The organism is Posidoniimonas corsicana (assembly GCF_007859765.1).
Lineage (GTDB): Bacteria > Planctomycetota > Planctomycetia > Pirellulales > Lacipirellulaceae > Posidoniimonas > Posidoniimonas corsicana.
On sequence record NZ_SIHJ01000003.1, the window covers coordinates 114,766 to 172,436 of the forward strand.

48 protein-coding genes (1 of these 48 running past the window's edge) are annotated in these 57,671 nt (G+C 66.6%); 20 read left to right on the plus strand and 28 right to left on the minus strand.

Annotated elements, in window-relative coordinates; translation table 11 throughout:
- Nucleotides 1-375: 375 nt before the first annotated feature.
- The gene (locus tag KOR34_RS19850; protein WP_146567482.1) at nt 376-1,125 is read right to left on the minus strand and encodes a ribonuclease E inhibitor RraB; all 750 of its coding nucleotides are present in this window, start codon (nt 1,123-1,125) and stop codon (nt 376-378) included.
- 94 nt (nt 1,126-1,219) lie between these two features.
- Nucleotides 1,220-1,789 carry a hypothetical protein gene (locus tag KOR34_RS19855; protein WP_146567483.1) on the minus strand — a complete coding sequence of 190 codons (570 nt, stop codon included), beginning with the start codon at nt 1,787-1,789 and terminating at the stop codon, nt 1,220-1,222.
- Nucleotides 1,790-1,927: 138 nt separating this feature from the next.
- Between KOR34_RS19855 and KOR34_RS19860 the strand changes: the two genes are divergently transcribed.
- Complete coding sequence (locus KOR34_RS19860; RefSeq protein ID WP_146567485.1) at nt 1,928-2,371, plus strand: hypothetical protein; 444 nt, start codon at nt 1,928-1,930, stop codon at nt 2,369-2,371.
- A gap of 14 nt (nt 2,372-2,385) precedes the next feature.
- Here the strand turns inward: KOR34_RS19860 and KOR34_RS26880 are convergent, their stop codons facing one another.
- The 3 genes from KOR34_RS26880 to KOR34_RS19875 are packed head-to-tail and all read right to left on the minus strand — an operon-like array spanning nt 2,386 to nt 4,265.
- On the minus strand, nt 2,386-2,895 hold the full coding sequence (locus KOR34_RS26880) for a hypothetical protein (protein ID WP_197531612.1): 510 nt from the start codon (nt 2,893-2,895) through the stop codon (nt 2,386-2,388).
- 56 nt (nt 2,896-2,951) lie between these two features.
- A complete protein-coding gene (gene scpB, locus KOR34_RS19870; RefSeq protein WP_228714714.1) occupies nt 2,952-3,665 on the minus strand; it encodes an SMC-Scp complex subunit ScpB in 714 nt (237 codons plus the stop codon).
- A gap of 12 nt (nt 3,666-3,677) precedes the next feature.
- The gene (locus tag KOR34_RS19875) at nt 3,678-4,265 is read right to left on the minus strand and encodes a hypothetical protein (RefSeq protein ID WP_146567487.1); all 588 of its coding nucleotides are present in this window, start codon (nt 4,263-4,265) and stop codon (nt 3,678-3,680) included.
- 124 nt (nt 4,266-4,389) lie between these two features.
- Here KOR34_RS19875 and KOR34_RS19880 point away from each other — a divergent pair, with 124 nt between their 5' ends.
- From KOR34_RS19880 to KOR34_RS19905, 6 genes are all read left to right on the plus strand, one after another.
- Nucleotides 4,390-5,571, plus strand: a complete 1,182-nt coding sequence (locus KOR34_RS19880; RefSeq protein ID WP_146567488.1) for a cysteine desulfurase family protein — start codon at nt 4,390-4,392, stop codon at nt 5,569-5,571.
- Nucleotides 5,572-5,732: 161 nt separating this feature from the next.
- Nucleotides 5,733-6,914 (plus strand): helix-turn-helix domain-containing protein, encoded by a 1,182-nt coding sequence (locus tag KOR34_RS19885; RefSeq protein WP_197531613.1) that lies wholly within the window; start codon nt 5,733-5,735, stop codon nt 6,912-6,914.
- A gap of 330 nt (nt 6,915-7,244) precedes the next feature.
- On the plus strand, nt 7,245-8,360 hold the full coding sequence (dnaN, locus tag KOR34_RS19890) for a DNA polymerase III subunit beta (protein WP_146567493.1): 1,116 nt from the start codon (nt 7,245-7,247) through the stop codon (nt 8,358-8,360).
- 20 nt (nt 8,361-8,380) lie between these two features.
- Nucleotides 8,381-8,755, plus strand: coding sequence for a DUF721 domain-containing protein (locus KOR34_RS19895; RefSeq protein ID WP_197531614.1), 375 nt, complete (start codon nt 8,381-8,383; stop codon nt 8,753-8,755).
- Between the two features lie 76 nt (nt 8,756-8,831).
- On the plus strand, nt 8,832-11,384 hold the full coding sequence (locus KOR34_RS19900) for a DNA gyrase subunit B (protein WP_146567497.1): 2,553 nt from the start codon (nt 8,832-8,834) through the stop codon (nt 11,382-11,384).
- Nucleotides 11,385-11,719: 335 nt separating this feature from the next.
- A complete protein-coding gene (locus KOR34_RS19905; protein WP_146567499.1) occupies nt 11,720-12,427 on the plus strand; it encodes a hypothetical protein in 708 nt (235 codons plus the stop codon).
- Between the two features lie 117 nt (nt 12,428-12,544).
- Here the strand turns inward: KOR34_RS19905 and KOR34_RS19910 are convergent, their stop codons facing one another.
- From KOR34_RS19910 to KOR34_RS19935, 6 genes are all read right to left on the minus strand, one after another.
- On the minus strand, nt 12,545-13,246 hold the full coding sequence (locus KOR34_RS19910) for a hypothetical protein (protein WP_228714715.1): 702 nt from the start codon (nt 13,244-13,246) through the stop codon (nt 12,545-12,547).
- 94 nt (nt 13,247-13,340) lie between these two features.
- A complete protein-coding gene (locus KOR34_RS19915; RefSeq protein WP_146567503.1) occupies nt 13,341-13,736 on the minus strand; it encodes a hypothetical protein in 396 nt (131 codons plus the stop codon).
- A 331-nt stretch (nt 13,737-14,067) separates the two neighbouring features.
- The gene (locus tag KOR34_RS19920) at nt 14,068-14,616 is read right to left on the minus strand and encodes a hypothetical protein (protein WP_146567505.1); all 549 of its coding nucleotides are present in this window, start codon (nt 14,614-14,616) and stop codon (nt 14,068-14,070) included.
- Nucleotides 14,617-14,770: 154 nt separating this feature from the next.
- The gene (locus KOR34_RS19925; protein ID WP_146567507.1) at nt 14,771-15,490 is read right to left on the minus strand and encodes a hypothetical protein; all 720 of its coding nucleotides are present in this window, start codon (nt 15,488-15,490) and stop codon (nt 14,771-14,773) included.
- A gap of 114 nt (nt 15,491-15,604) precedes the next feature.
- The gene (locus KOR34_RS19930) at nt 15,605-16,087 is read right to left on the minus strand and encodes a carboxypeptidase-like regulatory domain-containing protein (RefSeq protein ID WP_146567509.1); all 483 of its coding nucleotides are present in this window, start codon (nt 16,085-16,087) and stop codon (nt 15,605-15,607) included.
- Complete coding sequence (locus tag KOR34_RS19935; RefSeq protein WP_146567511.1) at nt 16,084-17,145, minus strand: DUF1559 domain-containing protein; 1,062 nt, start codon at nt 17,143-17,145, stop codon at nt 16,084-16,086. The genes KOR34_RS19930 and KOR34_RS19935 overlap by 4 nt, the downstream gene beginning before the upstream one ends.
- A 314-nt stretch (nt 17,146-17,459) precedes the next feature.
- On the opposite strand from KOR34_RS19935, the gene KOR34_RS19940 reads away from it, so the two are divergent.
- A complete protein-coding gene (locus KOR34_RS19940) occupies nt 17,460-18,728 on the plus strand; it encodes an esterase-like activity of phytase family protein (protein ID WP_146567513.1) in 1,269 nt (422 codons plus the stop codon).
- An 85-nt stretch (nt 18,729-18,813) separates the two neighbouring features.
- Here KOR34_RS19940 and KOR34_RS19945 read toward each other — a convergent pair whose 3' ends face one another.
- Complete coding sequence (locus KOR34_RS19945; RefSeq protein WP_146567515.1) at nt 18,814-19,197, minus strand: hypothetical protein; 384 nt, start codon at nt 19,195-19,197, stop codon at nt 18,814-18,816.
- A gap of 711 nt (nt 19,198-19,908) precedes the next feature.
- On the opposite strand from KOR34_RS19945, the gene KOR34_RS19950 reads away from it, so the two are divergent.
- Genes KOR34_RS19950 through KOR34_RS19960 form a run of 3 tightly spaced genes read left to right on the plus strand, consistent with a single transcriptional unit; the run spans nt 19,909 to nt 22,249 of the window.
- Nucleotides 19,909-20,772 carry an ABC transporter ATP-binding protein gene (locus KOR34_RS19950; RefSeq protein ID WP_146567517.1) on the plus strand — a complete coding sequence of 288 codons (864 nt, stop codon included), beginning with the start codon at nt 19,909-19,911 and terminating at the stop codon, nt 20,770-20,772.
- Entirely contained in the window at nt 20,769-21,494 is a 726-nt protein-coding gene (locus tag KOR34_RS19955; RefSeq protein WP_146567519.1) for a fluoroquinolone export ABC transporter permease subunit, read from the plus strand. Before KOR34_RS19950 ends, KOR34_RS19955 begins: the two co-directional genes overlap by 4 nt.
- Nucleotides 21,495-21,496: 2 nt before the next feature.
- Nucleotides 21,497-22,249 (plus strand): ABC transporter permease, encoded by a 753-nt coding sequence (locus KOR34_RS19960; protein ID WP_146567521.1) that lies wholly within the window; start codon nt 21,497-21,499, stop codon nt 22,247-22,249.
- Nucleotides 22,250-22,598: 349 nt separating this feature from the next.
- Here KOR34_RS19960 and ppnP read toward each other — a convergent pair whose 3' ends face one another.
- The 12 genes from ppnP to KOR34_RS20020 all read right to left on the minus strand — a co-directional run bounded on the left by ppnP (nt 22,599) and on the right by KOR34_RS20020 (nt 38,939).
- A complete protein-coding gene (gene ppnP / locus KOR34_RS19965; protein WP_146567523.1) occupies nt 22,599-22,910 on the minus strand; it encodes a pyrimidine/purine nucleoside phosphorylase in 312 nt (103 codons plus the stop codon).
- A gap of 488 nt (nt 22,911-23,398) precedes the next feature.
- Nucleotides 23,399-25,309 carry a DNRLRE domain-containing protein gene (locus KOR34_RS19970; protein ID WP_146567525.1) on the minus strand — a complete coding sequence of 637 codons (1,911 nt, stop codon included), beginning with the start codon at nt 25,307-25,309 and terminating at the stop codon, nt 23,399-23,401.
- A gap of 172 nt (nt 25,310-25,481) precedes the next feature.
- Nucleotides 25,482-27,812 (minus strand): class I SAM-dependent methyltransferase, encoded by a 2,331-nt coding sequence (locus KOR34_RS19975; protein WP_197531615.1) that lies wholly within the window; start codon nt 27,810-27,812, stop codon nt 25,482-25,484.
- A gap of 123 nt (nt 27,813-27,935) precedes the next feature.
- Complete coding sequence (locus tag KOR34_RS19980; protein WP_146567529.1) at nt 27,936-29,375, minus strand: MATE family efflux transporter; 1,440 nt, start codon at nt 29,373-29,375, stop codon at nt 27,936-27,938.
- Nucleotides 29,376-29,643: 268 nt separating this feature from the next.
- Nucleotides 29,644-29,850, minus strand: coding sequence for a DnaJ family domain-containing protein (locus KOR34_RS19985; protein ID WP_146567531.1), 207 nt, complete (start codon nt 29,848-29,850; stop codon nt 29,644-29,646).
- Between the two features lie 674 nt (nt 29,851-30,524).
- Nucleotides 30,525-33,494, minus strand: coding sequence for a choice-of-anchor Q domain-containing protein (locus tag KOR34_RS19990; RefSeq protein ID WP_146567533.1), 2,970 nt, complete (start codon nt 33,492-33,494; stop codon nt 30,525-30,527).
- A gap of 401 nt (nt 33,495-33,895) precedes the next feature.
- Nucleotides 33,896-35,137 carry a hypothetical protein gene (locus KOR34_RS19995; RefSeq protein WP_146567535.1) on the minus strand — a complete coding sequence of 414 codons (1,242 nt, stop codon included), beginning with the start codon at nt 35,135-35,137 and terminating at the stop codon, nt 33,896-33,898.
- 21 nt (nt 35,138-35,158) lie between these two features.
- The gene (locus KOR34_RS20000; RefSeq protein ID WP_146567537.1) at nt 35,159-35,611 is read right to left on the minus strand and encodes an SRPBCC family protein; all 453 of its coding nucleotides are present in this window, start codon (nt 35,609-35,611) and stop codon (nt 35,159-35,161) included.
- Nucleotides 35,612-35,662: 51 nt separating this feature from the next.
- Nucleotides 35,663-36,247 (minus strand): hypothetical protein, encoded by a 585-nt coding sequence (locus tag KOR34_RS20005; protein WP_146567539.1) that lies wholly within the window; start codon nt 36,245-36,247, stop codon nt 35,663-35,665.
- A gap of 124 nt (nt 36,248-36,371) precedes the next feature.
- Nucleotides 36,372-37,715, minus strand: a complete 1,344-nt coding sequence (locus tag KOR34_RS20010; RefSeq protein ID WP_146567541.1) for an ATP-binding protein — start codon at nt 37,713-37,715, stop codon at nt 36,372-36,374.
- Nucleotides 37,716-37,790: 75 nt separating this feature from the next.
- Nucleotides 37,791-38,435: a 3-keto-disaccharide hydrolase gene (locus tag KOR34_RS20015; RefSeq protein WP_146567542.1), complete on the minus strand. Its 645-nt coding sequence runs from the start codon at nt 38,433-38,435 to the stop codon at nt 37,791-37,793.
- A 282-nt stretch (nt 38,436-38,717) separates the two neighbouring features.
- A complete protein-coding gene (locus tag KOR34_RS20020) occupies nt 38,718-38,939 on the minus strand; it encodes a cold-shock protein (protein WP_315852869.1) in 222 nt (73 codons plus the stop codon).
- Between the two features lie 447 nt (nt 38,940-39,386).
- Between KOR34_RS20020 and KOR34_RS20025 the strand changes: the two genes are divergently transcribed.
- The 5 genes from KOR34_RS20025 to KOR34_RS20045 all read left to right on the plus strand — a co-directional run bounded on the left by KOR34_RS20025 (nt 39,387) and on the right by KOR34_RS20045 (nt 45,666).
- Nucleotides 39,387-40,196, plus strand: coding sequence for a phosphoadenylyl-sulfate reductase (locus KOR34_RS20025; protein WP_146567545.1), 810 nt, complete (start codon nt 39,387-39,389; stop codon nt 40,194-40,196).
- A 108-nt stretch (nt 40,197-40,304) separates the two neighbouring features.
- Nucleotides 40,305-40,730, plus strand: coding sequence for an RrF2 family transcriptional regulator (locus tag KOR34_RS20030; protein ID WP_146567547.1), 426 nt, complete (start codon nt 40,305-40,307; stop codon nt 40,728-40,730).
- Between the two features lie 84 nt (nt 40,731-40,814).
- Nucleotides 40,815-41,396 carry an anthranilate synthase component II gene (locus KOR34_RS20035; RefSeq protein ID WP_146567549.1) on the plus strand — a complete coding sequence of 194 codons (582 nt, stop codon included), beginning with the start codon at nt 40,815-40,817 and terminating at the stop codon, nt 41,394-41,396.
- 26 nt (nt 41,397-41,422) lie between these two features.
- Nucleotides 41,423-42,655: a molybdopterin molybdotransferase MoeA gene (locus KOR34_RS20040; RefSeq protein ID WP_146567551.1), complete on the plus strand. Its 1,233-nt coding sequence runs from the start codon at nt 41,423-41,425 to the stop codon at nt 42,653-42,655.
- Between the two features lie 461 nt (nt 42,656-43,116).
- Nucleotides 43,117-45,666 (plus strand): hypothetical protein, encoded by a 2,550-nt coding sequence (locus tag KOR34_RS20045; protein ID WP_146567553.1) that lies wholly within the window; start codon nt 43,117-43,119, stop codon nt 45,664-45,666.
- Between the two features lie 82 nt (nt 45,667-45,748).
- Here the strand turns inward: KOR34_RS20045 and KOR34_RS20050 are convergent, their stop codons facing one another.
- On the minus strand, nt 45,749-46,003 hold the full coding sequence (locus KOR34_RS20050; RefSeq protein WP_146567555.1) for a hypothetical protein: 255 nt from the start codon (nt 46,001-46,003) through the stop codon (nt 45,749-45,751).
- Nucleotides 46,004-46,049: 46 nt separating this feature from the next.
- Nucleotides 46,050-46,880: a CAAX prenyl protease-related protein gene (locus KOR34_RS20055; protein ID WP_146567557.1), complete on the minus strand. Its 831-nt coding sequence runs from the start codon at nt 46,878-46,880 to the stop codon at nt 46,050-46,052.
- Nucleotides 46,881-47,307: 427 nt separating this feature from the next.
- Between KOR34_RS20055 and fusA the strand changes: the two genes are divergently transcribed.
- The 3 genes from fusA to KOR34_RS20070 all read left to right on the plus strand — a co-directional run bounded on the left by fusA (nt 47,308) and on the right by KOR34_RS20070 (nt 54,234).
- Nucleotides 47,308-49,416 carry an elongation factor G gene (fusA, locus tag KOR34_RS20060; RefSeq protein WP_146567559.1) on the plus strand — a complete coding sequence of 703 codons (2,109 nt, stop codon included), beginning with the start codon at nt 47,308-47,310 and terminating at the stop codon, nt 49,414-49,416.
- Nucleotides 49,417-49,586: 170 nt separating this feature from the next.
- Nucleotides 49,587-53,099, plus strand: a complete 3,513-nt coding sequence (locus KOR34_RS20065; protein ID WP_146567561.1) for a dockerin type I domain-containing protein — start codon at nt 49,587-49,589, stop codon at nt 53,097-53,099.
- A gap of 58 nt (nt 53,100-53,157) precedes the next feature.
- The gene (locus KOR34_RS20070; RefSeq protein ID WP_146567563.1) at nt 53,158-54,234 is read left to right on the plus strand and encodes a hypothetical protein; all 1,077 of its coding nucleotides are present in this window, start codon (nt 53,158-53,160) and stop codon (nt 54,232-54,234) included.
- An 84-nt stretch (nt 54,235-54,318) separates the two neighbouring features.
- Here KOR34_RS20070 and KOR34_RS20075 read toward each other — a convergent pair whose 3' ends face one another.
- Nucleotides 54,319-55,020 carry a hypothetical protein gene (locus KOR34_RS20075; RefSeq protein WP_146567565.1) on the minus strand — a complete coding sequence of 234 codons (702 nt, stop codon included), beginning with the start codon at nt 55,018-55,020 and terminating at the stop codon, nt 54,319-54,321.
- Between the two features lie 597 nt (nt 55,021-55,617).
- Between KOR34_RS20075 and lepA the strand changes: the two genes are divergently transcribed.
- Nucleotides 55,618-57,495, plus strand: a complete 1,878-nt coding sequence (gene lepA, locus KOR34_RS20080) for a translation elongation factor 4 (RefSeq protein ID WP_146567567.1) — start codon at nt 55,618-55,620, stop codon at nt 57,493-57,495.
- 108 nt (nt 57,496-57,603) lie between these two features.
- On the opposite strand, the gene KOR34_RS20085 is transcribed toward lepA, so the two are convergent.
- On the minus strand, nt 57,604-57,671 hold the 3' end of the coding sequence (locus KOR34_RS20085) for a ferritin (RefSeq protein WP_146567569.1). It continues 451 nt past the right edge of the window; only the last 68 of its 519 coding nucleotides appear in the window; the start codon falls outside the window, past its right edge; its stop codon occupies nt 57,604-57,606.

Consider the following 57,671-nt stretch of genomic DNA (forward strand, 5'->3'; position numbering starts at 1 on the left):
AATTGCACACTGAAGGAGAGATCAGTGAGTACGGTGAAACGCCCACCGGTCCCCACGCCGCGACTCTATCGCTATCGATGGAGATACATCGGCGGATGTTGGGAGCGTCCAACAACGCAGGAACTCCGAGGATCGCGAGTACGATTCCGAGCGCGAGTGTGGGAGTGATCGGCGGCCCGTTGTCGTCGGACAACCCTACGACTACGAAACTCAGAGCCCAACCCGCAAGAACGATCCCTCTCGCGATCAAACCACCGCGGCCAATCTCTCGAAAGACGAACAGCGGCGGCTCCCAGAAAGAAGTGTGCACAATATCAACCCATTGGACAGCTGCCTGGGCGACCGTACTTGCGGCAGCCGCAGAGCGCGAGGCCACTACTCCTCTTCGCCGTCGCCCTCCACGCCGAACACCTCGATGAACTCCTCGCGGGAGTAGAACTGCACCGCCACGAGCTGGCCGCCGTGGGGCTCGGCGACCTGGGCCACCTTCTGCATTGTGGCCTGCAGAGCGGCCTCGTTGTTCGTGCCGGGGACGAACAGGCAGACGCCGCAGTCGCCCTCCTCGTCGCGCTCGTCGAACTGGTCGAAGTCGTCGAAGCCGGCGGCCGCCAGGTCGGCGGCGATCTTGTCGGTCTCCGGCACGTCGGGCGCCACGACCAGGATGGTCCAGGGCAGCTCGGCGTCGGGCTCTAGGCCGCTGTCGGTCAGCGCCCGCAGCCGCCAGGCGGCGTCCTCGGGGGCGAGCCACTCCAGCAGCGCCTGCTCGTCGACCGAGTCGTAGCAGTGCACGCCCTCGTAATCCAGGCCGCGGGCGGCGGCGACCGCGTCGACCCGCTGGGCGATCTCCTTCACCTGCTCGGCCGAGAGCGCGTCGACGCGGATCACACACATGATGGGGTCGCCCTTGCTGACGTTGCCCTCCTCGTCCTCCTCCTCAACGTGCTCGTGCAGGTGGATCGCGAACTCCTCCTCGAACTCGCTGGCGGCGTCCTCGAGGGCCTGGTAGTCGCTAGAGCGGACGATGTAGGTCCACTCCTTCTCGTCCTCCAGGTTGTGCCCGAGGTTCTCCGTCAGGTGCTCGAACAGCGCGTCGACGTCGAAGGCGAGGTTGGGTTCATCGGACATGGAGATTGCTTTCGGACAGGGAGGGGCAGCCGCCGGCCGCGCCAGCAACTCTTGAGGTCATTGTACCCGGCGGCGGTCACGCGCCACCGGGCGGTCAGCCGCCGGGGAAGGTGAGGTCCACCACCGGCGCGCCGCCGCTGCGGAGCTCGTCGAGCATGGCGGCGATGTCGGTGGGGTCGGTGGGGTCCAGGCCGCGGACCCCGGCCAGCACCTCGTCGGCGAGCTGCGGCTTGTCTTTCTTCTCCAGGCAGTAGGCCAGCCCGCGGGCGGCCTCGTAGAACGGCAGGTTGGCCGGCTGCCCGCCCGGCAGCGGCCCGGTGCAGCGGGCCCGCTTGAGCGCCTTCTGCCCGAGCTGGTAGGCGAAACCAAAGTGGCCGCGGGCGAGAGGAATGTCATTGTCCTGCTCGATCGCCACCAGGCCGGACAGCACGTGGGCGGCCATGAACTCGCTGCAGCCCGACAGCAGCCAGCGGAGCTCGTCCTGCGCGATGTCGAGCTCGCCGGCCTCGATCATCACGTTGACCTCTTCCAGGTCCTCGGCGCGGTCGCGGGCCTCGCGGGGGTGGACCAGCACCCAGTCGCCGCCGGCCAGCCGGCGGGCCGTGACTCCCTGATCGGGCCGGGCGGCGGGGCCCCGCTTCGGTTTGCCTTTTCGTTTCGCCATATCCGCCACAGCGTAGCCGCCGGCGGTCGGCTCGTCTAAGGGGCAGGACGCCGGGGCGCGGGTTCGAGGTGCGCCGCGCGCAGGTTACGATAGGACAAGACCGCCCCGCGAATCCGCTTCCCGATCGCCCCGAACCGAATGACCACGCCCGAGCCCGCCCCCGCGATGGAATTCGACTGCCCGCTGTGCGGCGGCGCGTTTGAGGCGGACCTCGCCATGCTGGGACAAGAGGTCGAGTGTCCGCACTGCGGCCAGGTGGTGGAGTTGCCCGACCGGGGTTCGCTGGAGGAAACGGCTGGGGAGGGCAGCGAAGAGCCGAGTGGCGTCCCTGAACTGGCGCCAGAAGCAGGACACGCCCAAGCCAAATCGGCGCCTCAAGAGCCGGCGCCAAGTAGGGAACCGGCGGTGGTGGAAGCCCCGCCCGCAGAGCCGCGGGCAAACGCCGCGGCGGCGCCCGAGAAGCCGCGGCCGCTTACCCGAGAGGAACGCGCGGCGGCGCGGCGGCGGTTCAATCTGATCCTGGCGGGCTTGGGCGCCGTGATCCTGGTGCTGACGTTCGTGCTGCTGGTGAACCTCACCTAGCGGCCCGCTGTTGGTCAGTCCTCTTCATCCTCTTCGTACTCGTACTCGTAGTCCTCTTCTTCGTCGTCGTCGTCTTCGTACTCGTACTCGTAGTCGTCGTCCTCTTCTTCATCGGCGTCGACCTCGACCCACTCTTCGTCTTCGCCGAGCTCCTCTTCCTCTTCGTCGTCATCGGCCTCGTCGTCTTCGACTTCGACCCACTCCTCGTCGTCGCCTAGCTCTTCTTCTTCCTCGTCGTCGTCTTCGTCTTCATCCTCTTCGTACTCTTCATCCTCGTACTCGACATCGTCATCGGCGTCCTCGTCTTCGTCCTCGTACTCCTCGTCGTCGTCTTCGTACTCGTACTCGTCGTCGTCCTCGTACTCTTCATCGCCTTCTTCTTCTTCGTCGTCGTCCTCGTACTCTTCGTCCTCTTCATCGTCGAACTCTGCGACGGGGCAGGGCGTGCTCTTGCCCACTAGCGCCGAGTGGGTCAGCAGCAGTTCATCGTCGCCGTGGTTCAGGAGCGTCATCGTGAGCGTCATCTTGTGTTTCCCCCCTTCGCTGCGTGTCCCTGCCGCGGCAGTCCCGATACGTGGGATCAGCGTGTGGCGAGTGGTATCGTCGCCGAGTCCGTATCGGCTTCAGGTTCTCTTGCCAATTCTGCCCCCGGGAGACCGGCTACCTGGGGCAGGCCGTCGAGGTTCTTGAGGCCAAAAACCCGCAGGAATCGCTTGGTTGTTCCGTACAAGATGGGCCGCCCGAGTTCCTGCGAACGCCCGACAATACGCAATAAGTCTCGTTCCATCAACTGGCGGAGGAGTTCCCCACACTGCACGCCCCGGATCGCCTCGACCTCGGCCCTCACCACCGGCTGGCGGTACGCCACGACGGCCAGCGTCTCCATGGCGGGCGGGGTCAGCCGCAGCTCCTGCCCTGCGGGCGCCAGCGGCTGCAGCCAGGGCGCCAGCTTCGGGTCGGTCAGCAGCTGGTAGCCGCCCGCAATCGCGGTTATCTGGAAGGCCGACCCGCGGGCCTCGTGCAGCCGGCGGAGCTCGTCCAGCAGGGTGCGGGCCTCGGTGGCGTCCTCCAGGTTCGCCAGCTTCGCCAGTCGCCGCAGGGGCAGCGGCTCATCAGCCAGGAGCAGGATCGCCTCGAGTCGCGTCCGCCGGGCGACCGTGGTGCGGCGCTGCATGCCGCGCGGACGCTCGCGAGCCGGGCGGGCGCTGACGGGTCGTGGGCGGTCGGCCCGCTCCGAGAGCGGCCCGCGGTACCGCCATGCTGTGCTGCCGAGCCGTCGACCGAGCGTGCTCATGACGCCCCCTCGCTAACGGGTGAGGACCGGGTTGGTGACCCGCCACCGCCGCACCTGGTCGATCACGCGGGCGGCGGCCAGCTGGGCGTTCGGCTCGATGGCGTCGAAGTGGCGGACGAACCCGGAGCCGCCCGGCAGCGGCGCGCAGCAGGCGAAGCGGTGCAGGGCGCCCTCGGCGCCCCAGGCGGTGAGCTGGATGTCCTGGACCCCGAGCTGCTGGAGCTGAGCCACCAGCGGCTGCACGTCGGCCGGCAGCGGTTCGGGCGACAGGTCGGGCGTGGGCGGCAGCGGTTCGAGCGGCGCCATCGAGTGGTTCAGCGACGCCGGGGCGGCGCCGGGCAGCGGGATCAGGTCTGCGGGCGGCGCGGCGGCGAGTGCGGGCGCCTGAGTCGCTGCTGGAGTACTCAACGGGGCCGGCCGGCTTGCCGGGGCGCCTTGCCACGCGTTGAGCTCACGCCGCGCCTGGCAGACGATGCGGTTGAGCAGGGCCGACGCCTCGCCCGCCGGGGGGCCGTACAGGTGGTAGGCCATGCCTCCCACCACTACGACGCCGACCGCGATGCACAGCTTCATCAGGGCGTGGACTGCCGATTCGAACATCGCTCGAGAACCTCGGTGGAGGGCCAGGGGTTGCGGGAGGGCGGGATAGTAGGCGCCGCCGCCGAATCGCGGCAATGGCAATCCCCCATCGAGCGGGCCCCGCCCGCCGCATAGAATTATGCCCATGCAGCGGATCTACCTGGACCACAACGCCACCACGCCCCCCCTGCCGGAAGTGACCCAAGCGGTCGCCGATGCGATGGGGCAGGGCTACGCAAACCCCTCTAGCCAGCACGACGACGGCCGCCGCGCCCGCCGCCCGCTCGAGCAGGCCCGCGACGCCATCGCCACGGCGCTGGGCGCCAGCACCGCTGTCATGACGCCCGACACGCTGCTGTTCACCTCTGGTGGGACCGAGTCCAACAACCACGCGCTCCGCGCCCTGCTGGGCGACGACCCACGCGGCCGCCATGTGGTGATCAGCGCGATCGAGCACCCGAGCATCGCCGGCCTGGCCGAGCAGCTCGAGCGCGAGGGCGCCACGGTCGACCGCCTGCCGGTCGACCCGCAGGGCCGGGTGCGGGCGGACGCGCTGGCCGCGGTGCTGCGCGCCGACACCTGCCTGGTCAGCGTGATGCTGGGCAACAATGAAACCGGCGTGCTGCAGCCGGTCGCTGAGATCGCTAAGGAGTGCCGCCGCCGTGGTGTGCCGGTCCACACCGACGCGACCCAGGTGGTTGGCAAAATGCCGGTCGACTTCCGCCGGCTGGGCGTGTCGATGCTGACCTTCGCCGGCCACAAGCTGCACGGCCCCTGCGGGATCGGCGGCCTGCTGATCGAGGGCGGGCTGCAGGCGGCGCCGCTGCTGCACGGCCAGCCCGGGTCGCAGCGGCCCGGCACCGCGCCGGTCGAGCTCGCCATCGGCCTGCAGACGGCCGTCGAGCTGTGGCAGGCCGAGCAGGCCGAACGGGAGTCGAGAATGAGGCTGCTGCGCGACCGGCTCGAGGCGGCCCTGCTGGCCGGCGAGCCCCAGGCGGTGGTCGTCGGCGCCGGGGCCGAGCGGCTGCCGCACACCAGCTGCGTCGGGTTCCGCGGGCTCGATCGCCAGGCCCTCCAGATGGCTCTGGACCGCCAGGGAGTGGCCTGTTCGACCGGATCGGCGTGCGCCAGCGGGTCGAGCGAACCGTCGCCGACGCTGCTGGCGATGGGCGCCGATGGGGGCCTCGCCGGGGGACTCGACGAGGGGGTGATTCGGGGGGCTTTGCGGTTTAGTTTGGGCGCGGCCACGACGGCCGCCGAAATCGACGACGCGGCCGAACGTATCTTGGCTATCTGCAAGCGGTTACGAAGCCGCCAAGAACCCTGAAAACTAGGGCCGAATGGCTCCCGCGGGGGCGTCCAATCGGGTACAATTCGGGCTTGCCCTGTGGCCCCGCTCCCCGCGTGCGGCGCCCGCTCTCAGTAGCCCCCATTTTTCTGCCGATGCAGGACGGAGCCGAAGTGGTCCCCGCGACCCTACCGCAAGCCGTGGCGTGCCCTGCCGACCCGCCCGGTTGTGTGGGCGGCGACGCTGGACGCACGGCCGCAGCGGGGGGTGTGACGCGGCTGCCGTTGGCCGGCCGCCGGCTCAAGAGCAGCTCGCCGGAAGCCACCGAGGCGGGCGCATGGACCATGCCGTGCTTTGTCGCCGGCCCAGAGAACCGCCTGGTCGCGGCCGTGTTCCAGCGGCTGCTGGCCGCCGTTGGCGACGACAACGGCCTCGCCGTCGGGCAGTCGTCCATCGGCTCACTGCTGCTGTTCGGTCCCAGCGGCTGCGGCAAGACCCACCTCGCCCGCGGCCTCGCCGAGGCGTGGCACAACCGGCTCGGGCACACCAAGAACGGCGACTCGCAGGTCGCGTACCTGACGGCCAGCGACTTCCGCCGCCAGGTCGCGTCGGCCGTGAACGACCGATCGCTGGACGCCTTCCGCCGCCAGATCCGCCGCTGCCGGCTGCTGGTCATCGACGACCTGCCACGGCTGGCGGGCGAGGCCTACGCGCTCGAAGAACTAATCCACACCGTCGACGCGCTGGCGGTCAGCGGAGCGCTGTTTGTCGGCGCGTCGCAGAAGCCGCTCGCCGATGTGCCACAGCTCAGCCGGGCCCTCACAGGCCGGCTGCTGAGCGGGGTTACGCTGCAGGTGGCGCAGCCGTCGCTCGCCACCCGGCAGGCGCTCTTGCAGCAGGCGCTGTCCGCGTTGGGCTGCACCGCCACCCCCAAGGCGTTGGCCCTGTTGGCCGAGCAGGCGCCCACCGACCCCCGCCGGCTGCTGGGCGTCGCGCTGCGGCTCCGCCGTCGTCTGCGGGCCGGCGCCACGCTGGACGAGAAGCTGGCCGCTAGCCTGGCCGAGCTCGACCTGGCCCGCCCCAGCCCCCCCGCGGGCGAGATTGTCGCCACGGTCGCCCGCTACTACGGGCTGCCCAAGGCGAAGCTCACCAGTTCCAGCCGGCAGAAGTCGATCGTGCTGGCGCGGGCGGTGGCGATCTACCTGACCCGCGAGCTGACCCCGCTCTCCTACGACCAGATCGGCAAGCTGCTGGGGGGCCGCGACCACACCACCGTGCTGCACAACTACCGGCGGATCGAACGCTCGCTGCCCACCGACCGCGCCCTCCGCACCGCCCTGGATGAACTACGAGGTTCGATCACCGCCGCAGCAGCGGTGTGAATAACCTGTCGACAGACCGTTCAAACCCTGTCGAAAGTCGATTGGCAAACCAGCCCCCAGCTACCAACGCCCGAAACGGTCGACACCAACGCTCAACCAACCAACCCGCTACCGACCGCCGATCAACAGGTTCTCCACCACTTGGCGGTCGCCGTAACCCACTAGCAACAAACCAGTTAACCGCCGCCAGCAGTGCGTTCTCAACACTCCGCCCGGGCGATAAACAACAACTGCGTTAATAAAAACTAAATCTATTAACTCCCTGGCCCAACGCCCTCTGACGCAGCGCCTACCCACTCCACAAGTGGCGGCGACACGGAGGTCCCTCCTATGAAGATCACATGCAACCGTGAGCAGCTCCTGCAGGCCTTCCAGGCCGTGGCGGCTGTCGCCCCCACCCGCAGCCCGAAGCCGATCCTGCAGAACGTCAAGCTAGAGGTCACCGCCGACTCGGCGTCGTTCCTGGCGACCGACCTGGAGGTCGCGATCCGCTACCAGGCGACCGGCATCGAGGTCGAGCAGCCCGGCGCGTGCATCTTGCCGACCGCCCGGTTCGGCCAGATCCTGCGGGAGAGCTCCGACGAGACCTTCCACATCGAGGCCGACGACAAGCACATCCGCGTGCGGGGCGAACGCAGCCAGTTCAACCTGTCGGCCGAGGACCCGGGCGACTACCCCAGCATCGCCGTGTTCGACGACGCCTCGTACTACGAGACCGCCGCCCGCTGGTTCAAGGAGCTGATCCGCCGCACCGTGTTCGCCACGGACAACGAGTCCAGCCGGTACGCACTGGGCGGCGTGAAGATGGAGTGGGAGGACGGCACGCTCACCGGCGTGGGCACCGACGGCCGCCGCCTGTCCAAGATGGAGGGCCCGGTGTCCGCCGTGGGCGAGCCCGGCGCCTTCGGCGACGCCACGATCGTCCCCAGCCGCTCGCTCAACCTCATCGACCGCGCCGTCAACGACGACGACGGCGAGGTGCAGATCGCCATCCGCCAGAACGAGATGCTCGTCCGCAGCCCGCGGGCGATGATCTACTCGCGTCTGCTGGAGGGCCGCTTCCCCCGCTGGCGGGACGTGTTCCCCCAGCGGACCAGCTCGGTGAAGGTCGAGCTGCCGATCGAGCCGTTCTACCGGGCCGTCCGCCAGGCGGCGATCCTGACCAGCGACGAGAGCCGCGGCGTCGACTTCACATTCGGCGAGGGCTCGCTGGTGCTCTCCGGCCACGCCGCCGAGGTGGGCGAGTCCCGCATCGAGCTGCCGGTGGCGTTCGACAGCTCCGAGATCACCATCACGCTCGACCCGCGGTTCGTGATCGACTTCCTGAAGGTGCTCGACAGCGACAAGTCGTTCACGCTCGACCTGCAGGACGGCGAGTCCGCGGCCGTCTGCACCACCGACGACGGCTACGGCTACGTGATCATGCCGCTGGCCCGGGACCGCTAGAACTCACCATGGCGGACCAGATGGACCCCGAACTCGTCGCCCAGAAGCTTGCCGACCTGTCCCAGCGCGCCCAGCGGGAGAAGGGTCGCCGGCACGCCCGCCGGCCCAAGAAGGCTTCGGACGTGGTGGCGCAGATGTTCGCCCGCAAAGGCTACGCGACGCCCCGCGCCAACGAACAGCTGCGCGACGCCTGGTCCGCGGCGGCCGGGCCGGCGCTCGGCAAGTTCTGCCAGGCCTCGGCCGTGCGGCAGGGCGTGCTCGAGGTGATCGTCGCCAACAGCATGATGGCCCAGGAACTCGGCTTCGAGAAGAACAGACTCCTCAAGGCGATGCAGCAGGCCCTGCCCGACGCCCGCATCGAGGGCCTCCGCTTCAAGGTCGGCAGGCTCGGCTAGCCGACAACCGGCGCCGCGCCGCGGCGTCTTCCCCACAACGCGACCCCATCGCTTTTCGACAACGACCAAGACGAGAATGTCCGAAGAACCCCAAGACCAAGACGCCCCGCAGCCTGAGCCCTCGCAGGAGCCGACCAAGAAGGCCAGCAGCCACCACGGCAACGCCGAGTACGGCGCGGGCGACCTCGAGCACCTGTCCGACCTGGAGCACGTGCGCGAGCGGCCGAGTATGTACATCGGCGACACCACCGCCCGCGGCCTGCACCACCTGGTCTACGAGGTGGTCGACAACTCGATCGACGAAGCCATGGCCGGCCACGCCACCACGGTGAGCGTGCAGATCAACGTCGACGGATCGATCACCGTCGAGGACGACGGTCGCGGCATCCCCACCGAGAAGCACGAGCAGCTCTCCGAGCAGATGGACCGCGAGGTCAGCACGCTCGAGGGCGTGATGACCGTGCTGAAGTTCGGCGGCAAGTTCTCCAAGGGCGCCTACCAAACCTCCGGCGGCCTGCACGGCGTCGGCGTGACGGTGGTCAACTTCCTCTCCGAATGGTCCGAGGTCGAGGTCGCCCGCGACGGCCACATCCACCACCAGGAGTACGAGCGCGGCGTGCCCAAGGGCCCCGTGCGGCGGATCGGCGCCAGCAGCAAACGCGGCACCAAGACCACCTTCAAGCCCGACCCGCAGATCTTCCAGACCACCAAGTACGTCTACGCCACGCTGCAGAAGCGGCTGCAGGAGCTGGCGTTCCTCAACAAGGGCGTGCGGATCACCATCACCGACGCCCGCAGCAACGAGTCCGACGCGTTCCTCTACGAGGACGGCATCCGCGAGTTCGTCACGCACCTGAACCGCGCCAGCGAAGCCGCCCACGAGGACGTGCTGTTCATCGAGGGCGAGGCCGACGGCGTGTCGCTCGAGATCGCGCTGCAGTACTCCGGCGAGTTCACCGAGAACGTCCACACGTACGTCAACAACATCAACACCCACGAGGGCGGCACCCACCTCTCCGGCTTCCGCTCGGCCCTCACGCGGACCATTAACAACTACGGCAAGAAGGAGGGCCTGTTCAAGGACCTCACCCCCAGCGGCGAGGACGTCCGCGAGGGCCTGACCGCCGTGATCAGCTGCCGCGTGCCGCACCCGCAGTTCGAGGGCCAGACCAAGACCAAGCTGGGCAACAGCGAGGTGGAGGGCATCGTCAACTCGATCTTCGGCGACTACCTGCAGAAGTACTTCGAGGAGAACCCCAAGACCGCCAAGCAGATCGTCCGCAAGGGCGTGCTGGCCGCCGAGGCCCGCGAGTCCGCCCGCAAGGCCCGCCAGCTGGTCCGCGAACGCAAGGGCGCGCTCTCCGGCGCCGGCCTGCCGGGCAAGCTGCGGGACTGCTCGAGCAAGGAGGTCGACAAGTGCGAGCTGTACCTGGTGGAGGGCGACTCGGCCGGCGGCTCCGCCGAAGGCGGCCGCATGCGGGAGTACCAGGCGATCCTGCCGCTCCGCGGTAAGATCATCAACGCCTACAAGAGCCGCGAGACCAAGGTGCTGGAGAACCAGGAGGTCCGCAGCATGATCGCGGCCATCGGCGCCGGCATCGGCGCCGAGCAGGACGTCAGCAAACGCCGCTACGGCCGCGTGGTGATCATGACCGACGCCGACGTCGACGGCAGCCACATCCGCACGCTGCTGCTCACGTTCTTCTACCGCCAGATGTACGACCTCGTGGCCAAGGGGCACGTGTTCGTCGCGCAGCCGCCGCTGTTCCGCGTCCGCAAGGGCAAGCAGGTGCAGTACGTGCAGACCGACGAGGAGATGAAGAACCAGCTGCTGGACCTCGGCCTGGGCGACAGCCACTTCGACGCCGGCGACGGCCTGGTCGTCGAGGGCGAGGCCATGGCCAAGCTGGTCCGCACGCTGGCCGCCATGGAGGAGGCCCTCATCGCGCTCGAGCGGCGCGGCATCGCGCTGAAGGCCCACGCGCTGCGGCAGGACCCCGACAGCGGGCGACTGCCCAGCTACCACGTGTTCGTCGGCGTCGAGGAGCACTGGTTCTTCGACCGCGAGGAGCTCGACACGTTCGTCAAAGAGAAGGAAGCGGCCGAGGGGGGCGAGCTGCTGGTCGACGGCGGCCCCACGCCGCAGACCGAGGAGGAGGGCGAGGAGCAGACCAACGGCGCCCCCGCCCCAACCAGCAAGCGGCTGCGGATCGTCGAGCTGCACGAGGTGCGCACCATCAACAACCTGCTGCGCGACCTCCGCGAGATGGGCTTCGAGATCGACGCGCTCATCCCGCAGGAACGCACCGGCGAGGAGGGCAGCCGCTACCGCGTGGTCCGCGGCGAAACCGAGACCGGCCTCGAGGACCTCCGCGGCCTGCCCGCCGCGATCCGCTCCGCCGGTGAGAAGGGCCTGCAGATCACCCGCTTCAAGGGCCTGGGCGAAATGAACGCCGAGGAGCTCCGCGAGACCACCCTCGACCCCGCCAACCGCACGCTGCTGCAGGTCAGCATGGAAGACGCCGGCGCCGCCGACGACCTGTTCCGCGTGCTGATGGGCGACCAGGTCGAACCCCGCCGCGACTTCATCCAGAAGCACGCGCTGGATGTGAAGAACCTGGATGTGTGATGGAGTGTGGTGGAGTGTGGTGGGTGGCTAGTGGTTCGTGGTTCGTGGTGGTCGATGAATTGAATCCATCGGGAAGCCAAGTCCGCCGTAGCATCCGTGTCTTCATAGTCCACCGCTTGTGATGAACGAGTTTCATATCTCACGTGCAACGTCTTGGGTCGATAGCGAGTCATCTCCTATCTGTGAAGACGAGTGGCGAGATTGTATTCGCAGCCACACCCAGCTAACGGGACAGTCGTAGGGTGGGCGGCAGCGAAGCGAACGCCCACCGCTAAGGGGGCGCGATCGCACGGACGGTTGGCCTGACGGCCCTCCCTAGGCGTGGGTAGAGCTGAATGCTCACAAGCAAGCAACGCAGATTCTGGGAAGCCTACGAGCGCGCCGAGGACGGGTACGATCGGACCGAGAAGCTGCGCCGCCTTGAGGTGTTTCTTGACTCGCTCGAGGAGTCCTCATCGTCTGAGTGGTTCCCTTGGGCGAGGTCGCTCGCAGAACAGGTAATCGACCATTCGCGCGCGTTAAAGATCCGGCGGCCGCTTTTTGAGCGAGCTTTGTTTCCGGCGCTGCTGGAAGGGTACCGGTTGAGGGTCCCGGGGAGCGCGCGTTGGCTGGCCGGTTTCCATCAGCAGCTTTGGCAATGCGATGAGCTGCTGGCGCAGCTGCCAGCAGAGGATCGCTCCGAGCAGGGGCTCCTGCGCACAGCGCTTGCCAGCGACCCGGACGACCGGCGTTCCCGCAGTCGATTGATCGATATCACGGCTGACTACCTGGAGTACACGCTGCACGAGCTCCCAGCAGGCGTGCTCGACGGTGCAAACGGCGCGACTCCGGAGAAGTGTGCGGAGTTGCTGGACTACCTGGACGCGTTCACCCGTCTGTTGGGACCGGGACTCGCGCAGGACCAATACGCTGAGCTTATCGCCCGGTGCCGCTTCCATTTCCGCGAGTATGCGGAGTACTTGAACAACCGTGAGGAGTACATCAACTACTCTGACTATCTTTCAAGGCGGAGCACAACGGATGCGGATGGCGCGGATCCGTAGGAAACGACCTCAACGATCAATTCATCCAGCAACGCTACTCTCCTGGGATAACCATCGTCGTTAGCAACAGGGTGGGCGGCAGCGAAGCGAACGCCCACCGCTAGCGGTTGGCGCCGACTACTGAACGCCATCCTTGCCGCCCACGATATCAACCCGGCGTCTTGCCGATGAGGCCCGGTAGAGGGCGCTTGGTCGGCTGAGCACTTCGATCTCGATCGATTTACCTCGGTACTTCGGGTTGAGCTTCACCTCCCATTCCACCTGGCCGGTTTCTGGCGCGACTACGATGGCGGGCGGGGGCGGCGTGATCGCGTTGACGGGGTGAACCAACAGCTCGCACTCGGCGCCCCAGCGGGCGTTGGCGACGACCTTGAGTCCGTCTGCTAGTCGCGTGCGGAGCGGGTAGTCGACGATTTCCGCCCGCGGCCAGTGGTCATCGGGCACGCCATCAACCATGTCGAGAGTCGGTTCGTAAAGGTACTCTAACAGGGGACCCGGGGAAGGGGGCAGCTCGGCCTTGGTGGGCGCTGCGGCGTACGCGAACCGAGACACCGCGTCGGGCCGGTCCTCAAACAGCTCGTAGGTCCACGCCGCCCATGTATCCATGCCGTCGCGGCGGATCGGCGCGACAAAGCGGTACACGTGGCAGCCCGGGTGATTGAACCCCGTCGGGTCGAGCGGCGAGATCTCTGGGTCCGCAACCAGCGTGGTTCGACCAGCGGCAAAGGAACCGACGAAGCGGTTGAGGAAACGATCCCTCAGCCGCTCTGTGGACGAATCCCACCTGGATACCGCGGACGACAGCGTGGATAGAACCACAGCGACGATTGCGAAAGCGGACAACATCTGTCGGCTAGAGTACCGCAGCCAATGGTCACCGGCGGCTTGAGGAGCGGGTTCTTGGCCCTTCGGCTCAGCGAGTCGCAGCGTGGCGAGTATTGCCGCCAGCCCCGCGACGAGACAAGCCGTGATCCACGGCAAAAAAAAACAGCGCAAGAACCGATAGCGATTCGACGTACTGGAACGTGGCGTGCGAGACATGATCCTGCGCGTACGCCGCGGCGTCGTGGAGGGTCGACACCCACCACGGCCCGGCGACCAGTGAGATGGTCATCACGGCGGCGAACAGAAACCAGCCGACGCGCCCAGCCTTCTTTTGGGCCGAGAGTGAGAACCACAGTCCGACGGTCGCCGTTGGAACGATTCCGGTAGCCGCGACCGTGAATCCCCGTTTGATAACCAGAGGGACAAAAGGCGCCGTGACAATCGCCACCAGCAGTGCTACAAGGACTCTTGTTCTGCCTGTCATGAGTCGGTCCAGGTGGCGCGTCAACCGGTCGTCGCTGCAACCAGGGAGCGGATGCGGGCAGGGCTGACAATACTGATGGCTGCGAGGCGAATTCACCCGCGGAAAGCGGCCTCTAACAGCAAGGAAACCGGCCCGCCGGTGGTCGGCTTCGGTGCATTGGCTGCACAGGAATCAAAGAGTCGTTCGGCACGATAGAATCACTCGCGGCTGCTAGACTTCCTTGACGCTGAGGCGTAGCAACAGGGTGGGCGGCAGCGAAGCGAATCCCCACTGCTATCAGGCCGCAAGCTCATAGGAGGTAGGCCTGATGGCCCACCCTACGCGCTGTCTGTTAGTCGTCCACCATCAGCGTCGTCGCCCCGAGCACGACGAGCTTCATTTTGCCGCTGCCGTCACTGCTGGTGCGGACCGAATCGCCCGCGATGACGGTCCCGTTCGAACAGACCAGCTCCACCTCGCCCTCAAGCGACAGCCCCGCGTCGGTCAGTTGCAGCCGTTTCGCGGCGGCCTTCATGCCGTGCTCTTCGGCGGAAACGTAGCGGCAGTTGCCAACCCCGCTGATCGACCGGGCGTTGGCGCCGTCGACGTCCACCAGCATCCGGTCGGCGGTGATCACAATCTCGCCGCCGCCGATCGAGCAGCGGGCGGACTCCAGCACCAGCGTTGTGGGCGACTTACCCGCGGCGGGCTGCTTGCCCTGCGACGCGGGCGACCCTGAGCAGCCGAGCCGTTTGGCGGTGAAGGCTGCGCCGCCGAAGCGGAGTTCGATCGCCGACCGTTCCTGGTTGTCAGTGGCTGCGGCCCTCGGCGGAGCATCGGCGTGGTCGACCGGGTCGGCGACGCCCGACACCAGCACAGCAAGCATGATAGCGTGGAGCATTCGTGAATCCTTTCAACGAGGGGTTGGGTGCTTCGCTACCCGGCAAAGCAATTGCGGCGCCGCCGACGAGATCGTCGCATTCCCGGGGTTTTCTCGGGCCGGCCGCTTGTAAGGGGCGCCCAGCTTGGACGTTCTTACATTGGGCCACGCAGCGCTATTCGCCCGCGAGCCTCGGCGCCCTCAGTGTCACGACCGCCTCGCCGTTGGTGAACCGAACCGACCGGGGCGTGGCGGCCTGCTTGGTGCGGTCGTCCATCCGCAGAATCAGCTCTGCCGCGGAGCCGGTGGTGTCGAGGTAGAGCGCGCCGCTCAGGCGATTCTCCTGCTTGGGCAGCCAGGACGAAAGCGTATTGACCGGCAGCGGCAGCCGGCCGAGCCGCGCGTCGACCAGGCGCATCCGCAGGTCGCCCCCCACGGGCTGGGCCGGCGCAAACGCGGCGGACAGCACCAGGTCGCCCGCCGGGGTGGCGAGCGTCACCGCCAGCGACGCCCGGTCGTCCTCGAAGCGGACGCGCGGGTCGCTCAGCTCACCGGCGTCCAGCCGGCTGCTCTCCGCGACCAGCAGCGCGTTGAGTTCGGCGTCGCTGACGCGGACGGTGTGCAGGTCGTTCTCGAGCTGGTAGCCCGGTTCGGCGCCGCTCGGGTGCTGCCGCTGGAGCGCCTGGGCGCGCCAGTAGACGAAGTCCTCGCGCATCTGCTCGATCCGCTCCTCGGCGGCCTGGGCGTCCGCGGCGGCGGGCGGGTTGGCGGCCAGGTCCGAGTAGAACCCCGGCGGACGCAGCGCCAGGAAACCGGCAGTGCCGAGCCCAACAACCAGTAGCACGGCGCACACGGCGCCCACCAGGAACAGCTTCAGCAGCAGGCGTTTGACCATCGGGGCCCTCTTCCAGGTGCGGTTCTCCTGGAAGTCTAGCCCATGCAGCCGGCCGCGCTCGGCGGCCAGCACAACCCTCGCGACCGTCACGCCTGCGGATCACAGCGGCGCGGGTCAGGTTGTAAGATCAAACCGGGCATCCGGGTCGCCCCCCGCGGGGACCTCGAAGATCAGCTTCGAGCGGTAGTTGTACTCTTCCGGAACCCGCTCGACGGTTGGCTCGGTGTCCACGTCCGAGACTACGGGCGACTCGGGGCTGTAGGAGAAGATCTTCACCTTGTGCGGCCCGACCACGGCGCCGGGCTTGCCGTCGATGGTCTCGAGCACGAATCGCCCCTCGCTGTCGGTGCGCGCCGAGGAGCCCACGCCTGGGTTGGCGCCGGACGCTGACGCCACGGGCTGGAAGTTGATGACCGCGTTCGCAAGCGGCTCGCCATCGAGTGTCACCACGCCGCTGATCGGCGCCAACTGGGGGCCGCCGTCACCACAACCGACGAACGACGCCAACACAGCGGCCGCCAGGACGCACCCCGGCAGGCGACCCGCCAGGTTCCAACCCTCCCGTGTATGCTCTGAACCCATGCGCGGAGAATTCATTCGGGAAGGGTCCTGGTCTCTTCGTTCTGAATAGTGGCGGTGGCTGTGTAGATATCCAGGTCCACGGCCTGGCTGACCGAATGGACGGACCCGTCGCAGAACACGAACTGGATGACCCCGCCGGCGTGCAGGCTGCCCCAGCCCCGCTTGCAGGTGTGGGCGCCGCCGCCGCCAATGTCGATGCACCGCTCGTAGTCCGGGATCAGCGTCCGGCTTTCCGGGAACGCGCTCGACTGGTTGTACGAGGTGTAGGCGTACGCCCACAGCGTCCGGCGGGTGAAGTCGTGCTCTTGGTAGGTCAGCGTGTGGTACTCACCGACCAGGGACGTGTGCGACAGCCCGTCGGTGATCTGCCGCAGCTCAACGGCTTTAAACTTGCGGTAGTTATCGGGCGGGTCGGTGGCGACGGTGTGCATCGCCCCCCGCCACTCCTTGGCCATCGAACGCGCGTGCCCGGCCTGAGCAGCAAGCGGGTTGTCCCAGTAGTGGTCGCCGTTCTGGCCCAGCGAGTGCCCAGACATCGCCCGGTAGGAGCCGGGCGCCCACTCCACCGCAACGTCCGCGGCCGGGCCCGACTCGGGCCGTTTGAGGGAGTTGGTGTCGATGTCGCTGGGGCAGAGGTAGGCGCCAACGATCTTCTCCCGGATTGGCTTGAACGCCTGCGCCTGCTGGGCAACGCCGCCTGAGATCGGCAACGGCGTGGGCGCCCCTCTCGACCGGGACGGGTTCTCGATGCCCTTCCACTGGTCGTGCAGCGCGCCCTCCTCAAGGTACGGCAACAGGGTCAGCGTCCAGGTTGTGAGGTAGGGGCCCGCGATGTCGCCGTTCTCTGTGACGCTGCCCGCGGGCAGCGCGCCGGCGGTCGATTCATGGTTGAGCGCGGCCAGCCCAATCTGCTTCAGGTTGTTCGAGCACTGCGACCGTCTCGCGGCCTCCCGGGCGGCCTGAACCGCCGGCAGAAGCAGCGCGATCAGGACGCCGATGATCGCGATCACGACAAGCAGCTCGACGAGGGTGAACCCCTTGAGCCCCAACGAATTCGGCTGGCTTCTAGGCATAGTTCCCGGGCGCCCAGCCGGGCCGAGGCTGCGATCCAGCCGTGCCCGGCCCGCAATGGCTTGAGAAGAGTTGAAGTGACGGGTGCGGCCATCCTGCGACAAGGGCCGTATTGTTGCCGCTGGAGCCGCAAAAGTCTAGAAAAATCTGAGGGCGGCGATTCTCCACCCCTGGCGCCCGCCCCGCTTCCGCCCGGTGTTTTCCGTGGTCTGCGGCCGTTGATTGGCGCGCCGCCATCGGCTCACCAACTACAATCAAGCCTTGCGGGGCCCGTGCCTGCGTATCAGTTATCTCCTAATCCCAAGGTAGCGCGGCCGTGATTCGGATCGGTTTCTCCGTGCTGCTGATCGCCGCGCTCGCCGCCGCGCCCGCCCGGGCGGAGTGGGCGGTCAGCCCCGCGGGCGCCGTGACGCTCGACGGCGGCGACTTCCCCGGCGTCACGTTCGCGGAGATGAGCGGCGTCACGCACGTTGGCGGCGCGCGGTTCGACGTGGTGCAGGACTCGGGCGGTCGCGTGCTGGGCGTCGACGTGACGTTCGAGGGCGGCGTGCTCACGCAGGCCGCGGCGGCCGCGGTCTACCCGCTGACGGCGGCCATGGACTACGAGGGCATCGCGGCCGGCGCCAACGACGCAACCTTCTTCCTTTCGGAAGAGAACTCGCCCGGTGTGCGAGAGGTCGACCGTGCGACCGGCGCGGTGGTGCGGGCCCTCAGCATCCCCGCCGTGTTCGCCAGCCAGCGGGGCAACCGCGGCTTCGAGTCGCTCGCGCGGCAGGGCCCGACGCTGTGGACCGCCAACGAGGAGGCGCTGACCGTCGATGGCCCCGCCGCGTCGACCAGCAGCGGGTCGACCGTCCGCCTGCTGCGGCTCGACATCGAGAGCGGCGCGCCGGTCGCGCAGCACGCCTACCAGGTGGAGCCGATCCACGCCAACGGCCTGCTGTCCCAGAGCGGGCTGTCCGACCTGCTGGTCGCGCCCGACGGGCGGCTGATCGCGCTGGAGCGGTCGTTCGCCGGCCTCGCCAGCCCGGCCTACCTGTCGCGGATCTACGAGCTGGACCTCGCCGGCGCCACGGACATCAGCCAGGGCGCGCTGGCCGACGGCCTCAGCGGCCAGACCTACACGCCGGTCGGCAAGCGGCTGCTGTGGTCCGGCAGCGTCGGCGCGGCCGGGCAGAACCTGGAGGGCCTCGCCCTCGGCCCGCAGCTGGCGGACGGCTCGTGGCAGCTGGTCGGCGTGGTCGACAACGGCTCGGGCAGCGACCCCTACAGCGGCAACACCGTGGTGGGCTTCACGCTGTCGCCGGTCACGCCGCAGGTCCCCGGCGACTACAACGGCGATGGCACGATCGACCAGGGCGACTACGCCGCGTGGCGCCGGGCGTTCGGCCTCGGCCATGCCGCGGGCCTGGGCGCCGACGGCAACGGCGACGGCGTTGTCGACGCCGCCGACTACACCGTGTGGCGCGACGCGTTGTCGGCGGGCGGCGCCGCGCCGTCGGCAAGCCCGGCGCCGGAGCCAACCGCGGGGCTGCTAGCCGCCGCGGCGCTGTCGGCAGTCACGGGCTTCGTACGCCGAAGGTGAACCGAGGTCTGATCGGCAGTGCGTAACTCCGCCCGCTTCGCACAGCAGGCTGGCTTGGCGGTTGCCCTCGGACGGTGACAACCGATCACGGCGACGATTGCGGTGACGCAGTCCGCTCTTTCGCCTTCTGCCGGAGAGAATCCAGCAGCTTCGCAACCCGGTTGTGGTTGTCCCTGGTTTGGCTGACGATCAGCGAAGCGTTCTTCTCATACTCCCTGATAATGCACTCTTCGCTCCACGTCTTGGGAGACACGGTGGACTGGATGTGAGCGACCAGCAGAGAAGCGTCGAACACTACCTCGCCGTTGCCGGTCTGGCGCCAGACAGGCAAGTCAGATGCTTCGTAGAGCCTGGTAGTAATCTCTTGTCTAGTCTGCGGACTCGTGGGCGTCTCTGAGGTCGCCACTCCCCCGCCTGCCGCGACGGCTATAACGACGAACATAGAAAGCTTGGCGCCCGAACGGATCATGCTTCGTCTCCAAGAGGGACGGAGAGTTGTAACGCGGCCCACGTTACCCGGTTGTTCGGTATTCACCAACCCGAGCCGCCTTCGCGCCGCTAGCACCGCCCGAGCGGGGATGCCACGCCTACACACGACAGGGCGTAGAAGTGCTTGCCGGCGATGCGACAAGAATCGTGCTCACCCGCTAATGCGCGTGAGCACGACGCCCGGTTAAGTCTGCGCTGCAACCCCGCCATCGGGTTGAGCCGGCAGCCGGCAAGGACGGACCGTACCACTCTTGATAGGTGCGGCTACGCTAGCTTGCTACGTCGGGTAGGAGTTGCACGCCGGTGGGGGAATGGCTTCGGCTCAAACTGGCAGAGGTGATGGACACCGCGGCGGGATTGCCGGGATCGAACCCGCCGAAGTCGATGCAACCTCAGCGAGTTGGTGGCGACCTATCTTTGGGAGAAGAACGCCACCCATTGATGAGTTTGCGAGTTTCCTTCAGTCTGCCGAGAGAAGTCGCCATGCGTTCTCAATGGAATTGGTGAGAAGCTCGTCTTGCTTGGCGATTTCAGCGCATAAGGCAACAAGCGGCGTGCGCATGTTTCAACGAACCCGAAGGCTATGTTGATCTGTGCTTCAAGTGCTGCGATTCTGCGCGATTTCTATCTTTGCTAGACTACCCGGGCGGCTCAATAGTTCTAGTGATGAGTGCGTTCGCGAGACCTTCAGATGATCGAAGTCGACAATCTTGGATTCAGCTATCGTGGCGCAGAGTCACCTACGCTGTTTGATCTAGACTTCGAGGTTCTTGAGCAGGAGGTCTTTGGTCTTCTGGGACCATCTGGCGCTGGCAAGTCGACGACGCTGAACATCCTGATCGGCCTCCTCAAGAGCTACTCTGGTTCGGTCAAAGTGTTGGGCCAAGAGCTCCGAGATTCTGACAGCAGGCTCTATGAGAACATCGGCGTTTGCTTTGAACTCCCCAACCACTACCTGAGGCTGACGGCCCGCGAGAACCTGAATTACTTCCGGTCCCTATACACGCAGCCGACTCACACGCCTGAGGAAGTCCTGGGGTGGGTCGGCTTAGAGGAGGACATCGACCGACGCGTCGCCGAGTTCAGCAAAGGAATGAAGACGCGGTTGAACTTTGCCCGCAGCGTTATCCATCAACCTCAGATGCTGTTCTTAGACGAGCCCACAGGCGGACTGGACCCGGTAACTGCGCGGGTCATCAAGCAACTGATTCTCGACTTACGCCAGCGCGGAACGACAGTCCTGCTCTCCACCCATGACATGACCGTGGCGGATCAGTTGTGTGATCGATTGGCTTTCATTGCCGAAGGTAGGATCAGCACCATCGACGAGCCCGAGGCGTTGAAGCGCCAATACGGCCGCCGGTCCCTTAAAGTCTCCTACTTGGACGGTAGCCAACAAGAGGCGGAACAGGAGTTCGCGCTCGATGGGATTGGTCATAACCAGGCCTTTCTGGATCTGCTCAAGTCGACTGCCCGCATCGAGACCATCCATTCGCAGGAAACGACCCTGGAACAGGTCTTTGTTGACGTTACGGGCAGGGAGTTATCCCGATGAAACGCCTAGTCGCCGCCCTGCGCATCGATATCCTGAATCAGTGGAGGAACAGGCTCTACGCCATCGGCGTCGGGGTCGGCGCGCTGGGAGCGGTGCTGTTGGCATGGTTGGCGCCCATGAGCCGGATGGCGGAAGCCGCCCCCGCAGTCTGCCTGGCGGTTGTGGGCGGATCGACGTTGATGTACGTCGGCGCCATGATCCTCTTTGAGCGGGACGAACGCACACTTACTGCCAATTCGGTTACCCCCTTGCAGACCCACGAGTACTTGATAGCGAAAGTACTCTCGCTGACCCTGCTCTCGACGTTGGAGTCGGTGGTGATGCTCGGGGGCGCCCTAGTAGGACGGGCTTTTTGGGGCGGCGTACCGATGCCCAACGTGCTTCTGTTTCTCATTGGCGTGGCCGCACTAGGAGTCGTTTACGTTCTTGCCGGGGTCATTCTGGTTGTGCGTTTCCGATCGCTCAACGAGTTCTTGATGCCGATGGCGGGAGTCGCCGTCGTTCTCCAGTTGCCCATCTTCTACTTCATCCACCTCACCTCATCGCCACTGCTTCTCTGTATCCCTACGAGCCCGACAGCGATGCTGATCCGTGGAGGTTTCGCTCCCCTGACTGCCGGGCAACTGCTCTACGCTGCAGGTTACTCCGCCGTGATCATCGCCGTGTTGGCCTGGTGGGCGAACGTCGCCTTTCGGACCCATCGTTCGCGAATGGCGGGGTAGCGATGACGACAACCTCCCTCATCAAGCATCTAGCATGGCATGATCTCAAGCAGATTCTCAGGGATCAAACGCTAGCTCCCATGATGGCCTTGGGCGTGGTGATTGCCGTCGTCAGCCGCCACTTGCTGCCCATGATCGACCAGCAGCTGGCCTTGCGAGGCGTCCTGCCCAACCTTTCGCTAGACACAAGGCTCAGCGACATTTTTCCGATGCTGGTGACATACTTCGGATTCTTCAACGGCGCACAATTGGTCGGCGTAATCTTCGGGTTTCTGCTGGTTGAAGAAAAAGACCAGCGGACGCTCATAGCCATCGAGGTGACGCCAACCTCGATGAAGCGCTACGCCCTCTGCCGGCTGCTACTCCCCACCGCATTGGGATTCGTAACGTGCACCATGATGGTGCTAATCATCAATCAGGCAGTCTTGCCCCTTGGGAAGCTCGTTCTGCTAGCGCTGTGCGCTTCGCCGACCTCGCCGATCATCGCCTTGTTCTTGGCAACCTACTCCGATAATAAAATTGAAGCGTTCGCAGTGGCCAAGTTCGCCGGGATTGGCGGCTTGACGATTCTCTTCGGCTGGTTTGTCCCCGGACCCGCGCAGTGGCTCTTCGGTCTGTTCCCGCCGTTTCTGGCGAGCAAAGCGTACTGGATGGCGTTGGAGGGCGAACCGCTATGGTGGCTTGCTGGTTTGGCCGGCTTTGCGCTTCAGATAGGATTGGTAGTCTTGCTGGCCCACCAGTTTCAGCGTGGGTAGAGGTTGGTTCCGAGGCGCTCGCCGAAGTGATTTACTCCCTTAATCTGCGATAATCCGCCACTCTCGGACATCGTTGGGGCGGTGCGGGCCTGTAGTTCGTTATTGATCAGAGGGCCCAAGTGGCACGGTGAGCACCCTCCTCCGCCTTCTAGCGGATTGATATAGCCCAGCGGTTGGACCAACTTCCGCGAAGTTGAACTCTGCAGACCTCGCTTCGGTGGACCTGACCTCAGCGATTCAGAAGGTGCTCAAACTCGTACCAGCTGCATCGTCCGGTGCAGGTTCGCGGTAGAATCTCACCTAGTGAACCGCCACCGTACAGGACGCAGAGATGGCGTGAGCTGGCCGCCTACAGGTAGCTGCAGCAGTAGTCGGCGATCTTGTCGATCTTCAGCTTGAAGCTGCTGTTGGCCGGGACGTAGTAGCTCTGGCCCGCGGCGTAGGTCTGCCAGTCGTCCTCGCCGGGCAGCAGCACCGTCATCTCGCCCGCCAGCACCTCCATCAGCTCCTTGGCGTCGGTGTTGAATTCGTAGTCGCCCGCCTGCATCACGCCGAGGGTCTTCTTTGTGCCGTCCTCCAGCAGCACGGTGCGGCTGGTCACCTTGCCGTCGAAGTAGATGTTGGCTTCACGGACGATGGTGGCGTTGGCGAATTCAGACACGCGGCGGGTTCCTCGTTGCGAACAGGTCAGAGCACAGTGTGCGGAGCACAGGGCGGCACGAGCAGGCGATTATAGAGCGCCGCGGGCGGGCCCGTCTGCCGCCCCGAGAACCATCCCGGTATGTTGCTGAAACCGGCCACCCGGCGTGCTCCAATAGGAGGTTGGGCGCCGATCCGCGGTACGCACCGGCCCTGCCGGGCCAGGCTCTAGAGAGCGAGAGTTTTGTCCCTATTGGCCATTCTGTCCCGGACAGAAGTGTCGCGGGCCAGGTCGGGTCGATCGTGGTAAACCGTTTTCAGGAAATAAGTTAGGTGAATTTCTTGCCGGCTTGCCGGAGGATTTTTGTTTCCCCTTTACGGCCCGAATCGGACAAAACTCGCGCGTCCTACGGGCCGAGCGAGGCCGTAACGTGTTTTCTAGAAACACGTTACGAAACAGTAGGCCGGCCTGCGGCGGGGACTTTTGTCCCTATGGATGCGTTTTGGCGTTTAGTGGACAAAAGTCGGCGACCGGCGCCGCCGGGTCAGGACGCCGAGCGCGGCGGCGGCCATCAGCACCGCGGCGGCGGGCGTCGGGGCGGGCGTCGGCTGGGCTGGCAACGATTGGGCGGCCAACGACACGCCGGTGAGCGAGCGGCCGAAGTTCGCCCGCCAGATGAGGTAGTCGGAGTGGCCGACGGCGCCGTCGCCATCGGCGTCGGCCGGCATCGACTCGCCGACCTGCTGCAGGTTGTCCCGCCACACGGTGAAGTCGGCCGCGTCGACGACGCCGTCGGCGTTGAAGTCGCCGGGCAGCGAGAGGTAGAGCTGGAGCATCGGGCGGAAGGTAGGTTCGCTGAACTCGCTGGAGTAGAAGTCGACGCCGTTGGTTCCGTTGGCCAGCGGCAGCAGAGCCCAGCCGAGGTTGTCGAGCGAGCCGTCCTGCACAGCGCGGACGCTCTGGGTGACGTCGATTGTCAGCGGCCCGGCGCCGACGTTGGCGCCGTCGTTGTCGGCGCCGAACGCGGCGAGCGGCTCGGCGGCGGCTTCGACGCCGTCGGGCTGCACGCCGTCGCCGAGGTCGGCCCACGTGGAGCGTTCGGTCCAGGGGGTGAGCAGCTGGTGAACGGTGAAGCCAGAGCCCTCATTGAACACCTGGAGCACCAGCTCGGCGCGGTCGACCCGCAGGTCGGCCGGCAGGTGTTGGGCGAGGTCGTCGAAGCGGATGAGCGCCTGGTTGGGCGCCGTGCCGGGGCCGTCGTCGCCGTCGACGCTGATGGCGTGGTCGCCGCCGTTGAGGCTGTCGCCGCCGCTGGAGCGGAGCTCCTTGTCGTGCGCGCCGAGGTAGCCGTTCAGGCCGTTCTGGAGGACCAGGTCGGCCGGTCGGGGGGGCGCCGGGCGCTCGATCGACACCGGGGAGAGCCGGTCGGCGAAGTCGATCGGCAGCGTGAACCGGCTGGCGTGCTGACCGACCTGCTCGACCGTTTCGGTCTGGAACTGGTCGAGCGTGGGGGAGTAGGTTTCGAACTCGATGGCGTTGTTGGGCAGGTCGAAGTTGATCAGCCGCAGCCAGCCGTCGCCGCCGTTGGGGTAGTCCTGGTAGTCCTGCAGCACCTCGATCACCGGCCGGCCGGCGTCGTTGAGGCTGACCTGGTGGTACTCGCCGTCGTCCTGGCCGCCGACGCTGTGGTAGTGGCCGCCCAGCACCATGAACACCTGGTCGTTGAAGCGGATCAGCTCGTCCCACAGGTCCTGGCCGGACGGGCTGCGGCCGGCGGGGCTGTCGTCGATGTGCTCGTGCGTGCTGAGGATGACCGGCGTGTCAGGGTGGGCGTTCAGCACGGACTGGGCCCACGCCAGCGGCGACACCGCCCGGCCGGGCAGGTTGATGGTGGGCCGCCACTCCAGCGCCAGGTGGAGGAACTCATGCCCGCCGGCGCTAAAGTGTTGGTAGCTGTTGGCGCCGCTGGTGTCGGCGCCGCCGAACCACGACCGCCCGGCGAACCGCTGCGGGCCGAAGTAGTCGAGGTAGTCGTCAAACCCGGAGGCCTTGTCGCTGGTGTCGGCGTAGTCGTGGTTGCCCGGCAGCACCGAGTACGGCAGCACGCCGTCCAGCACGTCGAGCGAATGGTCGGCGCGGGCGAGCTGCGTGAGGTCGTCGCCGCTGCTCACCACGTCGCCCAAGTGGGTGACAAACTGGATGTTCCGCGGGTTGCCGGCCGACTGCACCTGGTCGGCGATCCACTCCGTCTGCTGGGTGAACAGCGGCGCGTTCGACGAGCTGTTGACGTAGTTCTGCGTGTCGGGCAGCGCGACAACCGTGAACGACTCGACGGCTTCGCACCACCGCGCGGCGATACCGAGCAGCAGCGCCGCCAGGATCCACTTCCTGTGGAACGCGCGAGCGGAGCAGGGGGGCATGGTGGGGGGAGGCCGGGAGGGGCGGCGGGCAGGCCGTGATCAAAACCGAGATCGTAGAGCCGATCCCCGCCCGCACTACCGCCTTCACAGCGAATACCCTGCTTCTTCGCGAGAAGCTAACACGGCCCACCGACTGCCTTCACAAACTTCGGCGACCCGTGACGCGGCCGCCTCAGAACATGGCCGCCTTGAGCTTCCCCCGGAGCTTGTTCACCCGCTTGCTCACGCTGCGGCCGAGCTTGCCGAATGGCCCCTTCGGCCGCGGGGCGCCGGGCGACGCGGGGTCGAGCGCGTTGGCCCGCTGCTCGTGGTGCTTTGATTGGTCCATCCAGAAGTGGGCCGCGTCGTACCAGATGCGGAGCTGCTCCTGGTGCCAGGCGACGGCGTCGGACTTGCGGCCGAGCTCTTCCACCAGGCGGGCGTTCTCGTCGGTCAGGCGGCGGATGTCGGCGGTCTTGCTGGCGCGGAACTGCTCGCAGAACACCACGCCCGGCCCGCCAACCCGCAGCAGCGATAGCCCGGCCGAGCACTGCGCGGCCAGCTCCATCACCTCGGCCATCTCGCGGAAGGCGGGCAGCGGCTGGTGGGCAGGGTCGCCCAGCGAAGCCCGCCAGTCGGTGCAGATCGCCTGCTCGGCGAGCGCCAGGCCGCGGGCCAGCCAGGTTTCGATGGCGGCGGGGTCGCGGTCGGCCATTGCCAGCGTGGCGCGGAGCACCGCGGCGCCGACCGACTTGGTGGCCAGCAGCGGTGAGTAGCGCAGAAAGGGGAGGGCGGCGCACTCTTCCAGGTGGTGCTTGGCGTCGTCGCGGCGGCCGCCGTGCAGGCACAGCAGCGCAGACGCGTAGCGTAGCGACACCGCCCACCGAACGTCGATCGGCCGGGCGGCTTCCCAGTTGCGGTGGGTCAGGTGCGGCTCGGCGGCCGCCAGGACCGCTTCCACCTCGGCCCAAGCCGCCTCGCGGTCGAGCAGCGCGTACGCCTGCACACAGGCCGCCGCGGCCCGGTCGGCGCCCTTGCCGGCGGGCTGCAGGAGCACCTGCTCGGCGAGCGACTCGCGGAGCGCGGCGCGCTCGGTTCGCAGCCCGCGCGAGATGATGCAGGGGACAAGCCAGGGGTTGTCGTACTGGGTGGCGAAGCCCATCACGTGCGACGGGTCCGCGCCGGCGGCTTCGGGGAAGCCGGGGTTCTCGTAAGAAGCCGCTTGGTGGTTGTCGAACGGGCTCTTCATCACTAGCGCGACGCACCACTCGCTGGGGTGCTGGTCGGCCTGCTCGACGGGGTGGTTCTGCCACTCGTACCCGTGGTCCGCCCAGGCGCCGGCCTCCTTGCGGCGGCTGACGGTCTCGGCCATGGTCTTCTCGGTAGCGAAGCCGGCCTGGTCGAGCTGCTCCAGCAGCCGCGGCCAGTCGTACACGTGGAAGTGGTGCGGGTTGGGGTCGAGCCCGTCCTCCTCGGTCCAGTCGTTCGGCACGCTGATGCACAGCCGACCGGCCGGCGTGAGCACGCGGCGGCACTCGTCCAGGAAGCGCGTGTTCTGCTGCAGGTGCTCGAGGGTCTCGAAGCTGGCGATGAAGTCGAACGAGGCGTCGGGGAACTGCTCCAGGCACTCGGGCAGCGAGCCCTGCTGGAAGCGGACCGCTCCGGCCTGGTCCTCGAACGACGCCCGCGCGTAGTTGATGGCGAACGCGCTGTTGTCGATGCCCAGGTAGCTTGCGCACCGCGAGTTGTGCGTCATGATCGTCGAGCCGTACCCCAGCCCGCACGCCACGTCCAGCACGCGGTCGCCGGGCCGGATGGCGCGGGCGGCCTCGGCGTAGCGCATGTTGTGCGCGTCGGACCGCCGGCCCGCCTCGCGGCTCATGTCGGTGTGCAGCTGGCGCTCCTCAAGGAGCTGCTCGAGCGGGAACCGCCGGTTGGCGTCGTTGGGGATCTTCTCGAGCAGGATCGCGCAGTTGTCCAGCTGGCTGTCCAACGCGCCGAACGGGCTGGCGAGGAAGTACCGTGGGTGCTTGCGGAAGCCGGCCTCGAAGCAGCGGGTCTCCCACCACTCGCGGTTCTGGATGGTCAGGTGCCACTTGCTGTCGCGGTCCTCGGTCAGCGCGATCCGCAGGTAGACCGACCCGCGCGACACGCGGCGGAGCTCGGCCAGCGCGGCCGGCACGTCCTGTTCTTCGAGGTGCTCGAAGCAGTCGGTGCTCACCACGCAGTCGAACGAGTTGTCTTCGAACGGCAGATGCTTGATGTCCGCCACCGAGAACAGGCCCGGGCTCGCCGCGTTGGCGACCTCCACCGCCACGTCCGACACGTCGACGCCCTCGGCCTGGCAGCCCAGGGTGTTGAGCCGCCGCACCAGGTGGCCGTTGCCGCAGCCGACGTCCAGCACCGACCCGACCCCGACGCAGGCGATGATCTCGTCCGCCACGCCGAGCACGCTCTGGAACGAGTGCTCGCCCCGTCGGTCGTCCCGCTGCCAGTACTGGTTGTAGAGCTCTCGATAGTCCATGACGCGTCGCCCGGGAGGAGTCTGCCGGCGGGCGTCCGCCGGTCCAAGGGCGGCGACCATAGAGCATCGGGACGCGGCTGTCTATTTCGGCTCGGCTGCGGGAGTGCTAGCATCGACGCGGCGTTACGCGACCGACGGCTCCAGCTCCCCGTCCACCAGGTCGGGCGGCGACTTCTCGATCACGCGCATCTGCCGCCACTTCCCCTGCAGGAAGCGGAGCAGGAAGATCACGCCCAGGATCCAGATCCAGCCGGTGATCAGCGCCCAGCAGCCGTACACGCCCACGCCCAGTTGGGTGACCGCCAGCCAGCTAGCGGCCGCCAGCAGCGTGGCCATCACCAGGCTGACCCACAGCACAAACTGCGTGTCGCCCGCGCCCTTGATCGCGCTGACAAACACCATCAGCGTGGCGTCCAGCAGGTTGTACGCGGCCACGAACCGCAGCAGCGTCACGGCCATGGCGTACACCTCGGGGCTGTTCTCCGGCGAGTTCTCGCCCCGGAAGAACCAGGTCAGGAACACGTCGGGCGCCAGCAGGTAGGTCACGGAGATCACCGACATGTACGCCAGCGCCACGTGCAGGCTGGTCCAGGTTGCGCGCGCGGCCACGCCGTCGCGGTCCTCGCCCAGGTGCTGGCCCACCAGGATGCCCGCGCCCATCGCCAGGCCCCAGATCGGCATGAACGCCAGCGTGCTGATGCTGAACGCCATGCTGGTGGCCTCGGCCTCAACCGGTCCCAGCCGCCCGACCAGCATGATGAAGATCGTGAACCCCGTGACGTCCAGCGCCAGCTGGTAGCCGCTCGGCCCGCCGAAGTAGAGCATCCGCTTGAACAGCGGCCCATCCAGCCGCATGCCGGACAGCGTGGCGAACCGCGCGCGGTTCTCCGGCAGCATCAGCAGCACCAGGTAGGTGGCGGCCTTCAGCCACAGCGAGACCACCGTCGCCCAGCCCGCGCCGGCGATGCCCATCTCGGGGAAGCCCCAGTGGCCGTAGATCCACGCGTAGTCCAGCAGCAGGTTCACCGCCGCGAACACCGCGTCCACCAGCATCACCACCCGCGTGCGGCCGCGGCCGCTGTAGAACGAGCTGAACGCCTGCGCCAGCAGCATCGCCGGCGCGCCCCACATCAGCACCTGGAAGTAGATCACCTCCAGCCGCATGGTCTCGTCCCCGTGGGCCGCCGCGGCAAACGCGGGCTCGGCCAGCGGGATAGTCATCAGCAACAGCGGGCAGGCCAGCACGGCAAGCCACGCGCCCTGCCACACCGACGGGCCGATCCGCTCCGGCTGGCCGGCGCCGAAGTACTGCGACACAAACGTGCTGGCGTACATGCAGATGCCCAGCGGCAGGCACAGCGCGGTGAACCACAGCGTCGACGCGCTGAACGCCGCGGCCATCGCCTCGCCGCTCACGCCCTTCAGCAGCACCCGGTCGACAAACGTCATCACCGTCCACGACAGCGCCGACACCACCAGCGGCGCCGACACGTTCAGCACCTCGCGCCCCCCGCCCGGGCGGGACCACCAGCTAGCAGAGGTTGGGAGATCGGCGTGTTGCAAGGCGCGATTAGGGGAAAGGGAAATGATCGACGACACAAACCACAGCCGAGGGCGGAAGCCCTCGAGCTTACCTCAAATCAACAGCACGGGCCGGAGTCGAGGAAACGGCAGGAAGGAGAGAGGGCCACCGAGGGAACGTTCCTAGCGGGAGCACTAATAGACGCTAATCAAGCTACCAAGCCAACTAGCGAGTATTAGCGTTCCCCCCAACGGGCAGCCGCCCGCATCGCCGAAGGACACGCCAACCGGCCGCAAGGTTCGCCCGGATTCAGTCCGGCGTGAGCCGCATCGCCAGCTCCTCCCGCTTCAGCTTGCGGCGGACCCACCAGCCGGGGTCGTACGGCTCGTCGATCAGCGGCAGCGGCTTGCCGAGGCCGGGCAGGTTGTCGAACTGGCCCTCCTCGATCGCCGCCTGCAGCTTGGCGTCGGCGATCCGGGCGATCGTGCTGTCGGAGAACGAGATCGGTTCGGCCATGGTCGAGCGGGTCCAGGTTGTCTGCGCGGAGCGGCGTCAGCAGGGATTGGGGCGGCGACTTTTGTCCCTTCTGGCGCTATCGAATTTTAGGGACAAAAGTCGGCTCCCACCGCGAGCCCGCGGGCTCGTTCTACGCTTGTATAGCAGTGTTTAGCGTTTTCCTGGGTTAGCGGCGACCGCGACTTTTGTCCCTCGTTGCGCGCGATAGGGACAAAAGTCGCCGCCGCGGCTGGCGCCGGGCGCCGGCACGGCAGGCCCCGACCCCAGCGGCCCGCCGAGCCACCGGCGCACCCCACGCGTCCTTCACATTAGACCGCGCTGGGTGGCCGGTTTCTACGAGAAAGTCGCCGGATTGCTCGCTCCGGTCGGCGTGACAGAAGCCGCCCTAAGTTCGGGCCAGCGTCGCGTCAGCAAACTCAAATCCTATGCGTCGCAAGAGAATCGGGAATCGTCGATGTACGCTGCCACCGGTTTCCGAGAGTGAGTTCACGAGACCGGCGTGTGAGACTCGCGCCCCGAGCGCTCTGAACTAGCCACCCCAGTATACCCCGGCTAAGCTGCATCGAACGCAGATAGGAGAACCGATATTCCTCGTCGACTTTAACGGGGGATCGTAGTCTCTACTAATGAATCCAGCGATAAGGCGCCATGCAAGACCTCCGCCACTTGCATCCCTAGTCGGACTCAAACGGGTTCAAAGTGACGGATTCGATCAACTGCGGCAGTTCATCAGGGCGATCCGTTACTCTGCGGTTGTCGAGCACGACAAACGAATCCTTTATCGCTGCCGTTGGCGATTGACAGACGACCGGCGGCTTCGCGTCGAGCAACAGCAGAAGTGAAGAGACATGCTGTACGCCTGGACTCGGATCGTCGATGACTGGAATCGAACCGTGATCACTTCCGTCTTCTCGCGATTGAGGGATCAGCGTTGCGAAGCTGGCATCGAGCGCCGCTAGTCCCAATGCTGGGTTCTCTGAACGACGAACATCTGTGGGCGACTGAGGGACGGCGAACTCGAATCCGTAGTGGCTTCGCCACACTAGGTAGTCCTCCGCAGTGACTAGCCCGTCGCCGTCCCCATCTGCGCCAGCGAGTGGGTGAGGTGTAACCGATCCCAGCGAATCGCGCCACACCGAGTAATCTGCTGCATCAACAGTCCCGTCACGGTTATAATCACCGGGCGCGGTGTCGGGCGTTGCTTGGGATTCATAGGCTCCCATGTCCATTCGATCCCCCGCGATTCGGGCGAATGGCCCCAGACGTTGATCAAAGTCTGTTGCAGGGTACGCGGGACCAGCCGCGTCAATCGCTAGGCTGCCTGGTAGCAGCGCGTGAGTTTGCGTGTGGCCACCGTTGTTAGCCAATGGCGCGAGCATGGCATCGACGTCAAGGATATTACCAGTCCCAGGCACGGAGTCGATGTCGGACCCAGTTGAGTCGCCTATCAGACTAAACTGCACCCGATAACGTCGATCATTGAGCACGCCGTTGAAGAAGTCGTGCGACAGGCTGGCGTTTGCGGCACGGTTTCCAGCAACGATGGAGTTCTCGATCGTAACGCCAGAAAGAAAGCGCGTCCCAGCAACATGGAGACCACCGCCCATTGCATCTGCGCCGCCCGACGTGTTGCCCGTCACTGTGCTTTCTCGGACAATCATAGCGCCTGTTTCAGTAAACGCCCCACCGCCCGATGCACCCACCCCATGAGTAGAGTTGCTGCTCACGGTGCTGGCCTTCAGCCGAACGCTGCCAGAGTGTGCTGCTGCGGCGCCACCGAATGCGCCCTCCCCAAGCGTGTAGTTGCTACTCAGGGTGCTCGCCGTCGCGTCAAGTGCACCGCTATCAATCAGCACCCCTCCGCCAGGGGACCTGTGCCCTCTAGTATGGTTTCCGTGTAGCGTCGATCTGGTCACAAACACATCGCCGGAGTGCGATCCAATGCCTCCCCCACCTGATTCGTCGCCAAGAGTAAAGTTACCGATCAGAGAACTACCAGAAACGGTCACGTCGTCCTGTTTGTTGTATACTCCACCGCCGGGTGATCCCGTTCCTTCGGTATAGTTGCCGCGAACCATGCTGCCGACTATGTCTAGCGTTGCGAATAACAGCGATACGGCCCCTCCCCAAGCACCTGCACCTCTTGTGTAGTTTCCATCGATACCGCTGTTGACCAGGGCAGCTGATCCGCCATCTAACGCAACTGCTCCTCCGTACGCCATCTCACCCTCAGTGTAGTTTCCCTCCATATCGCTGCCGTCGACCTGAAGTTCACCCCCTAGATCGACGAAGATCGCACCGCCTGACGAACGCCAGCCTTTCGTGAAGTTCGCGTGTAGAGTGCTTTGGCCGCTAATCTGAACTCGTCCTCTCCGCATACCAATCGCACCACCGGTCGCCTCGCGCCCCTCAGTTGAGTTCCCATAGAACTCGCTTCGATCCAAGTAAATGGAGCCATTCCATGTGGACACTGCGCCGCCAGTGGCGAGATCTCCTTTCGTATGGTTCAGTTCGACCACGCTACCCGAGATCACGACGTCCCCATCCTGGCAAAAGATGGCGCCTCCGTGAGCTGACCTGCCTTCGGTAGAGTTGTTTGCGAGATCGCTATCGGCGATAGTGACAGCTCCCGTCTCTGTGAATATCGCACCACCTCGACTGCCACTACCGAGGGTGTAGTTGCCTGATATCGTGCTACCGGCGATCTCAATCGAGCCGGATCCCGTGGCTACCCCACCTCCATTAATCGCTTCTCCGGTTGTGTAGTTGCCGCTAACGTTACTGTCTGTAATCAATACGTGACCGGTGCGGCAGAACACACCGCCGCCAACTCCATACTGAGTGGCTGACGTATAGTTATCGATGATGCTGCTTCCACTAATAACCACATCGCCAGTTTCTGTGGCGACGGCACCGCCAGACGCGAAACGGTGTCCATCGACGTGATTGGAACTAATCTCGCTACTTTGAATAGAGATGTCGCCACTGAATGTAAGGATCGCACCGCCACTCGAGCGATAAGATGTCGTGTAGTTCCCACTAAGAGTAGATTCAGACAGGTGCACATTGCCCATCGGCGCGAAAACGGCGCCGCCACCGGAATTTCCTCCCAGGGTGTGATTGCCGACCAGGACACTATGAGTCAATCTCAACGTTCCATCCGAAGCGAATCGAATCGCACCCCCTGCGAACTCGGCGTCTGCCCCGCTTCCTAGGACGCTATCGCCAGACGTCGCCCCATTAACAAGTTCAAGGCTGTCGAGAAATAGGTCGCCTGATGTTGCCTTGTAGTTGAGTATCCGAGACGAGAACTGCGCATCAACTACGGGCTTGTCATCGAGCTTTGACGCGTCGATCGTTAGCCCTTCGGTGACTTCTAGCTCGGCGCCGTCAAGTCTGATGCGAGCGCCGGCGAGCGATTCGTCGAATGTGATCTCATCAGGGCCTGACGACGCATTCGCGTCAAAGATCGCTTGGCGCAAGCTGCCCGGCAGTTCCCCCGCCGCTGTGACTGGCCCGTCCAATACGTTTGTCACGACGAACGACGCCAGTACCTGCCGACTCTCCAGCCGCTCAAACTGGAGTTTGCAACCACGAGAGAGGCGGAGTTTGGTATGGGGAATCCGGCGACGGTTGCGAAACATTCAACCCATCAAACTAGTGGGATCGATCAGGGCTAAGTAGTCTGTCCCTGGAGTGGGGCGACATCGAAAGCAGTAGCCGTGTGGTTTCCGCGGAGCTATTTGCCACGATTCTCAATCGTTTGGAGGCAGTTTAGCTGCTAGCGTGAGTCGGTCGAGCCGCGCCCACAGGCCTCTCCGTAGTGTAGTTCTAGGTGCCTTGTCAAGCAAACACGGTATGCATCATCCGCTATACGTAGTTGCATGTGGTGCTCTACCGGCCAAGAGCCGATTCCGGTTGCGAAGCCCTAGTCGGCGAGCAAGTGTTCCGTGGAGGTGGAGGTAAAACGGAGCGACGCGATCCTCGCAGCTTCAAAAAAGGCACGGAGTTCCGATTCATCATGCTGCGCCGCGGCTCCCCCACACTACTGCACCCGCAGCTGCCCCACGCCGAGCCACCGCGCGTACGCGTTGACCAGCTGCGCCGGCTCGGCCTGGTACGACTCGTGGAGCGACGCCTCCCAGTCGAGGCCGGCCTTCATCCCCTCGATAAATCCCACGTACGCGTCCGGGTTGGTCTGGATCATGAACCGCGCCAGGCTGGACGCCACGCCGTAGTCGTCGAACTCGATCGCGCCCGGGCCGAAGAACGACCGCCGGATCGTGGGGTCCTGCTTGAGCCGCGCCAGCAGCCGCTCCTCCCGCCGCTTGACCGACTGGCTCTGCGGGACCATCAGCGCGCCGATGTAGTCGGCCATGCCCTCGTTGACCCAGCTCGGGAGCGGCTGCATGGTCTTGTAGCGGTGGATGAACCCGTGGCTGGTCTCGTGCACCAGCATGGCGGCGAACTCGTGCGGCTCCTGGCCGCGGTAGCAGGTGATCGCGACCTCGCCGCTGGACGACTGGTGGCACAGGCCGTACGTGCCGGGCTGCGGGTCGTGCTGGAAGAACCGCCGCTCGAACGCGGCGAACTGCTCCTGCTGCAGGAACGCGTAGACCGGCGCCTTGCCCAGCCACACCCGCTCGCCGCGGGGCAGGTTGTAGGTGTCGGTCATCCAGTCGTGCATCTGGTCGAGCCGCTTGATGAACGGGGCGACCTCGTCCGGCGGGATGTTGGAGTAGAAGAGGAACCGGCCGGTCTCGTACAGCCGGAGCGCGGGGAGCAGCCGCTGGGCCTCGGCGCCGGTCTGTTTGTAGCGGGCGATGGCGGCCTCGTGCTCGGCTTCGGACACCTCGGGCCAGGCGCGGACGTTGTTGGCGGCCAGCTTGGCGAGCCACTTCCGCCGCGCCGCGGCGGCCTGCTTCGCGTCGGCCTCCTGGGCGGCGGCGCGGCGCTCCTCGCGGGTGCGCTTGCGGTCGGGGGTCGGCTGCTCGTCCGCGCCGGCGTCCGCCATGCCGGGGTTCACGTAGAGGGCCGCGCCGTCGCTGGCGATCTGGCGGATGTCGGCCAGGTCGATCGTGCGCAGCCGCCCGGCCGCGAGCCGGAGCCGCACCTTGCTGACGTCGTCGCCATCGCCAACCACGCGCAGCAGCGTGGCGCCCTCGTAGCACACGCCGGAGCCGAGCGTCACGTCGACCGGCGTGTCGACCGCGCCGCGCAGCGCGTCCGACGCCGCGGCGGGGCCCACGAGCGCGAGGGCGATCAGGATGACGGAGAGAGAACGCATGCTGCCAGGAGGGTTGAGGGGTCAGCCGGCCCGCGATTCGGCGGCCTGCTTCAGGTCGGCCAGGTCCTGCCGCATCGCCTTCTCGGCCGAGCCGATCATCATGCCGCTGAGCGGCGACATCAGCTTGGCGAACATGGAAACCGGTCGGTACTCGAGGTCGAGCGTGACAAGGGTCCCGCCGTCGCTGGGTTGGAACGAGAAGCGGCATTCGAACGCGGCGCCGCAGGACTCGCTGGCGATCGTGTAGCCGTGGGGCGGGTCGAACGCCGCGACCTCGAGCTCCTCGGTCGCCGAGCGGCCGAACATGGTGCGGGTCTCCTTCCACCGCGTGCCCACGCCGACCGGGCCGGGCGTGAGCATCTCGATCCGCTCGATCCCGCTGATGTGCTCCGCCGCCCGCGGCAGGTCCGAAGCGACGGCGAACACCACGTCGGGCGGCGCGGCGACCTGTTCGTTGAGGGTGAGGCGTCCCATGGGGTGGGGCTCCGGGGGGCTCGGCGGCGAGAGGCGCCCATTGTAGACAGACTATGGTGTCGACGGGGGGAACATCGACATGCGACTCATTTGGCGCCCGCGCCGTTGAACGCGGCCGCAAAACGCCACCGAAGCGATTAGCCACGCTGCGGCGGGTTCGGGAACAGCTGATGCAAGCGGAGCGTCGCGCAGCACCACACCGATTCCAGCAGATTCGGAGCTGTCGTAGATCGACTCTCCAGCGCCGATGCCCTGCGCGTCCGTGAAGCGGTTGGAAAAGCTGAGCGTGGTCTCGTCGTTGGCGGTCGACCAGGTCAGCGTTGCCGGGAGTCCGAAGCTCTTGACTGGCATCGATATCGATTGCGCCGACAAGGTTAGTCCCGGGTCGCCGTTGAGGGCAAGCGACACTGTCGAGTTGGCCGGGGTGAGTGTCTCCTCCCCAACGCCGTCGACCGCCGAGGGAGTCCTAACCGTGATGGACCACGATTCAATGAAACTGACGGATGTCTGCAGACCAAGGGAGCCGTCGGTAGTGACCGTGCCCGAAAACCCGAACGAGGATCCTTCAAAGTAGGGCGACTCGTTCAGGCGGTAGACCATGCCCGCCTCTGCCGGGCAGCACAGGAGCAGCGTCACGGGCGCTAGCATCAGGCGTGATGCGGTCACGGTTGATCCTCGATTTGCGATGAGCGTGCACGGTGCATTGTCACACCGGGCGCGCCGCATTGCAAACGTGACTCGCCAAGAACGCCGGACCGCGCTACGCTGGCGCCGCCGTGGGGGACGCGTTGCTAAGCGGCAGCTTCACCTCCACCACCGTGCCGTGCCCCGCTTCGGAGTCGATCACCATGCCGCCGCCGACACGCTCCACCACGCTGCGGGCGAGGAACAGGCCCAGGCCCATGCCCTTGCCGGGGTCCTTGGTGGTGAAGAACGGCTCGCCGGCGCGGGCCAGCACCTCCGGCGGCATGCCGGGGCCGCTGTCGCGGATGGCGATGCCGAGCGTGCCGTGCGCGTACACCTCGATCTCGACCTCGCCGCCCGGGCGGGAGTCGAGCGCGTTCTGCACCAACGCCCGCAGCGCCTGCGACAGCGCGGTGCGGGGCGCCATCACGCGGGCTTGCTCGGCGCCGTTGGCGTAGTCGATGTCGATCAGCACCGGCTCGGTGAGCTCGTCAACGACTTCCTGGAGCAGCTCCCCAGCGGTGAAGGTTTCCGGCGCCTCGCCGGCGGCGCGGCCCGACGCGGTGGACATGCGGTCGAGGATCGCGCGGCAGCGGTCCAGCTCGCTGCGGATCAGCTTGATGTCGGTCGCGACCTCCGCGGAGACGTCCAGCTCGTTCAGCTCGTGCTCCAGCTCCTTGGCCACGACGGCGATCGTGGAGAGCGGCGTGGCCAGCTCGTGCGCGGCGCCGGCCGCCAGGGTGCCGAGCGCCTCGAGCTTCTCGCTCCGGGCGCGCAGCTCCTCGGCGCGGGAGCGGGCCTCCTGGTTGCGGCGGAGCTCGCGGGTGAGCCACGTGGTGAACGACACGATCACCGAGCCGCACGCGGCGAAGGCGATCAGCGTGCCGCCGCCGACGATCGGGATGGCGCCCAGCTCGCGGAAGCTCATCAGGCGGTTCGCGTGGCGGAGCTCCTCGATCGGCGTGTGCGTGTACGAGATCGTGGCGAAGGCGGCCGTGGCCATGCCGACCAGCAGCCACGCCCAGCGGGCGGGCAGCAGGATGCCCGCCAGCGCCAGGTTGACGAAGTAGAAGATGGCGAACGGGTTGGTCGGCCCGCCGGTCAGCTCGAGCATGACCGTTAGCACGAACAGGTCGAGCACCATCAGCCCACCCAGGAGCGCGTGCCACTCGTAGGGGCGGACCACCTCGGCGGTGGCGCGGCGCCGGATCCACACGGCGAACGCCGCGTTGGTGCCGGCCGTAACGCCCGCCATGGTGAGCAGCGGCCAGAACGGGATCGCCACGCCCAGCGGGCCGGCGACAATCAGGATGGTGGCCAGCTGCCCGGCGACCGCGACCCAGCGGAGCTTGGCCAGCCAGGCGGCGTTGATGGCCAACCGCTGGGCGTCGGAGTGCGTGGGGTCGGCGGCCTGGTTCACGTGGGTTGTTCGCTGGGCAAACAAAACAGCCCCCCGGACAGGTCCGGGGGGCTGGGAGATGACAGAAGCGCAAGCCTAGTCGAGCGGCTTGATCAGCACCTTGCGGTAGTGGATCTCGCTGCCGGGGTCGTGCCCCTGCAGGGCGATGGTGCCGTGCGAGATCTTGCGGCCCGAACGGTCGTCCGGCGCCTTGTGGTCGTCGGGCTCGGTGTAGTCGCAGGTCACCTTGCCGTTGACCTTCACCACCACGTGCTTGCCCTTAACGATCACCTCCTGGGTGTACCACTCGTTGTCCTTCACCGGCGACTTGTCCATGACGTCCTTCACCGCGTACAGGCCGCCGGTCTTGCGGGGGTCGCCGTGGGTCTGGTTCACCTGCACCTCGTAGCCCTTGTTGGGCCAGCCCTCTTCCTGGTACTCGGTGTGGAAGTACATGCCGCTGTTGGCGTTGGGCTTGGTGAGGATCTCGCACTTCCAGTGGAAGTCCTTGAAGTCGGCGTTGTTCACCTTGCCCGCGTAGAACGCGTGGGCGCGGGGGCCCTTGATGATGATCTTGCCGTCCTTAACTGAGAACGTGTCGGGGTTCTCGGAGATCTTCCAGCCGGACAGGTCCTTGCCGTTGAACAGCGAGTGCCAGCCGTCTTCTTTCTCTTCGGCGGCGGGCGCGTTGGCGGCGCACAGCAGCCCGGTCAGCAGGACGGCGCTAGCGAGGAGCTTCATGGGTTGGTTTCCCTTGGGACATGCGCGACCCTCCAGGACGAGCGGCGCGGATGGTTTGCGGCGGCCAGTGGCCGTCAGGAGCTCTGCAGAATAAGTGGTGCGCGGGCGCAATTCAACTTTCGCCGCCGGGATGCGTTCGCCGACGGAAAGCCGGGGCCCGCGCAGAAAAGAAGCCGCCCCCCGCGTGGGAGGGCGGCTTGTGGGTTTCTCACTGATTTGTCGGCGGCGGCGCGGGCCGAAGAGGAGCGATCCGGCAGGGGCCCAGCGACTCGCCTCTCTCAATCAGCCTTCAACAAGGCGGACATTCTCAGCCCGCGGACCCTTCGGGCCTTGGCCCTCGGTGTACTCGACAAGCTGACCCTCGCGGAGGTCGTCGAATTGGCACCCATCGCAAGAAGAAAGGTGGAAGAAGATGTCTCCCCGCTCTCCCTGGATGAAGCCAAAGCCCTTGTCCGTCAACTTCTTAATCGTCCCCTGCGACACTTCGCCACTCTCCAAAAACACGCACAACAAAACAAAAACGGGTAGGTGCGCCGTGCTACGCGCGCCAACCAGGCAAAACGTGAGTTGCGCTAGAAGTGAATTCGGCGGGCCGACCGGCGAGCTGCGCTCAGGCCAGAGACTTCGTTTCCATAACCTTCCAGCATCGTGAAAAGTAACCTTGCGGCCATCCCGGGTCAATCATCTTCTGCGTTTGTAGTCGATTTCTTTTCGCTCCCCGGACGGGTGTCCAGTGTGCGGTGGACCGCGTCTGATTGGCGGCAAGAAGCGTCGTTTTCTCCTGGTTTTTCGGGTTTTCCGAGCGAGCGGTGGGCCGCTGCGGCCCGATAGTTGACAATGCTAACCAACGCACATAGGATTCGCAGTCGGCGGATGTTTCGCCGGCGCTCCCCGCCCGCGGAATGGTCTGGTGACCACCACCGGGCGTTCCTCCCCACCGACTGCCCCGCCATGAGCACCGTCCACGACACCGCGCCGCAGCAGCGCCCCGCTACCAGCACTAAAGCCGCCAAGCCCGCCCCGCCCGCCAAGGGCGAGGCGCCCTCGGCCGAGTTTCTCGACTACCTGGCCGCCAAGAGCCAGGAGCTTGAGGACGCCACCCCGGAGGAGATCATCCGCTGGGCGGCCGACGAGTTCGGCGAAGGGCTGACTATGGCCACCGCCTTCGGCCCCGAGGGGTGCGTGATCTTGTCGATGCTGGCCGACATTGCGCCGCAGACCTACGTGTTCAACCTGGACACCGGCTACCAGTTCCTCGAGACGCTCGACACCCGTGACCGCATCGCCCGCAAGTACGGCATCGAGGTCGACCTGCTCAAGCCGGAGCTGACGGTGCCCGAGTACGAGGCCAAGCACGGCGGCCCGCTCTACAAGACCAACCCGAACCAGTGCTGCATGGACCGCAAGATCAAGCTGCTGTACCGCGGCGTGGAGGGGCGCACCGCCTGGATGAGCGGCATCCGCCGCGACCAGAGCGCCGACCGCGCGCAGGCGGCCATCGTGGGGTGGGACAAGAAGTTCGGCCTGGTGAAAATCAGCCCGCTGGCCAACTCGACGAAGAAGGACGTCTGGAACCGGATCTTCAAGGCCGACGTGCCGTACAACCCGCTGCACGACCAGGGCTACCCCAGCATCGGCTGCTTCCCCTGCACGCAGAAGGTCCTCGACGGCGACGCCGACGAACGAGCCGGCCGCTGGTCCGGCACCGCCAAGACCGAGTGCGGCCTGCACAGCCTTGAGACCGACGGCAGCGGCATCTAGTCGCTGGTCGGAACGGTCTGGGCGGTAGCTGTGTACCGCGCCGCCGGGTCATCAAGACAAGTCTAAGCAGAGAATTCAGCGCCTAGCGCCTTCCAGCCCCCAACCGCCATGAAGCTCAACGCCAAGACCGAGTACGCGCTGCTGGCGCTGGTCCAGCTGGCCGAGGGCTACGCGCTGGGGCAGCCGGCTTCGATGCGGGCGCTCGCCGAGCAGCAGCCGATCCCGGACGGGTTCCTGGTGCAGATCCTGCAAGAGCTGCGGCGGGCCGGGCTGGTGACCAGCACCCGCGGCGCGTGCGGCGGCTACCGGCTGTCGCGGGCGCCGGGCGAGATCTCGCTGTGCGACGTGCTCTGCGCCATGGACGGCGACGACCCGCTACGCAGCAACCTGGCGAACCCCACGCCGCTGGCCCAGGTCCTGGTCGACGAGCTCGACGACGCCCGCTGCCGCTGGCAGGACCAGCTGCGGGAGGTCACGCTGGAGGACCTGGCCGGTCGGGCGGCGGAACTCGGCTCGCCGATGTGGTATATCTAGCAGACGGGTTCCGGGTATCGGACGCGAGTGCGGGGCCCACGAATTCGCTTTCGCATCCTGGTACGCTTTCTGCGCTCTGCTCGCATGATCCTGATCGTCGATAACTACGACTCCTTCACCTACAACCTGGTGCAGCGGCTGGGGGAGATCGACCCGGCGGCCGATATCCGCGTCGAACGCAACGACCAGATCACGGTCGACGAGATCATCGACCTCAAGCCCGAGCGGGTGATTGTGTCGCCCGGGCCCTGCACCCCCAGCGAGGCGGGCATCTCGGTCGAGTGCATCGAGCGGCTGACCGGCAGGCTGCCCGTGCTGGGCGTCTGCTTGGGGCACCAGTCGATCGGCCAGGCGTTCGGCGCAAAGATTGTCCGGGCGAAGAACCTGATGCACGGCAAGACCGACCTGATCTACCACGACGGCGGCCGGTTGCTGGAGGACCTAGACGACCCGTTCCAGGCGACCCGCTACCACAGCCTGGTGATCCAGCCCGACACCCTGCCCGACGAGCTGGTCGTGACCGCCTGGGCGAACGAGCCGGACGGCCGCCGCGAGATCATGGCGATCGAGCACCGCGAGCACCCGCTGTTTGGCGTGCAGTTCCACCCCGAGAGCTTCCTGACGCACAGCGGGTCGGATCTGCTGAAGCGGTTCCTGTCTATCTAGTTCCGGGCCGTTGAGGGCTGCGTGCCGTGGCGGGTGAGCTGCTGACTGTCGACGACGCGCTGCGGCTCATCGAGCAGCACGCTGCGCCGCTATCCCCCGCACGTGCGCCGCTCGACCAGTCGCTCGGCCTCCGGCTGGCCGCCGACGCGGTGAGCGACGTCGACTCGCCGCCGCACGACAAGGCGATGATGGACGGCTACGCCGTGGTGGCTGACGAGCCGCAGCGCGAGCTGCGCGTCATCGACGAGGTGCTGGCCGGCGGTGTGCCTACCAATACTGTCAGTCTCGGCGAAGCGACCCGCATCATGACCGGCGCCCCGGTCCCCGTCGGCGCCGCGGCCGTCGTGCCGGTTGAGCTAACCGAGCTGATCAACGAGTCGACCGTCCGCCTTACCAGGCCCGCGCCGCCCGCCGGCAAGCACGTGATGCGCCGCGGCGAGGTGTTCGCCCGGGGCGAGTCGATCCTCCCGGCCGGCGCCCTGATCACCGCCGCCCAGTTGGCGGTGCTCGCCGAGATCGGCGTCGCGACGCCCAGCGTGACGCCCGCCCCCACCGTGGCGGTGCTCGCCACGGGAGATGAGTTGGTCGAGGCGCACGAGGTCCCCGCGGCGGGGCAAATCCGCAACTCCAACGGCCCCATGCTGCACGCGCTGGTCACCCAGGCCGCCGCCCGCCTGGTCCCACTCGGCGTGGCGCGCGACAACGCCGACTCGCTGACCGAGCGGATCACAGCCGGCGGCGCGGCCGACGTGCTGGTGCTCTCTGGCGGCGTGTCGGCCGGCAAACGCGACCTCGCGCCGGGCGTGCTCGCCGGTCTCGGCGTCGAGCAGGTCTTCCACAAGGTTGCGGTGAAGCCGGGCAAGCCGCTCTGGTTCGGCGTGTGGCGGCGGCCCTCGGGCCGGCAGACGCTGGTGTTTGGGCTGCCCGGCAACCCGGTGAGCGGATTCGTCTGCTTCCAGCTGTTCGTGCGGCCGCTCTTGAGCCGGTTGGCGGGCGGGCCGTTCGGCGGGCTGCCCTGCGTCGACGCCGAACTGGCGGAACAGGTCACGGTGAAGGGCGACCGGCGCACCTTCCTGCCGGCCCAGGCGGCGTACGAGAACGGCCGGTGGGCCGCGCGGCCGGTCGCCTGGCGGGGCTCGGCCGATCTGAAGGGGCTAGCGGCGGCCAACGCGCTGCTGGACCTGCCCGCCCAGGAGCCGGCCTACGCCGCCGGCCAGCGGGTAGGCGCTCTGCTGCTGGAGCCTGTCGTGGGCAGGTGATTGAGGGGCAAACCTGTCGGCGACGCCGCACGACCCTCATATTCAGGCGTTCTGTCGCGGCCCGGGGGCCGCAAAACAGTTGACATAACGGCTGATCCCTAGGGAAGATAGGGAAGAAGGACGCATGGACGGGCAGTCCCGACCCGCCGCGATAGCCGCCGCGCCGCCGAGAGTGCGCGTCGTGCCCGCCGCATTGCCCCAGGGCTGTTTGGCCCCAGGACAGCGCGGCGGTTGCTTATCTCGCCGGGCCGCGGGCCCGCTCCACCCACCGAAGGGCCACGGTGGCGTCGCGTCCCGACGCTGAGGCGGCCGCACGAGCGACCACCCGGCTGCTACGGAACAGAACTGCCGTTTATCGGAACCGAGACCCACCTGCAGGGGCACGCCGGGGGCGTCGCGCGGACTGACCGCGCTGCGTGCCGGCACACCACCGGGCTAACCGCCCTGGAGACGAACCACTTATGATCACGCACCGTGCGTTCCGTTGTCTTTATCTGTACGCAGCCGCCGCGCTGCTTGTATCTGGCGTGCTGGTCGCGCCGGTGCGGGCGCAGATCGCTGTTGCTGGGCAGGTGTACCCATCGGACAACCCGTTCACGGCTGACCTGGAAGGCCTGTACGGCTTCGTCAACACGTTCCTCCCCGAGACCGATACTCAGGTGGGCTGGGAGCGGGACCGGAACGTGACGATCGGCGAAGGCGCGTTCGGCTCCGTGCGTCTCTCCCAGGCGGGCTTCCTCAACTTCCAGCACATCGTGCTGGGAGGGTCGGAGAACGAGGTCGACCCGTCGTCGCCCCGTGTGGGCCCGGGAGACGGAGTGATCGAGAACGGCATCGACCCGCTGTCCCCGGTATCCGGCTACGGTGTGCTGCGGATCGAGGACTTTCAGACGTTCTACAACAACCACCCGAAGGTGATCCCGAGTCAGTACCAGGACATCTACGACACCAACAACCCTGAACAAACCTTGTTCCCGACCGAGAACACGCGGCCGGACTCCGTAGGCTTTGACGCCTACATCGGCCTGACCGGATCGGGAGAGCTGTACATCGCCGCCGGCGGCCGCGCCGAGATTCAGGACGCCGTGATTGTCGGCTTCGCGCCGGACTCCACCGGCCACGTTGAGGTGACTGGCCTGGGGTCGTACCTGGCGGCGTACGGCGGCCTGAACCCGAACGCGACGGTCATCAACCGGGATGAGTTCGACAACAACGAGATTCACCAGATGATCATCGGCGCCTACGGCGACGGGTCGATGACCATCAGCGACGGCGGCCACGTCGACGCGTTCTACGGCGCCGCGATCGGCGTTACCCGTTCGGACGGCAGCGACGAGCTCACCGATCAAGCCTTCGACAACAGCCTCCGCGACCTGCAGGGCTCCGGCCGCGTGATCGTCGACGGCGACGGCTCGCTCTGGAACATCATGATCACCGCGTTCGAGGACGACGAGCTGCCGCAGGGCATGCGGACCGAGGGCGGCGCGCTGGCGATCGGCGAGTTCAACGACGCCCTCAACCCCCAGTACATCTCCGAGGAGCTGGGACGTGGCTACCTGTCGGTCCGCAACAACGGCTTGGTCCGAGTCCACCGCTACACCGACGAAAACAACCCGACCACCGACCACGACGCCGACCTCCGCATCGGCCGGCTTGGCACGCTCGACTTCCGCGGCGGCCGGGTCACCGTGCAGGACCAGCTGGTCAACGACGGCGTCATCCAGGCCACCCACGACGGGACCGGCATCGAGGGTGGCCACTCGGCCAGCGACAACGTGCTGGAGGTTGCAACCTTCGAGAACCGCCTGCTCGGCCAGGTGCGTGTTGGCGCAGGCCAGTCGCTGAGGGTGCTCGCCACGATCAACGCTACCGACCTCGCGCCCGACGCCCCGGAGATGCTGGTTGGCGGCAACCACGGCGTGATCGAGGTGATCGGCGACCAGGTGAGCGGACGGGCCGACTTTGAGTACATCCACGAGTACGACACGTCGCTCGACGCGGCGATCTTCGCGTCGCTCGCTATCCGTGACCCGCACGTGTTCTACAACGCGGGCGAGATCACCGACCCGGGCAAGATTGTCGCCCACGAGGCGAACCTCCGCTTCCGCACCGGCCTGTGGAACGCCGGCGAGGTCGCGTTCACCGGCGGCGACAACCTGGTCACCGGACGGGTGATGAACGCCTGGGACGCCACGAACTCCGAGCCCGGCGGCGCCATCAGCATCAGCAACGGCTCGTACGTCACGTTCGAGGACACGGTCACGAACGACGGCACGATCACGCTTTCCGACAATTCGGGCGCCATGTTCCTGGGCGGCCTCGACGACGGCACGACCACCCGGCCCGCGTACTCCGGCGTCGGCGATCTGAACATCGTGTCGACCGGCGACGTGCACGTCGCGGGCGATTTCTTCCTCGGCGACCCCGACTCGCTCGCGCCGCTCGGTGGCACGCTGCGGCTGTACGTCGAGGACTTCACCGTGGACGGGTACTCGCACCTGGTGGTCGAGGGCGACGGCGACTTTAGCGCCGGCGGGATCGCGACCATCGAGATCCTCGGCAACGCGATGGGCCCGCTCACCGTGGGCGACGCCATTGACCTGATCACGGTGCTCGGCACGGCGAACTTCACCGGCACGACTATCCAGTCCTTAGTGGCGACCGCGCCCGGCACGGTGCTGGTGACGGACACATCGGGTCCGGCGCTGACGCTCATCGTGGCTTCGGCCATCGGAGCGCTGGCCGGCGACTTCAACGGCGACGGCGTCGTCGACGCCGCCGACTACACCGTGTGGCGCGACAACCTGGGCGGCGACGACGCCATCTTCTTCGGCAACTCTAACAACGATGGCGTGATCGACGCCGCCGACTACGCGATCTGGACGGGCAACTACGGCAGCGTCCTCGCCGCGCCGGCCCCGTCGGCAGGCTTGGGCGTCGTGCCCGAGCCCGCGGCGCTGACGCTGCTGGGCTCGCTCGCCCTGTTCGGCGGGCGTCGCCGTCGCGGCTAGGCCGACTCGCGCAGACTTGATGACCAACCGGGCGGGCGGCCTGCGGGCCCCCCGCCCTTTTTTGTTGCGCTCGCGGAAGGCGCTACCTGTTGCGGCGGCGCAGGTACGCCACGAACGACCACAGCCCGGCGAACCGGTAGCGGTCGTCGATGTAGTGCTGCACCACATAGAAGGCGAAGTAGTAGGCGCGGCAGAACGCCCACACCGCCAGCGCGAGCAGCGATGCCGTGCGGAGGGTCGGCGAATCGAGCAGCAGCAGTACCGACGCCAACACGCCGATCGCAACGAACATCGCCGCCTTCAGGTACATCAAGCGTGGGCTGCGGAGGTCGGGCATACGGGTTAGTCGCCCGCGGCCGGTCGCCCACTCACCGCGGCGGGGCTTACCAGAGCCGCCAATCGCCCATCGTCACGACCCACACGCCCAGCAGGAAGTTGGTCACCGCGTGGGCCATGACGCAGTCCCAGAAGTTCTTCGTGCGGATCATCAGCCAGGTGACCAGCGAGAACCAGACCAGCGAGGCCAGCTTCTCGGGGTGGTACAGCATCGGGAACGCGGTGCCGATGACGATGGTCATCGCGCTCGCCTTGCCGAACGCCACCTGCCAGAACTCGGGGTGGTAGCCATCGGTCTCAAGATGGCGCATCAGCCACCCGCGGAGCATCAGCTCCTCGATGATCGGCACCAGCACCGCCAGCCCGATGAAGCGGATCACTAGGAAACCCCAGATGTACGCGGGCGACCTGCCGGCCAGTTCCTCGAACGGGTTGAACGCCGGCCGGGGACCGAGGCCAAGCAGCATGATCAGCGGGTTCTTCTCGCCGAGCAGCTGGACAAGGTGGCCTTCCAGGTCGACCCAGCAGATGGCCACCCACAGCACCACGCCCACCACCCCCACCACGACCGACAGCGGCGAGACCCGCAGCGGGAACTGACTGATGATTGGCCGCCAGCAGAGCGCCAGCGTTGCGAAGCCCAGCACCAGCCGCACGGTGTAGGCGATCGGGTACTGGGCGAAGGTCAGACCAAACCAGTTGTCCGCCTCGGCGGCCGCCTGGGCCTCGGGCCCGGCTTCCGCGTCGGGGGCCGAGGGCTCGAAGGTGGCCAGCAGCATGAACACGGCCAGCGGCAGCACAAACGGCAGCACCGGGTAGCGGGAGAACCAGCCCCAGCTGCTAGCATCGGGGCGGGGCTGATTGTCGGACTCTGGCATTAAGGTGATGCTGGATAGAGGTTTAGGTGGTCTTGGCGGCGGCCGGGCAGTCCTCCACCGCGGCGTTCCGCGGGGCCGCCGCCGGCGCGAATTGGCCGAAGCGGTCTAGGTGAAAAGCCGATAAGACTCTACTCTACTCGGCGCGGCAGAGTCGGCCCTTCGTTAGGGATTCCCGTCATAATCCCTAGCCGCGGGCCCGCTGTCGAGTATGATACAGGCTTCGCTGGCGTCGACCGACGCGGCTAAGTGCGCCCCGCGTTAGGCGGCCGGCCGCGGCGCCGCCGGAGGTCGCCGCCCCGCTTGGCCCGCCCACCGGCAGCGGCCGCCTCCCCAGACCACCGCGATCGCTAACAACGAACCGATCGCGCCCCGCCCGCGTTTCCGCCCCCGGACCGCAGGACGAGGAATCCATCGCAAGGCAACGATCATGAACCTGAAGAACGTTCGCAACATCGGCATCTCGGCCCACATCGACAGCGGTAAGACCACGCTGAGCGAGCGGATCCTGTTCTACTCGGGCCGCATCCACAAGATCGAAGACGTCCGTGGCGGCGGCGACGGCGCCGTGATGGACAACATGGAGCTGGAGAAGGAACGCGGCATCACGATCGCCTCGGCGGCCACGTACCTCAACTGGCACGGCTACGACATCAACCTGATCGACACCCCGGGCCACGTCGACTTCACGGTCGAGGTGGAGCGTTCGCTCCGCGTGCTGGACGGCGCCATCCTGGTGCTGTGCAGCGTGAGCGGCGTGCAGTCGCAGTCGATGACGGTCGACCGGCAGATGAAGCGCTACCACGTTCCCCGCTTGGCGTTCATCAACAAGATGGACCGCACCGGCGCCAACCCGAACAACGTGGTGAAGCAGGTCCGCAACAAGCTGGGCGCGCACGCCGTGCTGATGCAGATCCCCATCGGCAAGGAAGACAAGTTCCAGGGCGTGATCGACCTGATCACGATGAAGGCCTACTACTTCGACGGCGACAACGGCGAGATCGTCCGCTCCGAGGAGATCCCGGCCGAGCTGCAGGACGAGGCCGCCTCGGCCCGCGCCAACATGCTCGAGGAGCTCTCCATGTACAGCGACGAGCTCATGGAGAAGCTGCTGGGCGAAGAAGAGGTCAGCGAGGAGCTGATCCACGACATCACCCGCCACGCGGTCATCGAGCAGGAGTTCTGCCCGGTGTTCCTGGGCTCGGCCTACAAGAACAAGGGCGTGCAGCCCCTGCTCGACGCCATCACCCGCTACCTGCCTTCGCCCCCGGAGGTAGAGAACACGGGCATGGACCCGCAGACCGAGAAGAAGATGGTGCTGGAGTCGGACGCCAAGAAGCCGCTGGTGGCGATGGGCTTCAAGATCACCGACGACGAGTACGGCCAGCTCACCTACACCCGCATCTACCAGGGCAAGATCGAGAAGGGCGGCACGTACTTCAACCAGCGCACCGGCCGCAAGGAACGGTTCAGCCGCATCGTCAAGATGCACTCCGACAAGCGTGAGGAGGTCGACAAGGCCGAGGCCGGCGACATCGTCGCGATTATGGGCATCGACTGCGCCTCGGGCGACACCTACTGCGACGAGCCCAACTACTGCACGCTGGAGAACATCTTTGTCGCCGACCCGGTGATCAAGATGTCCATCAACCCGCACAGCCGGGACAACTCCGACAAGCTCAGCAAGGCCCTCCAGCGGTTCCGCAAGGAGGACCCGACGTTCCACGTCTTCACCGACGAGGAGACCAACGAGACCATCATCGCCGGCATGGGCGAGCTGCACCTCGAGGTGTACGTCGAGCGGATCCGCCGCGAGTACGGAGTCGACACAGAGGTCGGCGCCCCGAAGGTGAGCTACCGCGAGTCCGGCCAGCAGGCCTACGAGTTCGACCACAAGCGGAAGAAGCAGTCCGGCGGTTCCGGCCAGTACGGTCACATTGTCGGCGTGATGCGTCCGATGAGCGACGAGGACCGCGAGAAGATGGCCGAGGCCGGCCAGGAGGGCGAGTTCTACTTTGAGGACCAGGTCACCGGCGGCCGCATCCCCAAGGAGTACATCCCCGCGGTCAAGAAGGGCTTCGAGGAGATGATGGAGAAGGGCCCGCTCGCCGGCTACCCGGTGGTCGGACTGGCCGTCGAGCTGAAGGACGGAACGTTCCACGACGTCGACTCGTCCGACATGGCGTTCAAGCTCACCGCCCGCGAGTGCTTCCGCGAGCACTTCGGCCGGATGAAGCCGATGCTGCTCGAGCCGATCATGAAGATGGAGATCGAGTGCCCGGAAGAGTTCCAGGGCTCGGTTGTCGGCCAGGTCAGCTCGAAGCGCGGCATGATCGTCGAGACCGACACCAACAACGGCGTCACGATCATTATCGCCGAGGTGCCGCTCGCCGAGACCTTCGGCTACTCCAACGACCTCCGCAGCCAGACGCAGGGCCAGGGCACGTTCTCCATGGAGTTCGCCAAGTACGCCCCCGTGCCGTCCAGCATCCAGACGGAAATCGTTGAGGAGCGCAAGAAGGAGCTGCAGCCCGCCTAGCCCGGCGACCGACCGCACAACACGAAATCCCCCAAGCCCCCGGCGTCAGCCGGGGGCTTTTTTCGTGCGCAGCGTGTGGTTTGTGCTGCGGCGGGCCGCGTGATACACTCCGCAGAGCGGCCGCCATCCCAGGGGCGATAGTCAGCGGCCGCTCCGCCGGAGCACACGGCATGCAGTCTCTTCGCTCCCTGCTCTTTTTCCTGTCGGCGGTCGCACCCTCAGCGGCCGCCTGGGCGCAGTCCGACCCGTCCGGATTCGCGACCGTTATCGACATCGACGCGGTGCGTTCGCTCGGCCAGGTTGACTCGGACACGCAGGTCAACCTCCACGACAACGGGATCATCTTCAGCCCGCTGGTGCTCGGCGCCGAAGACGGGACCAGCCACAACATCGAGTTCAACCAGCACGGCGGCGTGGTCGCGTTCATGCTGCACGCGCACGCCGGCAGCACGTCCAACATCCTGGCGACCGCCGACGCGGTTAACCTCGTTGCGCATTCGGGCAGCCTCATCAACCTACGCGGCGGCGCCGTAGCCGACCGGGCCGCCATCCAATCGGGCGGCAGGCTGAACGTCACCGGCGGCGAGGTCGGCGCCCGGCTGGAGGTGGGCGGTGAAGCGATCCTGGCGGGCGGCGAGGTAGGCGTCGACGCAAGCGTGCTGCCCGGCGGCTTGTTGGAGCTGTCCGGCGCCCTGGTCGGGGCGCGGCTGCGCAACCTCGGCGGCGTCCTCAATATCTCGGGCGGCTCGATTGACGACCAACTGATCGCGTTGGATGGCGCCACCAACCTGTACGGCTCGGGATTCCGGCTGGATGGCGAGCTGATACGTGGCCTTAACTCCCCGGGCGCTTCGGCTACGTTTAACGTGCCGGACGGCGCGGTGCTCACGGGCGTGCTCGCCGACGGCGTGCCGTTCGCGTTCACTTCGGGCGACGGCGACCACTTCGGCGACGCGCTCACGCTCCACGCCGCCCAGCCCGCCCAGGCGGTCCCGGGCGTGTACACGCCCGACTCGGGGCTGCTAGGGGTGCGTGCGGGGCAGGTGATGCTGGTGGCGGAAGGGCAGTCCCTGCGGCACTCGTTCAATGCGGGCGATGGCGGCGCGGTCGTGCTCGCCGGCGGCATGATCAACCGCAACCTCGAGCTGACCGGGGGGCATCTCATTGTTTCGTCCGGACAGTTGAGCAATGACGCCGACGCGTTCGCGGGCAGCACGGTCAGCATCACCGGCGGCGCCGTTGGCTCGGGCTTTACCGCGTACGCGGGAAGCGTTGTCTCGATCGCGGGCGGTCATATCGGGATCAACCTCGAGGTGAAGCAGGGAGGTCGGCTCCTGCTGAGCGGCGGCAAGTTCTCAACGCAGATGTACGTCCGCAGCGGCGCCGACTTCCGGCTTTCGGGCGGCGCTCTGAGTGACCGGGTGCATATCGAACCGGACGTCGCGGCGTCGATCACCGGGGGCGAGTTTATGCTCGACGGGCAGCCGGTCGCCGGCGCGGTGTCGGTCAGCCCAGACTCCGCGTTAACCGGGATCCTCAGCGACGGCACGCCGTTCGCGCTGTCCCCACGGGACGGCGACCAGCTTGACTCTGTGCTGCGGCTGCAGACCACGACGCTTCCCGCGGTTGCCTGGACCGAGGCGACGGTCACCGGCGCCGGCGCCGACGCCGCGCCGCCCTCGCTACGCACCGGGCAGACGCTCACGGTCGCAGCCGGCGGCCGGCTGCCCAGCGACTTCCACGCCGGTGGGGGAGAGCTCCGCATCAACGGCGGCCGGGTTGACCCCAACCTCGAGGCCGCCGCCACCCGCGTCACCCTAAGCGAGGGCTTCCTTGCCAGCGACGCCGACGCGCTGCCCGGCAGCACATTCGAGATCGCGGGCGGCGCGGTAGGCCAGCGGTTTCAGGCCTTCCGCGGCAGCATGGTGAGCATCACCGGAGGCCAGGTGGACGACTGGTTTCAGGCGGTCGGTGCGCAGGTGACCGTCGCGGGGGGGCAAGTCGGCCGGTGGTTGACCGCCGAGTCTGGCGCCGAGCTGCGGGTTATGAGCGGCACGGTGGGCCAGTCTCCCAACATCCGCGGCGGCGCAAAGTTGCGGCTTGAAGGGGGTGTGGTCGGCTTGGGACTGCGGGTCGAGGGGGGCGGATCGCTCGAGATGTCAGGCGGCGCGCTGGGAATGTTCGCCAATGTGCTGGGCGGCGGATCGGCCGCCGTGTCGGGCGGATCGATCGGCGACAACTTTGAAACCGAGGCCGGTGGATCGACCCTGCTGCTGGGCGGCGGTTTCCGCCTCAACGGTGAGCCGCTGACGGGACTCTCGGCCGCTGGCGACCAAACAACCTTGAGCCTGGACGAGGACGACATCCTGACCGGCGTCCTCGCCGACGGCGCCCCCTTCCTGTTCTCGCGCGGAGACCGGTCGCCGTTCGGCCGCCGCGGCGCCGGTCAGCCCGGCGAGCCAACCGCCACCACCAACGGGCAGAACGGCGACTTCTTCGCGGCCAATGCACTCACGCTGCAGCTGACGCCCGTGCCCGTCGCCCAGCCCGGCGTGATCGAGGGGTTGACCCAGGCGGAGGCCGCGACCGGTCAAGCGCCTCCCCGCTCGGTGCGGGCGGGGCAGGTCGCGATGGCTGCCTCCGGCCAGTCGTTGCCGAGCAACTTCAACGCCGGCCCGGGCAGCGCGGTAACCGTCGCGGGGGGCACGATCGGCGACAACCTCGAGGCCGACGGGGCCGCCGTGCTGCTGGCCGGCGGGCGGATCGGCGAGTACGCCGACGCGTACCCGGGCAGCTCAGTGACCATTACCGACGGAACCATCGGACAGTACTTCGACGTGCGCGGCGCGACGGTGATCCTCACCGACGGTGTGATCGAGAACGGCATGACCGCGGTGGACAGCAGCACGGTGGTCGTCTCCGGCGGGCAGGTGAGGCCCGACTTCGTCGCGTACGACAGTTTTGTCACCACAACCGGCGGGCGCATCGAGCAAGTGGACGCCCGTGGGACGACCGTGGTTGAGGTCAGTGACGACGCCCAGATCAACAACATCGTCCTGAATGATGAGAGTAGCCTGAACGTCGCGGGCGGCGAGGTCATCCATCTCCGGCTCGCCGGGGGCGAGGCGTTGCTCGCCGGTGGGCGGGCGAACAGCTACGTGCTTGAATCGGGGGTGCTTACTTTCGCAGGCGTGCGGTTCCAACTCGGTGGCGAGGACATCACCCCGCAACTCACACTTGGCGTGCCGTACCTTATTGCGGATCGTGACGTCGCCCTGGGCACGACCTTTGCCGATGGCACGTCTGCGTTCCTGTACCTGCCTTCTACCCTGGGTCCCGACGTGGCGATCCAGACGCTGCTGACGAGCGCGCAGCCAGGCGACTACAATCAGGACGGCCGTGTCGACGCCGCCGACTACGCGGTGTGGCGCGGCAGCTTTGGACTGCAGGCGGACGCCCCGGGCGCCGGCGCGGACGGCAACGGCGACGGCGTGGTGAACGCGGCGGACTTCACACTTTGGCGTGACCACCTGCAGATCAGGCCACGCCGTGGCGCGGCCGCGCCCGAGCCGGCGGGGTGCGGGCTGCTGCTGGCGGGGTTGGCCGCCGTGGTCCACGCCGGCGCCCGCCGAGCAGTTCATCGCGGTGGGGGCGCAGACTGGTTGAATGGCGACCAGTGCTAGGATGGGCGCGAAGCCGCGGTTATCATCGCCGGGGTACTCACCCAGAAGGATGCCCCGCATGACCCGGTCCCACTTGGCTTTCCTGAGCGTCGTTGCCTGCTGTCTGCCCGCCGGCGTCGTCTCTGCCGACGCGGGCGATTCCTTCTTCGAAGCCGAGGTGCTCAGCGTCGGCCAGACCTCCGTCGACGACTCGTTCGAGCTGCCGTCCGAAGGGTTCTACCCGGACCTGTTCCTCGGCGTGTTCGACGAGTCGGGCCAGCTCACCCAGACCGACGACGACAGCAGCTTCCTCGGCGACGGGTTCGCCCCCGCGTTGTTCGGCGTGCCGATCAACCCTGGCGGCGAGATCGACTTCAGCGTCACCGGCGCGCCGGACGAGAGCCTCGAGGGCGCCCACAGTCAGTTTGGCGACTACCGCACCGAGGTGGCGATCTACGATTCGGAGGGCGAGTTCCTCGACTTCTTCGAGTACGACGGCTACCTCGAGGAGGGCTTGGTCGACTCGTACTTCGAGTCCGACGAGGGGTGGGACGGCGGGACCTACGACGTTATGGTCAACAATGCGTTTCCGAACGATGTCGACTTTTTCCGCTTCGTCGGACTGACCCCGGGACAGAGCTTCACCGTCAACACCGAGCCGAGCCCGCTCGACCCCTTCTCTTCGGTTGACACCTACCTTGGCTGGTTCGACGAGACGGGTTCGGAGATCGCCACGAACGACGACATCAGCAGCTCGCCGCTCAATCTTTACTCCCGGCTGTCCGGCGTGGTGCCGGAGAATGGCGAGCTGGTGTTTGGGGTCTCCGGCTATGGCGACTACGCGTTCGACGGCTACCACGGCGAGCAGGGTGAGTACTCGCTGGTGCTGTCCGTCGGCGGCGACTACGACTTCGACGGCGATGTCGACGCCCAGGACTACTCCGCGTGGCGCGACGCCTACGGCCAGACCGGCCAGTTCCTAGCGGCCGACGGCAACTTCGACGGCGTGGTGGACGCCGCCGACTACACCGTGTGGCGGGACAATTACAACGGCGCGGCTGTCGACGCGGGGGCGGTTCCTGAGCCTGGGTCCGCATTCCTGGTTATCGTAGTGGCCGTTGGCCTGACAAGGCCTTGCCGCACAGCCACTGTTTGACTTCGCCAGTGGCGACAGCTTCTAGCTCCCGTTATCTCTCTGGCAGGAGGCCGGACGGATTAGCGTCCTCCACTTCACACTACGCTACTCTGCTCGCGAGTCGCGCTGCACGCACCAGCGGGCGTGGCTCATGCCTTTGTCGGTGCGTCTCTGGGACCAATCGAGCGGGTAGTAGCCGGGCGCGGTGTCGCTCGCACCGATAGACGCATTGAACTCGGTGTACCCCAGGTCGGCAATCTCGCAGATCCGTTGATGCTCCGAGAAGCCGCCTACTGAGAGGTATAGGAGCGACGCCTGCCTGGTTGGTCGGATGATCGCGGAGAAGTCGCCCGCGACATCGATGCGACTCGTCGGATGCCCGGTAGTCATCGCCCCGGTAAAGTCGCCGTCAATCCACAGCTTGGAAGAGTCGTCGACACGGATCGTGCCGGCCACCGATCCGCCCACGTAGACATGGTGAAACCCTGACGCGAGCACCGTGCAGTCAGCGATAATGTCGCCGCGGATAATCAGCTCGTGGTGTCCGCCAATCTCAAGATCGGTCGCCAGATCGCCGTTGATGTGCACGAGCCCACCATCAGGCGCGCTAATCCTCTCAAGACAACCCCCATCGATCAAGAGTTTGTCATTCTCCCCAATCAACACCGGAGCGGTCAGCCGGTCGCGGACCACCCAGCCGTTGCTTTCCTCGTCGGCGGCGTGCCAGGCGCTCACTGAACGGGGGTACGCCATGCCGGACATCAGATCGAGATACCCAACCCGGCGCTGCAGCTCAACTGGAAGCATGAGAGGGGGTTCCTACCGAGGAAGTGACGGAGGAGAGTTGGCGTGGTCGACCAGCGCCACCCCGATCAAAGGATATCGCAGCGACCACGGCGATTCACATCGGCCCGAGGTTCCTAAGGAACGGACCATTTTTTAGAAGGCGCCGGCACTTCGTCGCATCCAATACAAGCATGGCTGGCGGTGCTCCCGAGGAATCTTCGGCAGGTGTCCGGGCAACTTCGGCGGCAGATTGGCAGAGGATTCTGTCGAAGTTTCGCTAGGGAGTGCGACAAAAGCTGCTGGAGTAGGTCGCTCTCGGGCGTCGCAAGTCGCTGTTCTGAAACGGGTTGCGGCGAACAGTGGGGCCGGCTCGGGCGTGGTTTTGTCGCACTTGATCGCGTCGGCGATCGAACGACAAGACTTCAAAAGCGCAGCGGTGTGCGGGCAGCCACTACGGGCCTAGCCGAGCGCACCCGACTGTTGGAGGCCCCGGAGAATCGGTCGGCCACGGGGGTAGCCCGCAGCGCCCTTCCGTAGTTGGCCGGCACAGGCGACAATGAGGGGTTGTCGCTTAGCTTCGCGAACGCCCCTCCCTAACCTCCCCCGCTGCTTGCCCTTATGGCGTCTGCCCCGACTGAATCCACGCCTCAGCCCGCGCCCAAGAAGAAGCCCTCCGGCAAGCTGGCCGACCCGCGGTACATCCGCAACTTCTCAATCGTCGCGCACATCGACCACGGCAAGAGCACGCTGGCCGACCGGCTGCTGGAGGTGACCGGCACGGTCACGCTGCGCGAGATGAAGGAGCAGCTGCTGGACGACATGGAGCTGGAGCGGCAGCGGGGCATCACGATCAAGGCCAACTCGGTCTCGATGCGGACGATGCACAACGGTCAGGAGTACGAGCTGAACCTGATCGACACGCCGGGCCACGTCGACTTCCAGTACGAGGTGTCGCGGTCGCTCACCTGCTGCGAGGGGGCGCTGCTGTTGGTGGACGCGTTCCAGGGCGTGGAGGCCCAGACCGTGGCCAACGCGTACAACGCGATCGAGCACGACCTGGAGATCGTGCCGGTTCTGAACAAGATCGACCTGGTCCACGCGCGGCCGGACGAGGTGAAGGAGGAGATCGAGCAGACGCTCGGCCTGGACGCCAGCGAGGCGATCGGCTGCAGCGCGAAGACCGGGCTCAACTGCCAGGCGGTGATCGACGCGGTGATCGAGCGGATCCCGCCGCCAACCGGCGACCCCGCCGCGCCGCTGCAGGCGATGGTGTTCGACAGCGTGTACGACGAGTTCCGCGGCGCGATCATCTTTGTCCGCGTGATGAACGGCGTGGTGCGCCGCGGCGACCGCATTAAGTTCCTGCAGGCGGGCACCGAGCACGAGGTGGTCGAGCTCGGCCAGAAGACGCCCAAGCGGACCGCCGCCGAGTGCCTGTCGGCGGGGCAGGTGGGCTACATGGTCTGCAACATCAAGTCGCTGGGCAACGTCCACATCGGCGACACCGTCACCTCCGCCCGCGGCGAGCAGGCCAAGCCGCTGCCGGGCTACGAGCAGCCCAAGCGGATGGTGTTCTGCGGCCTGTACCCGTCGGACGGGCAGGACTTCGAGCAGCTGCGCGAGGCGCTCAGCAAGCTGCAGGTGAATGACCCGAGCTTCGTGTTCGAGCCGGAAACGTCCGACGCCTTGGGATTCGGTTTCCGCTGCGGCTTCCTGGGGCTGCTGCACATGGAGATCGTGCAGCAGCGGCTGGAGCAGGAGGCCGACATCGACCTGGTGCAGACCGCGCCGAACGTCACCTACAAGATCACCAAGAAGAACGGCGAGCTGCTGGAGGTCCACACGCCCACCCGCGTGCCGGAGATGGGCGACATCGAGGTCTTCGAGCAGCCGATCGTCCGCGTGAGCTTCGTCATGCCGGCCGAGTACGTTGGCGGCATCATGAAGCTGTGCGCCGACCGGCGGGGCATCTTCGTGCGGCAGGAGTACCTCAGCCCCACCCGCGTGATGCTGGTGTACGACATCGCGCTGGCCGAGGTGGTGTACGACATGCACGACAAGCTGAAGAGCACGACCAAGGGCTACGGCACCATGGACTACGAGCTCCGCGGCTACGAGGAGGGCGACCTGGTCCGTATGGACATCCTGGTCAAGGGCGAGCGGGTCGACGCGCTGTCGATTGTGTGCGACCGCCGCGACGCCGACACCCGCGGACGCGCGATCATCAAGAAGCTCCGCAAGGAGATCCCGCGGCACATGTTCGAGGTGGCGCTGCAGGCCGCCATCGGCACCCGCATCATCGCCCGCGAGACCATCAGCGCGATGCGCAAGAACGTCACGGCCAAGTGCTACGGCGGCGACATCAGCCGCAAGCGAAAGCTGTGGGAGAAGCAGAAGGAAGGCAAGAAGCGGATGAAGTCGATCGGCCAGGTCGACATCCCGCAGAAGGCGTTCCTGGCGGTGCTCGAAACCGGCGAAGACGACAAACGCAGCTAACCGCGTCGGCCAACAGCCGGCGGGCCAAGCCCCGCCGATCTTCCGCCCCAACCGGCTGTAGTCCGCGGTGGCGCCGCGACGCTTCATGCCGCTGCGGCAGCCCGGCGGCTACTCGGCCGCACCCTCATCGCCGGGGCCACGCGCGCCCAGCTCGCGGTCCAGGTCCAACAGCGACG

Coding starts and splice junctions, on each gene's coding strand:
- KOR34_RS19930 (WP_146567509.1), bottom strand. CDS start 16,087: ATGAATTCTCCGCGCATGGGTTCAGAGCATACACGGGAGGGTTGGAAC.
- KOR34_RS26880 (WP_197531612.1), bottom strand. CDS start 2,895: ATGACGCTCACGATGACGCTCCTGAACCACGGCGACGATGAACTGCTG.
- KOR34_RS20065 (WP_146567561.1), top strand. CDS start 49,587: ATGCAGTCTCTTCGCTCCCTGCTCTTTTTCCTGTCGGCGGTCGCACCC.
- KOR34_RS19950 (WP_146567517.1), top strand. CDS start 19,909: ATGATCGAAGTCGACAATCTTGGATTCAGCTATCGTGGCGCAGAGTCA.
- KOR34_RS20030 (WP_146567547.1), top strand. CDS start 40,305: ATGAAGCTCAACGCCAAGACCGAGTACGCGCTGCTGGCGCTGGTCCAG.
- KOR34_RS19905 (WP_146567499.1), top strand. CDS start 11,720: ATGCTCACAAGCAAGCAACGCAGATTCTGGGAAGCCTACGAGCGCGCC.
- KOR34_RS20000 (WP_146567537.1), bottom strand. CDS start 35,611: ATGGGACGCCTCACCCTCAACGAACAGGTCGCCGCGCCGCCCGACGTG.
- KOR34_RS19915 (WP_146567503.1), bottom strand. CDS start 13,736: ATGACAGGCAGAACAAGAGTCCTTGTAGCACTGCTGGTGGCGATTGTC.
- KOR34_RS19995 (WP_146567535.1), bottom strand. CDS start 35,137: ATGCGTTCTCTCTCCGTCATCCTGATCGCCCTCGCGCTCGTGGGCCCC.
- KOR34_RS20045 (WP_146567553.1), top strand. CDS start 43,117: ATGATCACGCACCGTGCGTTCCGTTGTCTTTATCTGTACGCAGCCGCC.
- KOR34_RS19955 (WP_146567519.1), top strand. CDS start 20,769: ATGAAACGCCTAGTCGCCGCCCTGCGCATCGATATCCTGAATCAGTGG.
- KOR34_RS19920 (WP_146567505.1), bottom strand. CDS start 14,616: ATGCTCCACGCTATCATGCTTGCTGTGCTGGTGTCGGGCGTCGCCGAC.
- KOR34_RS20015 (WP_146567542.1), bottom strand. CDS start 38,435: ATGAAGCTCCTCGCTAGCGCCGTCCTGCTGACCGGGCTGCTGTGCGCC.
- KOR34_RS19855 (WP_146567483.1), bottom strand. CDS start 1,789: ATGGCGAAACGAAAAGGCAAACCGAAGCGGGGCCCCGCCGCCCGGCCC.
- KOR34_RS19935 (WP_146567511.1), bottom strand. CDS start 17,145: ATGCCTAGAAGCCAGCCGAATTCGTTGGGGCTCAAGGGGTTCACCCTC.
- KOR34_RS20025 (WP_146567545.1), top strand. CDS start 39,387: ATGAGCACCGTCCACGACACCGCGCCGCAGCAGCGCCCCGCTACCAGC.
- dnaN (WP_146567493.1), top strand. CDS start 7,245: ATGAAGATCACATGCAACCGTGAGCAGCTCCTGCAGGCCTTCCAGGCC.
- KOR34_RS20075 (WP_146567565.1), bottom strand. CDS start 55,020: ATGCTTCCAGTTGAGCTGCAGCGCCGGGTTGGGTATCTCGATCTGATG.
- KOR34_RS19850 (WP_146567482.1), bottom strand. CDS start 1,125: ATGTCCGATGAACCCAACCTCGCCTTCGACGTCGACGCGCTGTTCGAG.
- KOR34_RS19945 (WP_146567515.1), bottom strand. CDS start 19,197: ATGATCCGTTCGGGCGCCAAGCTTTCTATGTTCGTCGTTATAGCCGTC.
- fusA (WP_146567559.1), top strand. CDS start 47,308: ATGAACCTGAAGAACGTTCGCAACATCGGCATCTCGGCCCACATCGAC.
- KOR34_RS19895 (WP_197531614.1), top strand. CDS start 8,381: ATGGACCCCGAACTCGTCGCCCAGAAGCTTGCCGACCTGTCCCAGCGC.
- KOR34_RS19860 (WP_146567485.1), top strand. CDS start 1,928: ATGACCACGCCCGAGCCCGCCCCCGCGATGGAATTCGACTGCCCGCTG.
- KOR34_RS19900 (WP_146567497.1), top strand. CDS start 8,832: ATGTCCGAAGAACCCCAAGACCAAGACGCCCCGCAGCCTGAGCCCTCG.
- KOR34_RS20055 (WP_146567557.1), bottom strand. CDS start 46,880: ATGCCAGAGTCCGACAATCAGCCCCGCCCCGATGCTAGCAGCTGGGGC.
- KOR34_RS19975 (WP_197531615.1), bottom strand. CDS start 27,812: ATGGACTATCGAGAGCTCTACAACCAGTACTGGCAGCGGGACGACCGA.
- KOR34_RS19880 (WP_146567488.1), top strand. CDS start 4,390: ATGCAGCGGATCTACCTGGACCACAACGCCACCACGCCCCCCCTGCCG.
- KOR34_RS20050 (WP_146567555.1), bottom strand. CDS start 46,003: ATGCCCGACCTCCGCAGCCCACGCTTGATGTACCTGAAGGCGGCGATG.
- scpB (WP_228714714.1), bottom strand. CDS start 3,665: ATGAGCACGCTCGGTCGACGGCTCGGCAGCACAGCATGGCGGTACCGC.
- KOR34_RS19875 (WP_146567487.1), bottom strand. CDS start 4,265: ATGTTCGAATCGGCAGTCCACGCCCTGATGAAGCTGTGCATCGCGGTC.
- KOR34_RS20070 (WP_146567563.1), top strand. CDS start 53,158: ATGACCCGGTCCCACTTGGCTTTCCTGAGCGTCGTTGCCTGCTGTCTG.
- KOR34_RS19985 (WP_146567531.1), bottom strand. CDS start 29,850: ATGGCCGAACCGATCTCGTTCTCCGACAGCACGATCGCCCGGATCGCC.
- KOR34_RS19970 (WP_146567525.1), bottom strand. CDS start 25,309: ATGCCCCCCTGCTCCGCTCGCGCGTTCCACAGGAAGTGGATCCTGGCG.
- KOR34_RS19925 (WP_146567507.1), bottom strand. CDS start 15,490: ATGGTCAAACGCCTGCTGCTGAAGCTGTTCCTGGTGGGCGCCGTGTGC.
- lepA (WP_146567567.1), top strand. CDS start 55,618: ATGGCGTCTGCCCCGACTGAATCCACGCCTCAGCCCGCGCCCAAGAAG.
- KOR34_RS19960 (WP_146567521.1), top strand. CDS start 21,497: ATGACGACAACCTCCCTCATCAAGCATCTAGCATGGCATGATCTCAAG.
- KOR34_RS19990 (WP_146567533.1), bottom strand. CDS start 33,494: ATGTTTCGCAACCGTCGCCGGATTCCCCATACCAAACTCCGCCTCTCT.
- KOR34_RS20035 (WP_146567549.1), top strand. CDS start 40,815: ATGATCCTGATCGTCGATAACTACGACTCCTTCACCTACAACCTGGTG.